A 56,754-nucleotide genomic window follows, 5' to 3' on the forward strand; every position below is an offset into this window, starting at 1 on the left:
CGCTGTTCGCGGAGAAAGGCCGCCAGTTGCTGACCCAGGACAAGGTCGCGGTGGTGTTCGGTTGCTGGACCTCGGTGTCGCGCAAATCCGTGCTGCCGGTGTTCGAGGAGCTCAACGGACTGCTGTTCTACCCGGTGCAGTACGAAGGCGAAGAGATGTCGCCGAACGTGTTCTACACCGGCGCCGCGCCGAACCAGCAGGCGATTCCTGCGGTTGAATACCTGATGAGCGAAGATGGCGGCAGCGCCAAGCGTTTCTTCCTGCTGGGCACCGACTACGTGTACCCACGCACCACCAACAAGATTTTGCGTTCGTTCCTGCACTCCAAGGGTGTGGCGGACAAGGACATCGAAGAGGTCTACACCCCCTTCGGCCACGCCGACTATCAAACCATCGTCGCCAACATCAAGAAGTTCTCCGCAGGCGGCAAGACCGCGGTCATCTCCACGGTCAACGGCGACTCCAACGTGCCGTTCTACAAAGAACTGGCCAACCAGGGCCTGAAAGCCACCGACGTACCGGTGGTGGCCTTCTCCGTGGGTGAGGAAGAACTGCGCGGCATCGACACCAAGCCGCTGGTGGGCAACCTCGCCGCCTGGAACTACTTCCAGTCCGTGGAGAACCCGGTGAACAAGAAGTTCGTCGCCGACTGGAAAGCCTACGCCAAGGCCAAGAACTTGCCGGGCGCTGACAAGGCCGTGACAAACGACCCGATGGAAGCCACCTACGTGGGCATCCACATGTGGGCCCAGGCCGTAGAGAAGGCCAAGTCCACCGACGTCGACAAAGTCCGCGAGGCCCTGGCCGGCCAGACCTTCAACGCGCCGTCGGGCTACACCCTGACCATGGACAAGACCAACCACCACCTGCACAAGCCGGTGATGATCGGCGAGATCCAGCCGGACGGTCAGTTCAGCGTGGTATGGCAGACCGAAGGCCCGATCCGCGCCCAGCCTTGGAGCCCGTTCATTCCGGGCAACGACAAGAAGCCGGACTACGCGGTGAAGAGCAACTAAGCCACTCAATGCCCACCCTCGCAGGAGCGGCCGAGCGGCGCTCCGTTCGCCAGCGATCAGCTTGATACGGCCTGCCCGACAGGCCGCTAGCGCCGGCAAGCCGGCTTCTGCGGGGTTCTTGTATGACCAGGACATTTGACATGCCCACTGCCTTCTACCGTTTTATGCTGGCCTGCCTGCTGTTGCTACCGCTGGCGGTCCAGGCCGGTGACGCCGAAGACTTCGTCGCCGCCAATGCCACGCAACAAGCCAAACTCCTCGAGTCCTGGGCCGCACAGCCCGACCCGGCGCGCATCGAACTGCTCAACGCCCTGCAACAGGGCCAATTGAGCATCGACGGCGAAGCCAAGACCCTGCGCCTGAACAACCGTCTGCGGGGGCTGATCGACACCGCCCTGGCCAGCCACCAATTGCTCGCGGCCGACGCGACCCTGCGCCTGGCCGCCGCCCAGCAATTGCAAAAAAGCGCCAAGCCGGCGCAATTGAAATTCCTCGACCAGCGACTGGCCGGCGAACAGGACGAAAAGGTTCACGCCGCTCTCAGCCTGGCCCTGGCCAACTTGCAGTTGGTGGACGGCGACCCGGCCGTGCGCCTGGCGGCGGTACGCCTGTTGGGTGAAACCGGCGACCCGTTGGCCCGCACGCGCCTCGAGAGCCTGTTGGAACCGGGGGTTGAAACCGATGCCGGGGTGCACACCGCCGCCGAGACCAGCCTGGCCCAGGTCAAGCGCAAGCTGCTGGTGGGCGAGATTCTCGGCCAGGCATTCAGCGGCATGTCCCTGGGCTCGATCCTGCTGCTGGCGGCCCTGGGCCTGGCGATCACTTTCGGCCTGCTGGGGGTGATCAACATGGCCCACGGCGAGATGCTCATGCTCGGCGCCTACTCCACCTACGTGGTGCAGTTGATGTTCCAGCGCTTCGCCCCGCAAGCCATCGAGTTCTACCCGTTGATTGCCCTGCCGGTGGCGTTTTTTGTCACCGCGGCCATCGGCATGGCCCTGGAGCGCACGGTGATCCGCCACCTCTACGGCCGCCCACTGGAAACCCTGCTGGCGACCTGGGGCATCAGCCTGATGCTGATCCAACTGGTGCGCCTGGTGTTCGGCGCGCAGAACGTGGAAGTGGCCAACCCGGCCTGGCTCTCGGGCGGGATCCAGGTGCTGCCCAACCTGGTGCTGCCCTACAACCGCATCGTGATCATCGCCTTCGCCCTGTTTGTGGTGGTGCTGACCTGGCTGCTGCTGAACAAGACCCGCCTGGGCCTGAACGTGCGTGCCGTGACCCAGAACCGCAACATGGCCGCCTGCTGCGGCGTGCCCACCGGGCGCGTCGACATGCTCGCCTTCGGCCTTGGCTCGGGCATCGCCGGCCTGGGGGGCGTGGCCCTGAGCCAGATCGGCAACGTCGGCCCGGACCTCGGTCAGAGCTACATCATCGACTCGTTCCTGGTGGTGGTGCTCGGCGGGGTCGGGCAACTGGCCGGTAGCGTGCTCGCGGCCTTTGGCCTGGGCATCGCCAACAAGATTCTCGAACCGCAGATCGGCGCCGTACTCGGCAAGATCCTGATCCTCGCGCTGATCATTCTGTTCATTCAGAAACGTCCGCAAGGCCTCTTCGCTCTGAAAGGACGGGTGATCGACTGATGAACCAGCCTCTGCTACTCACCGCTACACAAAAAGCCGGGCCCAAGGTCACCCTCGCCGTGGGCGTGGTGATACTCGCGCTGCTGCTGGCACTGCCGCTGCTCTCGCTGCTGTCGGCAGACAACCCGCTGCACGTCTCGGCCTACACCCTGACCCTGATGGGCAAGATCCTCTGCTACGCCATCGTCGCCCTGGCCCTGGACCTGGTCTGGGGCTATGCCGGGTTGCTGTCCCTGGGTCACGGCCTGTTCTTCGCCCTGGGCGGCTACGCCATGGGCATGTATCTGATGCGCCAGGCCTCGGGGGATGGCTTGCCGGCGTTCATGACCTTCCTCTCGTGGACCGAATTGCCCTGGTACTGGGTCGGCACCAGCAGCTTCCTCTGGGCCATGTGCCTGGTGGTACTGGCGCCGGGCTTGCTGGCCCTGGTGTTCGGTTTCTTCGCCTTCCGCTCGCGGATCAAGGGCGTGTATTTCTCGATCATGACCCAGGCCCTGACCTTCGCCGGGATGCTGCTGTTCTTCCGTAACGAAACCGGTTTTGGTGGCAACAACGGCTTCACCAACTTCCGCACCATCCTCGGTTTCGGCATCACCGAACCCGGGACCCGGGCGGTGCTGTTCCTGGCCACGGTGTTGCTGCTGGTGGCCAGCCTGTACATCGGCTGGCGCCTGGCACGCAGCAAGTTCGGTCGAGTGCTGACGGCGCTGCGCGACGCCGAGAACCGCCTGATGTTCTGCGGCTACGACCCCCGCGGCTTCAAGCTGTTTGTCTGGGTGTTGAGCGCCGTGCTGTGCGGCCTGGCTGGCGCGCTGTATGTGCCTCAGGTGGGCATCATCAACCCCAGCGAAATGTCGCCGACCAACTCCATCGAGGCGGCGGTGTGGGTCGCCCTGGGCGGTCGCGGCACGCTGATCGGCCCCTTGCTCGGTGCCGGCGTGGTCAACGGCATGAAGAGCTGGTTCACCGTGGCCTTCCCCGAATACTGGCTGTTCTTCCTCGGCGCGCTGTTCATCGTGGTGACCCTGTACCTGCCCAAGGGCGTGATCGGCCTGCTGAAAAAACGAGGTGAACAATGAGAGTCACAGCGACCGCGGATTTCATGCTGGAGCCCATCCTCGAACCCAACAAGGACCAGGGCAGCAGCCGCGATGCCATCGGCCTCGGCCAGGCCGCCGGCAAAGGCCTGAACACCCGCCACGGGACGATCCTGACCCTGGAAGACATCAGCGTCAGCTTCGACGGTTTCAAGGCCCTCAACGACCTGAACCTGTACATCGGCGTCGGCGAGCTGCGCTGCATCATCGGCCCCAACGGCGCCGGCAAGACCACCCTGATGGACGTGATCACCGGCAAGACTCGGCCCAGCCACGGCAAGGCCTGGTTCGGCGAGACCCTGGACCTGACCAGCATGAGCGAGGTGCAGATCGCCCAGGCCGGCATCGGCCGCAAGTTCCAGAAGCCCACGGTGTTCGAGGCCCTGAGCGTGTTCGAAAACCTGGAGCTGGCGCAGAAGACCGACAAATCGGTGTGGGCCAGCCTGCGGGCCAGGCTCTCGGGCGAACAGAAAGATCGCATCGGTGAAGTACTGGAGACCATCCGCCTGACCGCCTCGGTGGAACGCCAGGCCGGCTTGCTGTCACACGGCCAGAAACAGTTCCTGGAAATCGGCATGCTGCTGATGCAGGACCCGCAATTGCTGCTGCTGGACGAACCGGTGGCGGGCATGACCGACGCCGAAACCGAATTCACCGCCGAACTGTTCAAGACCCTCGCCGGCAAACATTCGCTGATGGTGGTGGAACACGACATGGGCTTCGTCGGCTCGATCGCCGACCACGTCACCGTACTGCACCAGGGCAGCGTTTTGGCCGAAGGGTCCCTGGAACAGGTGCAGGCCGATGAGCGGGTGATTGAGGTGTATCTGGGCCGATGAATCGGCCAGTTACCAGCGACAAGCTGCAAGAGAAAGGCCGCGAGCTCTACGCCTCGTGCTTGCCGCTTAAATTCTCCAAAAGGAGTTCCGATGCTACAGGTACAACACCTTCATCAATACTACGGCGGTAGCCACATTCTGCGCGGGCTGTCATTCGAGGCGAAGATCGGTGAGGTCACTTGCCTGCTGGGGCGTAACGGCGTGGGCAAGACCACCCTGCTCAAGTGCCTGATGGGCCTGTTGCCGGCCAAGGACGGCGCAGTGAATTGGGAAGGCAAGGCCATCACCGGGCTCAAGCCGCACCAGCGGGTGCATGCCGGCATCGCCTACGTGCCCCAGGGCCGGGAGATTTTCGGCCGTCTGACCGTGGAAGAAAACCTGCTGATGGGCCTGTCGCGCTTCCCGGGGTCCGAAGCCAAGGAAGTGCCAGCCTTTATCTACGAGCTGTTCCCGGTGCTGCTGCAGATGAAACAGCGCCGCGGCGGCGACCTGTCGGGCGGCCAGCAGCAACAGCTGGCCATCGGTCGCGCCCTGGCCAGTCGTCCACGGCTGCTGATCCTCGATGAGCCCACCGAAGGCATCCAGCCGTCGGTGATCAAGGAGATCGGCGCGGTGATCAAGACCCTCGCGGCCCGGGGCGATATGGCGATTCTGCTGGTGGAGCAGTTCTATGACTTCGCCGCCGAGCTGGCCGACCAGTACCTGGTGATGTCCCGGGGTGAAATCGTCCAGCAGGGCCGTGGCGAAAATATGCAGGCCGAAGGTGTACGCGGGCTGGTAACGATCTAATCTGTAGCGTCCTAACGATAAGCACCCACCATGAATCTTCCTGCCCATAGCGCCTTGTTCACGCCCAGCTGGCACGCCGAGCTGGAACTCGGCTACGCCCGGTTCGGCGACACCACGCGCCCGGTCCAGCGCCGGCACCTGGGCCCGCTGCGGGTGCAAAAGCACCTGTATGCCGAAGGCCCGCAGGTTTGCCAGCACATCATCGTCCACCCGCCCGGCGGCATTGCCGGCGGCGACCGCCTGGACATCCGCGCCAGCGTCGCCAGCGATGCCTGGGCGCAACTCACCAGCCCGGGCGCTGCCAAGTGGTACCGCGCCGCCGGGCCGGCCTACCAGACCCTGGAACTGAACGTGGCGGCCGGCGCGACCCTGGAGTGGCTGCCCCAGGAAACCATCGTGTTCAGCGCGGCCCAGGCCGAACTCAGCACCCGCATCGAGCTGCAAGGCGATGCCCGGCTGTTCTACTGGGACATCGTGGCCCTCGGGCGCCCTGCCAGCGACGAGCGTTTTGACCTGGGGCACTTTCAGTCGCGGCTGGAGATCCGCCGCGACGGCCAGCTGCTCTGGCATGAACGCCAACGCATCATCGGTGGCGATGGCCTGCTGGACTCGCCCATCGGCCTGGACGGGCAACCGGTGTTTGCCACCCTGCTGGTGACCGGCGAGATCGACCCTGAATTGCTGGAGACCTGTCGCTCGCTGCCCCACGCGGTACGCGGCGACCTGACCCAATTGCCGGGCCTGCTGGTGGCCCGCTGCCTGGCCGGCGAAGCCCTGCAGGCGCGAGCCTGGCTGATCGACCTGTGGCGCCTGCTGCGCCCGGCCCTGCTGGGCCGCGAGGCCGTGCCACCGAGGATCTGGAGCACATGAACCGCGGCCCGCGCCCACCCCTTTTCCACTGCCCAACAACGGATTTCGAACGATGGACCTGACCCCACGCGAAAAAGACAAACTGCTGATTTTTACCGCCGGCCTGGTGGCCGAGCGGCGCCTGGCCCGGGGGGTGAAACTCAACTATCCGGAAGCCATGGCCTACATCTCGGCGGCCCTGCTCGAAGGCGCCCGCGACGGCCAGACCGTGGCCGAGCTGATGCACTTCGGCACCACCCTGCTGAGCCGTGAACAGGTGATGGAAGGCATCCCGGAAATGATCCCGGAGATCCAGGTGGAAGCCACCTTCCCCGATGGCACCAAGCTGGTCACCGTCCACCAACCCATCGCCTGAGGCCGCGACATGACTGACCGCATCCGCGACGCCGTGCACGCCGACCTGCCCGCGATCCGCGACATCTACAACGACGCCGTGCTCAACACCACGGCGATCTGGAACGAGCAGCCCGTGGACCTGGGCAACCGCCAGGCCTGGTTCAGCGCCCGGCAAGCCCAGGGCTACCCGATCCTGGTCGTCGTCAACGCCGAGGAGGTGGTGCTCGGCTACGCTTCATTCGGTGACTGGCGGCCCTTCGAGGGCTTCCGCCACACCGTCGAGCACTCGGTGTACATCCGCAGTGACCAACGGGGCAACGGCCTCGGCCCGCGCTTGATGGACGCGCTGGTGGAGCGCGCCAGACACGGCGGCAAGCACGTGATGGTGGCCGCCATTGAAAGCGGCAACGTTGCTTCGATTCGCCTGCATGAGCGCCTGGGGTTCGTCACCACTGGGCAGATGCCCCAGGTGGGCACCAAGTTCGGCCGCTGGCTGGACCTGACCTTTATGCAGCTGACCCTTAATCCCGGGGCCCAACCGCCCAGCCTCCTCCAGGAGTGATGCCCGATGAACGCCGCCCAGTTGCGTCGAGTCCATGCAGAAAGCTTTGCGCACTATCGCCAAGGGTTGATTGACCTGCTGCTCGACGCCGTGGGCTATGGCGCCAGTGTCGGCTTCATGGCCGACCTGGATGCCACCCAGGCCCGTGCCTACTTCGATGAGGTACAGGCCAACCTGGAGCAGGGCAACCTGCTGCTCTGGGTGGTGGTCAAGGACGAACAAGTGCAAGCCAGCGTACAGCTGGGCCTGTGCCAGAAAGCCAACGGCCTGAACCGCGCCGAAGTGCAAAAGCTGCTGGTGCGTGAACACGCGCGCCGCCGCGGCCTGGGCCAGCAACTGATGGGCGCCCTGGAACAAGCCGCGCGCCAGCAACAGCGCGGCATGCTCTACCTGGACACCGAAGCCGGCTCCCCGGCCGAAGCCTTCTATCGCTCACTGGGCTACCAGCGGGCCGGCGAAATCCCCGATTACGCCTGCGACCCCAGCGGCCGTTATCACCCGACCGCTCTCTACTACAAGATTCTCCAAGGAGCCTCTGCATGATCCCCGGTGAATACCAGATCCAACCCGGCGATATCGAACTCAACGTTGGCCGCCGCACCCTCAGCCTGAGCGTGGCCAACAGCGGTGACCGACCGATCCAGGTCGGCTCCCACTATCACTTTTTTGAAACCAACGACGCCCTGACCTTCGACCGAGCCGCCAGCCGCGGCATGCGCCTGAACATCCCCGCCGGCACCGCCGTGCGCTTCGAACCGGGACAGACCCGGGAAGTGGAATTGGTGGACCTGGCCGGTCATCGCCGCGTGTTCGGTTTTGCCGGAAGAGTGATGGGCGATCTTTAAGCGAGTCGCTAGCTTCAAGCGGTAAGCAAGAGACGCCTGAAGCGGTATCGATATTTTTTGATTTTCTTGGAGCTGGCAGCTTAAGGCTTGCAGCTCCCTTCCGAGGAACGAGGAATGCACATTTCCCGCCAAGCCTACGCCGACATGTTCGGCCCTACGGTCGGCGACAAGGTACGTCTGGCTGACACCGAGCTGTGGATCGAAGTGGAAAAAGACTTCACCACCTACGGCGAAGAAGTGAAATTCGGCGGTGGCAAAGTGATCCGCGACGGCATGGGTCAGGGCCAGTTACTGGCCGCCGAGGTGGTCGACACGCTGATTACCAATGCCCTGATCATCGATCACTGGGGCATCGTCAAGGCCGACGTCGGCCTCAAGGACGGGCGCATTGCCGCCATCGGCAAGGCCGGCAACCCGGACATCCAGCCTGATGTGACCATTGCCATCGGCGCCAGCACCGAAGTCATCGCCGGCGAAGGCATGATCCTCACGGCCGGCGGCATCGACACCCACATCCATTTCATCTGCCCGCAGCAGATCGAAGAAGCCCTGATGAGCGGCGTCACCACCATGATCGGCGGCGGCACGGGCCCGGCCACTGGTACCAATGCCACCACCTGTACTTCGGGGCCCTGGCACATGGCGCGCATGCTCCAGGCCGCCGACGCGTTCCCGATGAACATCGGCTTCACCGGCAAGGGCAACGCCAGCCTGCCGGAGCCATTGATCGAACAGGTCAAGGCCGGGGCCATCGGCCTCAAGCTGCACGAAGACTGGGGCACCACCCCGGCGGCCATCGACAACTGCCTGAGCGTGGCCGATCAGTACGACGTGCAGGTGGCGATCCACACCGACACCCTGAACGAATCGGGTTTCGTCGAAACCACCCTCGGCGCCTTCAAGGGCCGCACCATCCACACCTACCACACCGAAGGCGCCGGCGGCGGCCATGCGCCGGACATCATCAAGGCTTGCGGCTTCGCCAACGTGCTGCCCAGCTCCACCAACCCGACGCGGCCGTTCACCCGCAACACCATCGACGAGCACCTGGACATGTTGATGGTCTGCCATCACCTGGACCCAAGCATCGCCGAGGACGTGGCCTTCGCCGAAAGCCGCATTCGCCGCGAGACCATCGCCGCCGAAGACATCCTCCACGACCTGGGCGCGTTCTCGATGATCAGTTCCGACAGCCAGGCCATGGGCCGGGTCGGCGAAGTCATCACTCGCACTTGGCAGACCGCCGACAAGATGCACAAGCAGCGCGGCCCACTGGACGGCGATGGCCCGGGCAACAGCAACTTCCGGGTCAAGCGCTACATCGCCAAATACACCATCAACCCGGCGATCACCCACGGCATCAGCCATGAAGTGGGCTCCATCGAAGTGGGCAAATGGGCCGACCTGGTGCTCTGGCGCCCGGCGTTCTTCGGGGTCAAGCCGACCCTGATCCTCAAGGGCGGGGCCATTGCCGCCAGCCTGATGGGTGACGCCAACGCCTCGATCCCCACACCGCAGCCGGTGCACTACCGCCCCATGTTCGCCAGCTACGGCGGCAGCCGCCACGCCACCAGCCTGACCTTTATCAGCCAGGCGGCCCTGGACGCTGGGGTGCCGGAAAGCCTGGGCCTGAAAAAACGCATCGCCGTGGTCAAGGGCTGTCGCAATGTGCAAAAGACCGACCTGATCCACAACGACTACCTGCCGCAGATCGACGTTGACCCGCAGACCTACCAGGTCAAGGCCGATGGCGTGCTGCTGTGGTGTGAACCGGCGGACGTGTTGCCGATGGCACAACGCTACTTTCTTTTCTAGCCAATACCCGGCCTGCAACGGCCGGGAAGCTTGTTTGCCGGTATGAGTGTTGAAGCGCGCCGCAAGGCGCTAAGATGCCTGTCGATTTCTCACACTTCGCCAGCAAGGTTCCCGGCTATGCGCCTATCCGATTTCATCGTGCAACACGTTGATCGAATCGTTGATGAGTGGGAGCAGTTTGCCAAATCCATCGCCCCCGCCGCCGATTCCATGTCGCGCCTGGAGTTGCGCGACCACGCCAAATCCATCCTCCTGGCCGCCTCGCGGGACATGCAGACCGCCCAGACCGCCAGCGAACAGGTGGCCAAGGCCAAGGGCGAAGGCCCGGAGAAAACCCCCAGCCTCGATCAGGCCGCCGCCAGCCACGGCGAACTGCGCCACCACGTGGGGTTCGACCTGGTGCAGATGACCTCGGAGTTTCGTCACCTGCGGGCCTGTGTGATTCGGTTGTGGGTCAACAGCCTGGCCTCCCCGGACCTGGCCTATTTCCAGGACATGATCCGCTTCAACGAAGCCATCGACGAAGCCCTGGCCGAATCCACCAGTGCCTATGCCGAACAGGTCAATCGTTCACGGGACATTTTCCTGGCGATCCTCGGCCACGACCTGCGTGCGCCGCTGCAGGCGGTGAGCATGTCCAGCGAGATGCTGGCGCGCAAAGTCGCCCTGGACGCCGATGCCCTGGCCTATGTGACGCGAATCAAGAGCGGCACGCGGCACATGGGGGCGATGGTCAGCGACCTGCTGGAATTCGTGCGCAGCCGCCTGGGCAGTGGCTTGCCCATCGAGCCGGCGCCCATGGACCTGGCCAGTGCGATCAAGGCCGTCATGGACGAAGCCTGTGCCGGACAGCCCGATTGCATGCCGTCGCTGAATTTCCATGGCGACAGCCACGGCATCTGGGATCGGGGGCGTATCGAACAGATGCTGCAAAACCTGATCGGCAATGCCTTGCAGCACGGCAGCCACAGTCGCAGCGTCACGGTGACCCTGACCGGTGGCGTGGAACAGGTACTGCTGACCATTCACAACTACGGCCAGCCCATTGCACAGGAGGCCCTGAGCACGCTGTTCGACCCTCTGGTGCGCAGCGCCAGCGAGGAGCTGGGCAATCCGTCCACCAGCCTGGGATTGGGCTTGTTCATCGTCAAGGAAGTGGTGGTGGCCCACCAGGGCAGCATCGACGTCAGTTCCAGCCAGATCGACGGCACCACCTTTACCGTAGTGCTGCCACGAGTGTCCCGCGCTCAGCCCTAGACGCGGGGCGGCCGGCAGTTACTGCGGGGAGTCGGTGACCAGGCGACCAAGGCGCTGCTTGAGCATCTGATTCTCCGCCCGCAGTTGCTGCACCTCTTCCAGCAGGTCCAGGGCCAGGGCCACCCCTTCCCATTCCAGGTCCAGATCACGCTGCAACTTGGCCGCGCGCTTGGCCAGCACCAGTTCGACGTCGGTGAAGCGCCAGTGCTCGGGCGCCGCGCCATGAGGTTCAAGAATCCCGTGTTCGACAATTTCGATCACGTAGGCGGCCGACAAATCGGCCACCTCACAGAACTCTTCCATGTCCAGCTGAACGATCAGGGTGCTCATGGCCAGCGACTCCTAGTGTCGAATCAGAAATGTTCCCGCGGGTCGAAGGCGGCCTTTTTCGCCAGTTCCTGCCACAACGCCTTGACGTCGTCGCTGGTCTGCTTGGGCATCACCGCCTTGAGTTGCACGAACAGGTAACCGCGCTCCCCCGCCTTGTTCAGCAGGCCGTGGCCCTTGGCACGCATGCGCTGGCCGTTCTGGCTGCCGGCCGGGACCTTCAGGTTGATCTTGCCGGTCAGGGTCGGCACCGCCACTTCAGTCCCCAGGGCCAGTTCCCAAGGCGCCAGGGGCAAGGTGATGATCAGGTTCTCGCCCTCGACGTCGAATTTCGGGTGCGGGGCAAAACGAATGGTCAGGTACAGGTCGCCATTGGCCCCGCCCCCGACGCCCGGTGCGCCCTGGCCCTTGAGGCGAATGCGCTCGCCATCGCTGACCCCGGCCGGGATCTTCACGTTCAGGCTCTTGCTGGTGTTGCTGACGTGCTGGCCCGCAGCGTTGTACTGCGGCACCTGGAAGCTGACCTTCTTCGACTCGGTCGCGAGGGTTTCCTCCAGGAAAATCGGCAATTCCATTTCCACATCCTGTCCACGTCGCCCGCTGCTGCGGCGCGACTCCGGGCCACCAAAGCCGGGCCCACGATTACCGAAGATCGAACTGAAGAAGTCCGAAAAATCGCCTGATTCCTGACCACCGCCAAAACCGCCACGGCCTTGCCACCCGGGCGGGCCCTGGAACGGCTGGCCATGCTGGCCGTATTTGCGCATCTCGTCGTATTCGGCGCGCTTGTCGGCGCTTTTCAGCGCTTCATAGGCTTCCGAGGCGTCCTTGAACTTGGCCTCGGCGTCCTTTTCCTTACTGACATCGGGGTGGTACTTACGCGCCAGCTTGCGATAGGCGGCCTTGATCGCCTTGTCGTCCGCTGTCGGTTCCACACCGAGAATCTTGTAATAGTCTTTGAAGTCCATCGAAGGAATCACCATCCGTTATCAATATCGCGCGGCCTGCACTGCAGCATGCTCTCTTTGCTGGCATCCGGCTTGATCAATCTCAAGCGGCTACTCAGGCAGCGCATCAGACGTTTATCGGCAGCCGACGCGGGTTCTTGCGAACCTCGCGGCGGCTACGCGGCTCATGCCTGCAAGTTTGGGGGTGAAGAATAGTCTTTCAAGGCAGACCGGAGCAGATTTAGCGGATAGTCGGCCTTCGAATCTGCCGACGACTGACATACACTGCGCGGCCGTTTTTTCAACCGGAATACGAAAGACATGAACAACCCTACTCCGGCCCGTGCCTGCGGCATCGACTTTGGCACGTCCAACTCCACAGTGGGCTGGCTGCGCCCCGGCGTGGAAACGCTGATCGCGCTGGAGGATGACAAGATCACTCTGCCGTCGGTGGTGTTCTTCAACATCGAAGAACGCCGCCCGGTGTATGGCCGCCTGGCCCTGCACGAGTACCTGGAAGGCTACGAAGGCCGACTGATGCGCTCGCTGAAAAGCCTGCTGGGTTCCAAGCTGATCAAGCACGACACCAGCGTGCTGGGCACGGCGATGCCGTTCAAGGACCTGCTGGGGCTGTTTATCGGCCAGTTGAAAAACCGCGCCGAAGCCGCCGCTGGTCGGGAGTTCGAGGAAGTGGTGCTGGGCCGTCCGGTGTTCTTCGTCGACGACGACGCCGCTGCCGACCAGGAAGCCCAGGACACACTGGTGGAAGTGGCGCGCAAGCTGGGGTTTAAAGAGGTCTCGTTCCAATACGAACCGATCGCTGCCGCCTTCGACTACGAGTCCACCATCGAGCGTGAAGAACTGGTACTGATTGTCGACATCGGCGGTGGTACTTCGGACTTTTCCCTGGTGCGCCTGTCCCCTGAGCGCCGGGGCCTGGATGACCGCCATGACGACATCCTCGCCACCGGTGGCGTGCACGTCGGCGGTACCGACTTCGACAAGCAACTGAGCCTGCAAGGCGTGATGCCGTTGTTCGGCTACGGCAGCCGGATGAAAAGCGGTGCCTACATGCCCACCAGCCACCACATGAACCTGGCGACCTGGCACACCATCAACTCGGTGTACTCGCAGAAATCCCAGCTAGCCCTGGGCAGCATGCGCTACGACATCGAAGACACCGGCGGCATCGACCGGCTGTTCAAGCTGATCGAACAGCGCGCCGGGCACTGGCTGGCCATGGAAGTGGAAGAAACCAAGATCCAACTGACCCACGCCGACCATCGCCACGTGCCCCTGGACCGCATCGAGCCGGGCCTGAGCGTGGAGTTGAGCCGAGCGCTGTTCGAAACCGCCATCGACAGCCTGCTGGAGCGTATCCGCGGCAGCGTCACCCAGTTGCTGAACCAGGCCAATGTCGGCGTTGCCCAGGTGGACACCGTGTTCTTCACCGGCGGCTCCAGCGGCATCCCGGCCCTGCGCCAAAGCGTCGCCGCCATGCTGCCGAATGCACGGCACGTCGAAGGCAACATCTTCGGCAGCATTGGCAGCGGATTGGCGATTGAAGCCAAGAAGCGCTACGGATAAAAGCAGCGGCAAGCTTCAAGCGGCAAGCCACAAGTAAAAGCAAGAGCGGGACCGGCTTTAGCTTGTGGCTTGCCCCTGCCCCTGCCCCTGCCCCTCTTAAACCAACCCCGCCAGTTTCAGCTCGCTTTTCAAGTACGCGTAATAGATCGGTCCGGCCACGACGCCCGGTAGGCCGAAGGCTGCCTCGAACACCAGCATGGCCAGGAGCAACTCCCAGGACTTGGCACTGATCTGCCCGCCGACGATGCGGGCGTTGAGAAAGTATTCCAGCTTGTGGATAAAGATCAGGTAGCCCAGGGCCGCCACCGCCACCCAGATCGACAGCGACAGGCCGACGATGGTGATCAGGGTGTTGGAGATCAGGTTGCCGATCACCGGCAATAGCCCCAGCAGGAAGGTCAGCACGATCAGGGTCTTGGTCAGCGGCAGCTTGACCCCGAACATCGGCAGGATCACCGCCAGGAAGATCCCGGTGAAGAAGGTGTTGAGCAGGGAAATCTTGATCTGCGCGAAGACGATGTTGCGAAAGGCCTGGACCAGCAGGTGCAGGCGATCGAACAGGGCGGCCGCCAAAGGCTTGCGCTTGGTCAGGTCGGGGATGCGCTGCAAGGCGATGATCGCCCCCAGCACCATGCCGATCAGCAAGGTCACGAACATGTGGGCCGCGTCCTTGCCCACCAGTTGCAACTCGCTCAGGTGCTTGCTGGCCCAGGCGCCGATGGCGGTCTGGAACTCGGCGGCGCTGGACGGCAGGTAGGAGTCGAGGAACGGCGGCAACTGGCCCCGGGCCTTGTCCACCACGGTCATGAACTTGTCCAGGGAGGCGCCGGGGTTTTCCGCTTCATGCAGCAGGAAACTGATGGCCCCGGCAAACAGCAGGGTCAGCACGCTGACCACCAGCGTGCCGAGCAACGCCACCGCCAGCCAGCGCGCACGCCGCCCTTCGATCAGGCGCTGCAACTGCGGGGTCAGCATGTTTACCAGCTCGAACACCAACAGACCGGCCAACAGGCTCGGCAACAACCGCAACGGCAGGACCAGCAACAAACCGCCGAAAATAATCACCCAACTGATCAACAACAGATGACGCTGAGAAAACGTTGGCATACAGCCTCAAAACGAACGGCGTAAAAGGATTGGCAGTCTGCCAGCGTTCGCCAGGGAGGCATAGGGGCAGGCGTCGTCGAGGTGGCCCGTGGCAGACACTCGCCAGGGCGAGGGCCCGCCTCCTTTTGCCCAAGGCAAGGAGGCCAGGCCGGGGGGCATTACTTTTTCTTCAGGCAGGTGCTCATGAAGGCTTTGCGCTCATCACCCTTGAGGGCCTTGGTGGTGGCGTCGGCGTTACAGCTCTTCATTCTTTCCTGGGGCGTGGACGGGGTCGCGGCAGCCGCCGGAGCCGCTTTCAGGCAAGTGCTCATAAAGGCTTTGCGCTCATCGCCCTTGAGGGATTTGGCGGTGGCGTCGGCGTTGCAAGTGGTCATTTTGTTTTGCTGGGCGGTGGCGGCAAAACCTTGGGCACAGAGCAACAGGCCAATCATCAACAACGGAACACGCAACATCTTCATGGAGTTTTCTCCTGGCTACCGCACCGACGGGCGCGGCCTACCGCGCAGTGTAGACAAAGCCTGTTACACCTTCACCTGCTCTGTAGGCTGGCCCGGCGATACTGCTCGGGGGTGCAACCGGCCTGGCGCTGAAACATCGCGATAAACGCCGAGGCGCTGCTGTACCCCATGTCAAAGGCCACTTCCTGGACGCTGCGCGGGCTGCCCAGGGCGTCGATGGAGGCCAGGAAGCGCAGGCGCTGGCGCCATTCGCCAAAACTCATGCCCAACTCACGCAGGCATTGCCGGGTCAGGGTCCGCTCGCTGACATGCACCTGCTGCGCCCAATAGGCCAGGGGGCGGTTGTCTCCGGGCGCAGCCTGCAGGGCATTGAGAATACCCAGCAAGCCAGGACTGCTGGCATACGGCAGGTAAGCCTTGTGCACCGGGGCCTGCTGCAACTGGTCCAGCAACACCCGGGCCAGGCGCAGGTCGGCGTCGCGCTGGGGAATCTGCACATCACGGGCGGCGAAGTCCTTGAGGATGGCTTTCAGGATATCGCTGATGGCCAGGGTGCAGGCTTGTGACGGCAGGTCCTGGCACACCTCCGGCGCCAGACACACGGCGCGATAAATGATCGGTTGGTCGGTGTAGAAGCTGTGCTCGGTGTTCGGCGGTATCCAGATCGCATACTGCGGCGGCGCCATAAAACGTTGCCCGGCAATCGCCATGTGCATCACGCCGTGGGCCGAATACTCCAGGCAACCCCAGGGATGGCGGTGCTCCAGGGCGTGGCTGTGGGCGTCGAAATCGGCGTAGCGAAAGTACACCGGCGCCGGCAGGCCACTGAACTGCAGCAGGTCGATGGATTTTTTGCTCATGCTGTCCGGATGCCAAGGCGGGTTGTCTGGATCGAAGTATAGGGATTGATCCGGACAGGCGGATAATCCCCCCTCATTAATCGACTGGTTGTTCCATGCAATACGCTTATCCGCTACTGGCAATCTTTATCTGGGCCGGCAATACCGTGGTCAACAAACTCGCGGTGGGCGCGATCTTCCCGGCCGAGATCGGCTTCTACCGCTGGCTCCTGGCGGGGCTGTTGTTCACCCCGTTCATGCTCAAGCCGGTGGTCCGCCACTGGTCGGTGATCCGCCCGAACCTGAGCAGGATTTTCATCCTCGGCGTCTTGGGCATGGCGGTGTACCAGAGCCTGGCCTACTTTGCCGCGACCCTGACCAGCGCCACCAACATGGGCATCATCCTGTCGCTGATGCCTTTGATGTCGCTGGCCATGGCCATTGCCAGCCTCGGCCAGCGCCTGACCGCCGGCGCGCTGCTGGGGGCCCTGCTGTCATTTGCCGGGGTGCTGGTGGTGGTGTCGTCCGGCAGCCTGGCGCTGCTGCTGGAGCACGGCGTCAACCTGGGGGACGCGATGATGCTGGTGGCCACCCTGGCCTATGCGGTCTACAGCACCTTGCTGAAAAAATGGCAGCTGCGCCTGCCGCCGCTGGTGCTGTTGTACCTGCAAGTGCTGGTGGCGGTGGTGGTGCTGTTGCCGTTGTTCCTCGCCTCGCCCAAGGCCGGCCTGAACCTGCACAACCTGCCCTTGGTGCTTTACGCCTGCCTGCTGGCCTCAATGCTCGCGCCGTTGGCGTGGATGCAGGCGGTGATCCGCCTGGGGCCGAGCCGCACCACCTTGTTTTTCAACCTGCTGCCGTTGATCACCGCCCTGATTGCCGCGGCGGTGCTGCATGAACAACTGGCCTGGTATCACTTGATCGGCGGGGCGCTGACCCTGGCAGGCGTGGTGCTGTCGGAGCGCTGGACCACGGTGCTGGGGCGCACACGCCGCGCTGCCTGAATCACGCCATGGGGGATCCCCCCCTGGTTGCTACGGCTAAACCCCGGCCGCCTTGAGCCGCCGGGCGTGCTCGACAAATAACCGCACCGGCTCGGCGCCCTTGCCCACCAGGCCCAGGGACTGGTTGACGATGTCGAAGTGGTCCAGGGGATAGTCGTCTCCGATCACCGTGCCCAAGTGGGAGCTGTAGCGCCCGACCATGCCGTCGCAGTGCCCCGCCTCACGGACAAACGTGCGGGCAAATAGCCGGCAACTGCGGTTGGTGCCATCCAGCAGGTTGCGCCCGCGGTCGGTCTTGCCCGGCTGCAAGGTGCCGGACCAGGAGTAGTAACGCACCCCATTCACCTCTTCCGGCCCCTGCCCGCCCCAGGTCTGAGGCAGCCCCTGGGGATACTGGGTGTTGAACAGGGTCACGCCTTCGGTGGTCAGCGAACGATGGGCACCCTGGATATCCACCGGCAGCTTCGGTCCGCGGTAGCCGGTTTCCAGCAGGCTCATCAGCGCCGCAATCACCCGCAAGGCGAAGCTCAGCAGGCGCCCTCGCGGGGTCTGGCCCGGGTAGTGCTTTTCCAGATGGTCGGCCAGCTCGGAACCGTGATTGGGCCCCGCCACCGAGGTCACCGACGCCACCCAATCCGGCCGCCTAGCCGCCGCGTAACGCGCGGTCAGGGCGCCCTGGCTATGGCCGATCAGGTTGACCTTGGCGGCGCCGGTGTCCTTGAGGATCTGTTCGATACGGGCCAACAACTGTTCGCCTCGCACCTCGCTGGAGTTGAGCGGCGACACCTGCACGGCGATCACCGTCGCCCCACCGCGCCGCAAGGCAGCGGCGATCCCATACCAGTACGGGTACAGCAGCAGGCGGACAAAGCCCAGCATGCCGGGCACCAGGACCAGCGGGTAACGGGTGGCGAGCTCTTGGGACATCGTGCCTCTCCTGCTGATCAAGGGTGCTGATCGGTCCTGCTGATCGGGGCGCTACCACCGATCAAGATGCAAGACCGCAGCCAAGAGCATCGACATCGCCAATGACAATTTCGAGAACGCCCCGGCGCCCGCCCGCGATCAGCGGGTCGGCTTGACCGTCACCGGCGCCTTGCCCGAGCGCATTTGCTCCAGCAGCGGCGCACATTGGTTGGGCTCGTCACCGCTGGGCGCCACCAACGCCAGCAAACCGGCAGCCGGGCCGGCGATCAGCCCCAGCGCCACCATGCCCGCGCCGCGCAGCATCAGCGGCACAGCCTTGACCCCGGCGCTGGGTTTGATGAACTTGCCCTGCACATACAACGGCGAACGCAGGGAGAACAGCCGCAGGCCCTTGGATTCCGGGGTGATGGTCAGGTCCAGTTGCTCAGTGGCCAGGTTGGCCGTGCCGTCGATGTAGATCACCGCATTCTCGGTATCGAAAACGAACAGCCGGGGGCTGGCCAGACCGCTCTTGATGCCGAAGTCGGCCGCCGCGCAGTTGATCTTCACTTCCTTGTCGCCAAACATCTTGCCGACCACGTAATTGCCCACGTTAAGCCCGGCGATTTCCATCAGGCTGCGGCTGATGGCGCCGTCATTGATGAGCATTTTCAGGTCGCCGTTGGCGGTGCCCAGCAGCGCTGCCACCGAGTTACCCCGACCACTGATGTCGGCGTCGCCATTGAGCTCGCCAAAGCTGGTTTTCATCGGTTCAAAGCTGGGGAACAACTGTTTGAGCTTGAAGTTGCGCGCCGTCAGCCGGGCCCGGCCTTCCAGTGGTGTGGCGTGGCCATTGAGACGAATCTGTGCATCGAGCTTGCCACCGGCCACGCCGAAACGCAGGGGTTCGAGGCTGAGTTGGCCATCGTTGAGCACCAGGTGGGTGTACAGGTCATTGAACGGCAACTCGGCGCTGTGGACGATGCGTTTGCCGGTGAACTCGACGTCCGCGTCCATATCGCGCCAGCGCTCGGTGCGGAACTCTTCCACCGGCAGTACCTTGTCTGCCGGTTGCTTGCTTTCGCCGCCCCGGGCCTTTTGCTTGGCGTTGGAGTCGGCGCCGATCAACGGCGCCAGGTCGCGGAATAGCAATTGGTTGGAGACCAGGGCGCCCGTCAACTTGGGCCGCGGCTGGCTGGCCTGGTACGTCAGGTTGCCGTGGATGTCGCTGTCGCCGATCTTGCCGTTGAAATCCTGGTAGCTGAAGGTGGCACCTGCCGGGTCGCGCAATTTGGCGGTCAGGTGGCCGTCGGTGGCATAAGGCGGGGAATCCGGCAGGGTCACCCCGGTCAGCGGATAGAGGTTGCCCAGGCTGCTGCCGGCCAATTTCAGGCGCAGGTCCAGGGCCCCCAGGTTCAGGGGGTCGGTCAGGCTGCCGCGCAATTCGACGCGGGTGTCGGCGATGCTCACCTGGGCTTGCAGCGGAAACGGCACGCTGGAGTCCTGCAAAGCCAGGAGGCCGCCGATCTTGCCGGTGCCGCTGAGCGCCTGCCCGTGATATTGGCCTTTAACCTTCAGGGCAAACGCATAGGCCTGAGGCTCATGCCCTTTTTCCCGAACCTTTTTCGCCTCGTTGTCACCCACGATGTCACTGAAGGGAATCGGCTTGCCCAGGGAGTCGATCAACACGTCGAGCTGGGTCTTCAGGCTTTGGTCATCGAGGGTCACATGGCCCTTGTCGAAGCCGATGGCACCAATGTCCACCACCCAGCTGGAGGGTTCGGCATCGGGGTCCTTGGGGTCGAAGGTGAAGGTCCAGTTAGCGCGGCCGTCCGCCAGGCGTTGCAGGGCGGCATTGGGTTCGGTCAGGTCGATGCGCGGAATGCTCACGCGCTGGGCCAGCAGGGCCAGGGGCGAAATACGCAGTTCGACGCGCTTGAGGCTGACCATCTGTGGCGCCTTGGACCAGTCGGGGTTGCCCAGGGTCAGGTCCTGCGCCACCACATGGGGCCAAGGCACCCAGGCCCGCCAGCCGCCCTGGTCAGGCTCGCGCTGCCAGATCACCGACAGGTCGCCATTGATCGCAAAGGGCCGATGCAGCTCGGCAGACACCTTGTCGTTGATCGTCGGCTTGAGACGGTTCCAATCGAAGAAAGCGACCAGTACCACTAACAGCGCCAGGAGCAGGATCAGGCTGCTGAACGTCCAGACGAGAATTTTACGAGTGCGCGTCATTGCACAGGGCTCCTGAAGACAGCTGGGCTTCGCCACCGCGAGGCCCATTTGAAATGCCGGGGAAAGATCCCGCGGCCATGAAAACTACGACTGACAAACCGCGTGCAGGTTTAACCCAGATGCCGATTGCAGCCCAAAAAAAGCCAGATTCCTGACCAAAGCATCAATTTGGCGTTACCGCCCCCGCCCAATCAAGCGGCACAAGTGGGTCGTAAATACCCACTCCGGTGCAAAAAAACCGGCTGAAAACGCCCGTTCTAGAGCCCTCACGACAAACAATCAATTCCGTTGATTATTACCATTGCGTTTATGAACTTTTATATCGATTTAGCGGGCGTAACATTGCCTCCGTACCCACTTTATCGCCCTCCCACGGAGCACCCCATCATGAAACGCCACGTATTGTTGAGCCTCACCCTGTCGATCCTTGCCGCCAACGCCTTCGCCCTGCCGGCAGCCGAGCAAGCCACCCCACAAGTCAAAGCCAGCCACAGTGTGTTCAGCCAGACCCTCGCCGAAGACGGCTATGATCGCACTCCACAAGGTCAAACCCTTGCTGAAGATGGCTATGATCGCACCCCACAAGGCCAGACCGTTGCTGAAGATGGCTACGACCGCACCCCACAAGGCCAGACCGTTGCTGAAGATGGCTACGACCGCACCCCACAAGGTCAAACCGTTGCTGCTGACGGCGCTGATCGCCTCGCTGAACGTCATCAGACTGTGAGCTGAGCCTGTGGTCGCCGTGAAAAAAGCCCGATCCCTGGATCGGGCTTTTGACTTTCTGTAAACCGTAACGCCCCGCCTTCCCCCTCTGCCCCTCTCAAGTTCGACGCCGGCAAAGTTGATTTGCTAGAGTGCGCCGCTCCTCTTGGACAGAGAGCCAGCCCGCCCATGCTGCCCCGCGCCGAACAGAAGCAACAGACCCGCAACGCCTTGATGGACGCAGCGCGCCATCTGATGGAGTGCGGCCGTGGGTTCGGCAGCCTGAGCCTGCGTGAAGTGGCGAAAACCGCCGGCATTGTCCCCACCGGTTTCTACCGGCATTTTGCCGATATGGACCAACTGGGCCTGGTGCTGGTCAGTGAAGTCGGCCAGACCTTCCGGGAAACCATTCGCCTGGTGCGCCACAACGAATTCGTCATGGGCGGGATCATCGACGCCTCGGTGCGGATCTTCCTCGACGTGGTGGCGGCCAATCGCTCGCAGTTCCTGTTTCTGGCCCGCGAGCAATACGGCGGTTCGCTGCCGGTGCGCCAGGCCATTGCCCACCTGCGGGAAAACATCAGCGCGGACCTGGCGGCCGACCTGACGTTGATGCCGAAACTCCAGCACCTGGCGGCCGAAGACCTGGGCGTCATTGCCGACCTGATCGTCAAAAGTGTGTTCGCCACCCTGCCGGACATCATCGACCCACCGGCCCAGGCGCTGCCCGAGCACCTCACGCCCCAGGCCAAGATCACCCAGCAGTTGCGCTTCATCTTTATTGGCCTGAAGCACTGGCAAGGGCTGGGCAGTACCGAGTAAAGCTGCACGCCCCGATGCCGAGCCTGACCACCGGCCACGCCCCCTTCGAGCGCGCCGGCAGCCCATCGCGGCCTTGAAAAAGCACCGGCCTGCAGCAAAAACGCTCACAACGCACCATCACAGTGCAAAACTTCGACAAAACGCACCGGCACGCCACAAAACAGACCGTCGGCCTGCCCCGTTTTCAGGCGTAAAAACCTGTATACAAAAGCTTTTGCGCGTCGCGACACTCGATTGGCAAGCCCCTTGCTCTGGCTTATGCATCGCTCATAGCTGGAAGCCCTCCGATGCTGGTGATTCACCGCAGAATCGACCCCCAACCCCTCTGGTCCGCCGAACTGCACCTGACCTTCGAGGCCCGAAGTAAAAGCCGCCTGCGCTGCTTCAGTGCCGACGGCGAAGACGTCGGGCTGTTTCTCGAACGCGGCCAGTCACCGCTGCATGACGGCGAGTGCCTGGAAGCCGAGGACGGCCGCATTGTGCGCGTCTGCGCACGTCCGGAAACCCTGCTCCATGTGACCTGCAGCAATGCCTTCGAACTGACCCGCGCCGCCTATCACCTGGGCAACCGCCATGTCGCCCTGCAAGTCGGTGACGGCTGGCTGCGGCTGCTGGATGACTACGTGCTCAAGGCCATGCTCGAGCAACTCGGCGCCCACACGGAAACCATCGAAGCGCCTTTCCAGCCGGAGCACGGTGCCTACGGCGGCGGCCATCACCATTCGCGGCACGGCGACGAAGACTTCAACTACCCGCCGCGCCTGCACCAGTTCGGCGTGCGTCCATGAATCCCGCCTGGGCCTTGCTGCGCCTGGCCAGTCCGCAATTGCCGATTGGCGGCTACAGCTATTCCCAGGGCCTGGAGATGGCCGTGGAACAGCAACGGGTGGTCGACCCCGACAGCGCCAGGCGCTGGATCAGCGATCAGTTGCTGCTCAACCTGGCCCGCTTCGAGGCGCCGCTGTTGCTCGCCCACTGCCAGGCCGCAGCAGACGAAGACTGGGCCCAGTTGCTGCAACTCTGTGAAGAGCATCAGGCCAGCCGCGAAACCCGCGAGCTGTACCAGGAAAGCCGGCAGATGGGGTACTCCCTGCAACAACTGCTCAATGGCCTGCCTGAGCTGGATGCCTGCGCCCGGAGCTTTCTCGCCCAGCGTGCCGAACCGCACCTGGCCCTGGGCTGGGCCCTGGCCGCTCGGGCCTGGCAGATCAGCCCCCAGGACGCCCTGGCCGCCTGGCTCTGGAGCTGGCTGGAAAACCAGTTGGCGGTGCTGATGAAAACCCTGCCCCTGGGCCAGCAAGCCGCACAGCGCCTGACCAGCCAGCTGCTGCCCCTGTTGCAACAGGCGCAACACAACGCGTCCACGATCGACCCCAACCATTACGGCAGCGCCGCTTTCGGCCTGTCCCTGGCGTGCATGGCCCATGAGCGCCAGTACAGCCGTCTGTTCCGTTCCTAGGGCCTCTTACTTTGGAGAATCACATGAACTCACAACCTCTGCGCGTCGGCATCGGCGGCCCGGTGGGCTCCGGCAAAACCGCCCTGACCCTGGCCCTGTGCCTGGCCCTGCGCGAGCGCTACAACCTGGCGGTGGTGACCAACGACATCTACACCCGCGAAGACGCCGACTTTCTGGTGCGCAATGAAGCCCTGGCGCCAGAGCGGATCATCGGCGTGGAAACCGGCGGTTGCCCGCACACGGCGATTCGCGAAGACGCCTCGATCAACCTGGAAGCCGTGGACCAACTGAACCGGCGCTTTCCCGGGCTTGACCTGATCCTGGTGGAGTCCGGTGGCGACAACCTGTCGGCAACGTTCAGCCCCGAACTCTCGGACCTGACTATCTACGTGATCGACGTTTCGGCCGGCGACAAACTACCGCGCAAGGGCGGCCCCGGCATCTGCAAATCCGACCTGCTGGTGATCAACAAGATCGACCTGGCACCGCTAGTGGGCGCGTCCCTGGAAATGATGGACAGCGACACCAAGCGCATGCGCGGCGGCAAGCCGTTTGTTTTCAGCAACCAGAAAACCGGCCAGGGCCTGGACGAGATCATTGCCTTTATCGAACGCCAAGGGCTGCTGAACGCGGCCTGATCCCCTTACTCAAACGCTCAACAAGGAAGCCACTCCATGACCTTCAAACGCATTGTCGGGGCCCTGGCCCTGCTGCTGACCCCAGCCCTGGCCTTCGCCCACCCGGGCCACGGCGACAACGGCCTGATGGCCGGTATCAGCCACCCCATCGGCGGCCTCGACCACTTGCTGGCGATGCTCGCCGTGGGCCTCTGGGCAGCCCAGCAACAAGGCACAGCCCGCTGGGCGCTGCCCTGCACCTTCGTCGGCACCATGCTGCTGGGCGGTGTGCTGGGTTTTGAAGGCCTGAACCTGCCAGCCCTGGAAAGCGGCATCGCCGCCTCGGTGCTGGCCCTGGGCCTGGCCGTCGCCCTGGCCGTGCGTCCGCCCCTGAGCCTGGCCCTGGTGGCCACCGCGCTGTTCGCGCTGTTCCATGGCGTGGCCCACGGCCTGGAACTGCCAGAGATGTCCAGCCCTTGGGCCTACGCCGCCGGTTTTGTCGCCGCCACCGCCGCGCTGCATGCTGTCGGCTACGCCGTGGTACGCGTCCTGCCACAAGCCGCAGCCCCCCTGGTGCGCCTGGCTGGCGCCGCCTCGGCCGCCACCGGCGTCTGGCTGCTGGCCGGCTGAGCCTCCCGCCCCTGCGTGTAGGAGCCGGCTCCCTGGCGAAAGCGCTCTCAAGCACGCATTCGCTGGCGAGCCAACGAGGCTTGCAGGTCCGGGGTTATCGCTGACAGCCAGCGTCTACAGGGTGGGTGAGGCCGGGGGCTTCTCTGTTAACATGGCGCGCATTCAAACCTGCCGTGACGACGCCAGCCAATGCCCGATGTTTCCCGTTCCGCCTCCCAGCCTGAATCGAGCGCTCTGTTCAGCGCCGTGCAGCGGCATTTTCACCAGGTGATCGTGCCGCTGTGGCTTGGCCCGGGCTGGAACGCCGAGCTGGCGCTGCCCTACGAAGCCCTGGACGCCGAGCACCGGCCACTGCCGCCGCAGCGCTATCGCGCCATGGCCTGCGCCCGTCAGCTGTATGTGTTTTCCAGCCTGATCGGCGAGGTTGCCGCGCCCTTTGCCGAGGAGCGTGCTGCTGCGCTGTTTCGTTCCCTGCAACGGCACTTCCACGACGCCGAACACGGCGGCTGGTTCTACAGCATCGACCCTCAGGGCGCGCCGCTGGATCAGCGCAAAGACCTGTATACCCACGCCTTTATCGTCTTCGCCTGTGCCCATTACTGGGCCAAGGTGCGCGAGCCGCTGGTGGAATCGGTGCTCAATGCCGCGCTGCAAGTGGTGGCCGAGCGCTTTGCCCGGGAAGACGGTTTGTACGAGGCCAGCCTTGAGCGGGATTGGTCGTCCCTGGGCTCCGGCCCCCTGCAGAACCCACTGATGCACCTGGCCGAGGCCTTTCTCGCGACCCTGGAAGTGCGTGACGACGCCCAGGTGCAACAGGCCCTGCTCGACCTCTGCGCGGCCATGCACGCAGGTTTTATCGACCCGCAGCACGGGGTAATGATGGAGAAGCCGCTGGGGGCTGTGGATAACTGGTTTGAGCCGGGCCATCAGTTCGAGTGGTTCTTTCTCCTGGCCTCTTCAGACTTGCTGCGCGGCGGCCCACTGCACCAGTCCCTGGACCAGGCCTTTGCCTTTACCGAGCAACGGGGCGTCAACCCGAACAATGGGGCGGTGCGCGCCATGCTCGATCTACAGGCACAAGGTGCGGCCAAGGATGAGACTCAGCGCATCTGGGCCCAAGCCGAATACCTGCGCGCCCTGACCTTGCGCACGGGCAGCGAGGCCCAGGTGCAGCGCCAGTTGCTGGCGCTGCAACAGCACTTCCTGCACGACGGCGGCTGGAACGAATGCCTGGATGCACAGAGTGTGGTCAGCCGACGGGACATGCCCTCAACCACGCCGTATCACTTGGCAACCTGCTATCGCGGGTTGGCTGAATACTTCGGCTGAACGCTGTTCGCCGGCAACCCGCTCCTCTGGGAGCCGGCCTGCCGGCGATAGACTCCACTCAGGCAATCCACTTGCGATCCCCGGTAAAGCTGATGGTCAGCCAACGAGCAGAATCGGCCTGACCCAACTGCGCGGAAATCTCCTCACGCAACTCGTCCAGGGTGGCCACGTTCTGCAGCGGGTAGTCCTCCGGCAGTACGATGTGGATCTCGATAAAACGCGCCCGCCCGTGCTTCTGCACGTAGCTGATGTAGTCGTCAAAACCGTGGGCGAGCTTGGCCTGCTCCATCACGCCGCGCACCTTCTCGTCCAACTGGTCCGGGGCGATGCCCAGCACATCGCGCAGGGCCGGCCGCAGGATCTTCAATGCCGGCGGCAACATGCTCAGGGCCAACAGGATCAGGATCGCCGGGTCGACATACACCGCCCATTGCCCGTGCCCGTAGTGCTTGAGCAGCAAGGCGCAGATAAAGCTCACCAACAGCCCCACGGAGAGCATGGCGTCCACCAGCCAACTGATGTTGTCGAACTGGATCAGCGACGACTTGAGGGTGCGATTGCGGTGGCGCACGTAGAAGAAATAAGCGAACTCCACCACGCTGAACACCGCCGCATAGACGATCACCAAGCCCAGCTCGATTTCACGGCCGCCATTGAGGATGCCGAACACACCGTTGAGAAACGCGTAGATGGCGATCAGCAGCAGGAAGCTGCCTTCAATCAGCAGCACCATGGGTTCCAAGTGCCAGAAGCCGAACTGGAAACGCTGGTTGCTTTGCTTGGCAATCAGCTGGGCGGTGATCAGCATCAGGATTTTGATAAAGGTCGCGATCAGGGAAAAAAAGCCATCGAACAGGATGGACTGGGCACCCGAAATAAAACCCGTGACGATCCCGGCGATCGCCACAGCGAACATCAGTACAGTGGATTGCTTGAGCAGCGCCTGCTCACCTCGGTTACTCACATACCCTCCTCTTGAACCTCGACCACAGCGCCTCAGGGCGAGACGCCGAAAAAACGGCGGGCGAAATTTTACCTTGGGCCGGCGACTTTCGCCTGAAGCGGTTCAGCGCAAGTGTTTCCGAAGATGAAAGACAGTGTAGAAGGCAATCGCCGGCCGGCTCCTGCTGGAACCGGCCGGGCGCTGCAACGCCTCAGGACTTGGCGTTGCGCTCGATGGAGAAACCGGCCCAGGTCTGGCTCACCGGCATCAGCTCCAGGCTGTTGATATTGACGTGGGCCGGGGTGTTGAGGACCCAGAAGATGGTGTCGGCGATGTCTTGCGGCTGGATCGGTTCGGCGCCCGCGTAAGTGGCGTCGTAACGCGCCTGGTCACCGGCGAAACGCACCAGGGAGAACTCGCTTTCGCACAGGCCCGGCTCGATGTTGGTCACCCGCACGCCGGTGCCTTGCAGGTCGCAGCGCAGGTTCAGGGAGAACTGTTTGACGAACGCCTTGCTGGCGCCATACACGTGGCTGCCCGGGTACGGATAATTGCCGGCGATGGAACCCAGGTTGATGATGCCGGCGCCACGGCCGTGGGCGATCAGGCGCGGCAACAGCAGGCGAGTGCTGTACATCAGGCCCTTGATGTTGGTGTCGACCATGGTGTCCCAGTCGTCCAGGTCGCACTTGGGCGCAGGGTCGACACCCAGGGCCAGGCCAGCGTTGTTAATCAGCCCGCGCAGCTTGCTGAAGGACGGCGGCAGGTTGGCGATGGCGGCTTCCATGGCTTTGCGGTCACGCACATCGAGCACCAGCCCATGCACTTCAGTCTGTTTCGAGAGTTCGGCGCAGAGGGCGTTAAGGCGGTCCTCACGGCGCCCGGTGAGCACCAGGGACCAACCGGCCTCGGCAAAACGCCGGGCGCAGGCTTCGCCAAAACCGGACGTCGCGCCCGTAATGAACAGTGTGGAAGTCATGGTGTTCTCCTTGCTGGGCTTCGCGCCGCCGATGAAATAAAAACCGCCCCGCAGCATGCCCGGCCTGGCTTTGAGCGGCAATAGAAGCCTGCCGCAGGCGCCTGCGAGAGCGTTTGACCCTCCACACCTGTACAAAAAACAATCAACCGCCGCCAGCCCATGGGTGGCGTGGCCTGCAGCCATGTGCACGCACCTTATCCACAGGCCGGTCCACAGTCTTTGGGGGCAAGTGCAAAACCCTGGAAGCCTCTATCCACAGGGCCTACAGCCCGGTTTTGCAAGTTTTTTACTTGACCCGGGCCAGGCTGGCATGCAGCCCCTGGCCGACAGGGCGCACTCACGCCCATCAAGGCCATGGCCTGAAGCCAGTAACGACGGTGCTTAGCTGAGTCTTTCCAGAGTTTAACCACAGACTTATCCACAGGCTTTTCAACACCTGCTACGGCCTGTAGCTGCGACAATAAACAGGTTGACAAGCGCACCGACGGGCCGACTCAAAACCCCTGATCAAAAAACAATCACCACGCCACAAGCCACGCCGTTAAAGGCCTGTAGCCAGCTACTCCCACGTTACCCACAGCCAGTTCCACAGCAAACGGGGACAAGTCAAAACCCTGCCAAAACAACTGATTGCAGCGGCTTTATGCCGCGCTTTGGCAGCTTGCGAATAATGTTTTCCACAATTTCCGGAAATGGCTCACTGCGCGACGGAGAGCGGCTGGCATGGGATGGCGATAGTGCAGACATGATGGCTTTGCCGACGATGACGGGCGGCGGTATCTGGGGATAAAAAATGCCCCGGCGGCGTGGGCCGGCGGGGCATGTTTATGGGCTGGCGGCAGATCAATGACCGCCGAGGTAGGCGTTGCGCACTTCCTCGTTGACCAGCAGCTCCTTGCCGGTGCCGCTCAGGCGAATTTCGCCGTTGACCATCACGTAGGCACGGTCCGAGAGTTTCAGCGCGTGGTTGGCGTTCTGTTCCACCAGGAAGATGGTCATGCCGGTGGCCGCCAATTCGCGCAGGGTGGCGAAGATCTGCTTCACCACAATCGGCGCCAGCCCCAGGCTGGGTTCATCCAGCAACAGGAGCTTGGGCCGGCTCATCAGCGCCCGGGCAATGGCCAGCATCTGCTGCTCACCGCCGGACATGGTCATGGCCCGCTGGGTGCGCCGCTCCTTAAGCCGTGGGAACAGCTCGAACATGCGCTGCATGTCCTCGGTGGCGTACTTGTCGCCAATGGGGATGGTGCCCATCAGCAGGTTCTCTTCCACGGTCATGTCGGGGAACACCCGGCGCCCTTCCGGGGACTGGGCGATGCCGTTGGAGGCGATGTAGTGGGAGGACTTGTGGGTGATGTCCACACCGCGGTAGAGAATCTGCCCGGACTCGGCCCGGGGCTGGCCGAAGATCGACATCAGCAGCGTGGATTTACCCGCGCCGTTGGAGCCGATCAGGCTGACGGTTTCCCCTTCGTTGATGTGCAGCGAAACGTTTTTCAGGGCCTGGATCGGTCCGTAGTAAACGTTCAACTCCTTGAGTTCGAGGATGGTTGCAGCGTTGCCAGCGTCGCTCATACCAGCTCCTCTTCGTCGGCGCCCAGGTAGGCCGCGATCACTTTCGGATCGTTGCGGATCGCTTCCGGCCCGCCTTCGGCAATCACGTTGCCGTGGTCCAGCACCACGATGTGGTCGGAAATACTCATCACCATGCCCATGTCGTGTTCAATCAGCACCACGGTCAGATCGTGCTCGTCGCGCAGCAGCCGGATCATCGCGCTCAGCGCTTCGGTTTCCTGAGGGTTGAGGCCTGCGGCCGGTTCGTCGAGGCAGATGATCTGCGGCCGCGTGCACATGGCCCGGGCAATCTCCAGGCGACGCTGCTGGCCGTAGGACAGTTCACCGGCCAGGCGGTTGGCGCAGTCCACCAGGTCCACCACTTCCAGCCAATAGAAGGCGTGGTCGAGGGCGTCGCTCTCGGCCTGTTGATAACCCTTGGTGTTGAGGATGCCGGCCAGCATGTTGCGGTTGACCCACATGTGCTGGGCCACCAGCAGGTTCTCCAGCACCGACATTTCCTTGAACAGGCGAATGTTCTGGAAGGTCCGCGCCAGGCCGGCGCGGTTCACCAGGTGGGTGCCGCCGAACATCTTGTAGTACAGGCGGCTGGCGAAGCTTTTCGGCGACACGAAATCCGTGGCACGGAAGGCTTCCCCCAGCAGTTTGATGACGTTGGTGCTCTGGCCGCGGGTGTTGAGTTCGATGCGCCCGCCCGAAGCCTTGTAGAAACCGGTCAGGCAGTTGAACACCGTGGTCTTGCCCGCGCCGTTGGGGCCGATCAGGGCGAAGATCGAGTTGCGTTTGACCTCCAGGCTGACGTCGCTGAGGGCCTTGATGCCACCGAAGTGCATCATCAGGTTCTGCACCTTAAGAATCACTTCGCTCATGGCGCGCTCCTCTGAGTCAGGGCACCTTTACGTGGGGTCACACCGGTACGGCTGATGCGGATCAGACCCCGCGGTCGCCAGATCATCATCAACACCATCAGCACCCCGAACAACAGCACTCGGTACTCGGAGAAGCTGCGCAGCAACTCCGGCGCCACGGTGAGCACGAAGGCGGCAATCACCACGCCCACCGTCGAGCCCATGCCCCCCAGGACCACGATGGCCAGGATCAGCGCCGACTCGAAGAAGGTGAAGGACGACGGGTTGACGAAGCCCTGGTAGCTGGCAAAGAACACCCCGGCCAGACCGGCGGTGGAGGCTCCGATGGTGAATGCCGAGAGCTTGACCAGCACGTGGTTCAGGCCCATGGCGCGGCAGGCGATCTCGTCTTCACGCAGGGCTTCCCAGGCGCGGCCCACCGGCATGCGGGTCAGGCGATGCTTGACGTACAGCACCAGCAACACCACCAGGAACAGCACGATGTAGATGAACAGGAATTTCAGGTTGGGGTTGTATTCCAGGCCGAAGAATTCGTGGAACGGCACCCCGCCATCCTTGGCCCGACGGCCAAATTCCAGGCCGAAGAAGGTCGGCGATGGCACCGGCATGCCGTTCGGCCCACCGGTGAAGGACAGCCAGTTGTTCAATACCAGGCGAATGATTTCACCGAAGCCCAGGGTCACGATCGCCAAATAGTCACCGTGCATGCGCAACACCGGAAACCCGAGGATGCACCCGGCCAACGCCGCCGCAATGGCGGCCAGCGGCAGCACCGTCCAGAAACCCAGGCCCAGGTACTGGTAACCCAGGGCCAGGCCATAGGCGCCGATGGCGTAGAAGGCCACGTAGCCCAGGTCGAGCAAGCCGGCCAGGCCCACCACAATGTTCAAGCCCAGGCCCAGCAGCACGTAGATCAGGCCGAGGATCACCACGGTCAGCAGGTACTTGTTGGCGAAGAACGGGAACACGATGGCAATCACAATCAACGCCGGGATGATCCAGCGCAGCCGCGACTTGTAGTCCGGCGCCCGCACATGCACCCCGGAGCCAGTGCTTTCAAAACCCTGGAGGATCTTCAGGCCCTTGGGAGTCTGCAGGAACAGGCTCATGGCGAAGCGGCCGATCATCACGATCGCCACCAGCCAGCCGACACGCGCCGGCTGCAGGTTGAAGCTGTAGCCGTCGAGCACGACGCCGACGATGGGCCCGAAAACAATCAACGAGATCAGCCCGGCGAGCACGGCGTCGACGACGCTCTTTTTGATATCAAGCGGTTTATTGGCAGCAGACATACTTATACCTTCGCCACGAGTGGGCGACCCAGCAGGCCTTGGGGACGGAAAATCAGAATCAGCACCAGCAGCGAGAAACTGAACACGTCTTTGTAGTCGGAGTTGATCAAGCCGGAGAACAGTGACTCGGAGATACCGAGGATGATCCCGCCGAGCATGGCGCCGGGCAGCGAACCGATGCCGCCGAGTACCGCGGCGGTGAACGCCTTGATGCCGATGACAAAGCCGGCATAGAAGTCGAAGGTGCCGTAGTTCATGGTGATCAGCACGCCAGCCAGGGCAGCCATGGCAGCACCGATGACGAACACGTAGGAGATCACCCGGTCGGTGTTGATCCCGAGGATCGAGGCCATCTTGCGGTCTTGCTGAGTGGCGCGGCACATACGGCCGAGCTTGGTGTACTTGATGATGTAGGTGAGCAGTGCCATGCCCGCGAAGGCTGCCACCAGGATGAAGATCTTGGTGTAGGTGAGCTGCACGAAACCACTGCCGATATCGACCTTCCAGGCCCCGGCCAGCAGTGTCGGCACACCTTGTTGCTTGGCGCCTTGGCTGATCTGCGCATAGTTCTGCAGGATCAGGGAAATACCGATGGCGCTGATCAGCGGTGCCAGTCGGGTGGAGTTACGCAGGGGTTTGTAGGCAACGCGCTCGATGACCCAGCCATAGACGCCGGTCACGACGACGGTGAAGACCAGGGTGCCGAGAATGAGTAGCGGGAAGGATTCGATGCCGAAGTAGGCCAGCAGAGCCAGACTGATTGCCGCGAGGTAAGCGGAAATCATGTAAACCTCGCCGTGGGCGAAGTTGATCATGCCGATGATGCCGTAGACCATTGTGTAGCCGATGGCGATCAGACCATAGACGGACCCGAGGGTCAGTCCATTGATCAGTTGCTGCAGGAAAATACCATCCATAACGCAATCTCACGCAGTGAGAACCTGCACACCTGTGGGCATGCGGTTCTTCTAGAAGAAAAAACAGAGACTTGTGCTTGAACAGCCCCCTCTGCAGGAGCTGGCTTGCCAGCGATCAAGCCCGAGGCTGAAACGCCCTCAGGCTCATCACCGACAAACCGGCTCCTACAGGAGGCCGGCGGCCAGAATGTCCGCGCGAATTACTTCTGCTTTTCCAACTGGTGGTATTTGCCGTCCTTGTCCCACTGGTAAACCACGTAGTCGGAGATTTTCAGGTCGCCCTTGGCGTCCCAGGTCTTCTCGCCCATCACGGTTTTAACCGGGTTGGCCTTCAGCCATTTGGCCGCGTCTTCGCCTTTGTTGGACTTGGCGCCGCTGAAACCGGCAGCCAGGGCCTGGACCGAAGCGTAGGCATACAGGGTGTAGCCCTCAGGCTCGGTGCCGGCCTTGCGGAAGGCATCTACCACGGTCTTGCTGTCTGGCAGCATGCGCGGGTCGGCGCCGAAGGTCATGTACACGCCGTCCACGTATTGCGGGCCGCCTGCGGTGGTCACCAACTCGTCGGTGACGATGCCGTCATCGGACATGAACTTGACGTCTTTCAGGCCTTGCTCGCGCAGTTGACGCACCAGCGGGCCGGCTTCCGGGTGCAGGCCGCCGAAGTAGACGACATCGGCACCGGCGGCGCGGATCTTGGTCACCACGGCGCTGAAGTCTTTCTCGCCACGGGTCAGGCCTTCGTACAACACCGGGGTGACGCCGCGCTTGGTCAGTTGCGCCTTGGTGGCGTCGGCCAGGCCCTGGCCGTAGGTGTCCTTGTCGTGCAGCACCGCGACTTTCTTGCCCTTGAGCACATCGACGATGTAGTCACCGGCGACGATGCCTTGCTGGTCGTCGCGCCCGCACATACGGAACATGGCACTCAGGCCGCGCTCGGTGACTTGCGGGTTGGTGGAGCCCGGGGTGATGGCGATCACGCCCGCATCGCTGTACACCTCGGACGCTGGGATGGTGGACGACGAGCAGAAGTGCCCGACCACGCCCGCGACCTTGTCCTGGTCCACCAGGCGGTTGGCCACAGCCACGGCCTGCTTGGGTTCGCAGGCGTCATCGCCCTTGACCAGGACGATCTTCTCGCCGTTGACGCCGCCCTTGGCGTTGATTTCGTCAGCCGCTGCCTGTGCACCCTTCATGTACTGCTCGCCAAATGCCGCGTTGGCGCCTGTCATGGGACCCGCTACGCCGATCTTCAGGTCGGCCTGAGCAAACGCAGAAACACCCAACGCAGCTGCCACTGCGAGGGCCAGAAAGCCTTTCTTGTAAAACGTCTGGGACATGAGGTGGTGCTCCAAGGTTTTTTTAGTTGGCAATGCGACTTCACTGAATGCTCAGAGCAAGCGCCGTGCCATTGGTTTTTTATTCTGAAAAAAGTCGCTGTTTTCTTATTATTTCGACTGTTTCGAGCCCTTTTTTATTGGGCGTGCAACCGTCTAAACCGCTGAAGGTGAAACCCTTTGAAATAACAGGCGCAACCCGAGCGCGCCATCATTGCAACCACAGCGCAAATCAACGTGCAACCTGGCTGTAACAGCCCGCGTCACCGAACTGCACACCCCTGGTGCGGCACTGCTACGAGCCGCACCATTACAGGCTAGTCGCTGCGCTGAAAAGCGTCGTTATGTCGGCTGTATTTCCTCGTTCAGATAACGATCCGCAGGCACTGGCCCGCGTGGTACAGGGAAAACCCGGCCTCGTACAGACAACTGCGCAGCCCCGCGCCAGCCACGGGCCGCAAGGGTGCGAAGGGAATCGGCAAGGCATGAGGATTTCCGTTACACAAGTAGTCGGCGAAGGCCTTGCCGACCACGGTGCCGGTGGTCACCCCGCGTCCGTTGTAGCCGGTGACTGCCACCAAACCGGGCGCTGGCTCGAACAAACGCAGCAAGTGGTCGGGGGTGAATGCGATGCAACCGGTCCAGGTGGACTCCCACTCCACCGGTTTGAGGTAAGGAAAATAATGCTGCTGCACCCGGTCGGCCCAGGCCTTGAGGAACCACAGGGGTTTCTGCCGGCCATTACCCAGGCTGCCGAGCAACAGGCGCCCATCGGCATCGCGACGGATGCTGCTGAGCACTTGCCGGGTATCCCAGGAGCCCTGGCCGCCCGGCAAAATCTGCTGTGCGGCAGCATCGGTCAGGGGGCGAGACGCCACCTGATAGTAATAACCGGGGAAGAACGTGCGCCGCAGCTCGGTCCAGTCGCCTTCGGTGTAAGCATTGGAGGCAATCACCACCTGCTCGGCGAGGACCGAACCTTGGGCAGTCTGCACCGACCAGCGCTGGCCCTGGCGCTCCAGGCGAGTGACCGGTGAGTGATCGAACAGTTGCCCACCCAGATCCGCCACAGCCTTGACCAGGCCGCTGGTGTAGGCCATTGGGTTGAGGGTGCCCGCACGGCGGTCGAGCAAGGCCGCGGCGATCTTCGTGGTGCCGGTGGCCGCCTCACAGGCGGCGCCGGTCAACAGCTCCACTGGCGCGCCACGGCGCAGCCATTGTTCTTCACGACTGCGCAGGTCGGCCGCACCGCGAGCGTTATGGGCCATGTGCAAGGTGCCTTCGCGGCGCAACTGGCAGTCGATGCGGTACTTGTCCACCAGGCTGAACACCAGGGCCGGCGCCGCGCCAAGCATGCGATTGAGGCGGCTGCCGACCTCGCCGCCGAAGCCGGCCTCGATCTCGTCCGGCGGGATCCACATACCGGCGTTGACCAGCCCTACATTACGCCCGGAGCCACCGTGGCCGGCGCGATGGGCCTCCAGCACACAGACCCGCTTGCCCTGCTCGAGCAAATGCAGCGCCGCCGACAAGCCGGTGAAGCCGGCGCCGATCACGCAGACATCGGTCGTCACTTCGCCGCTGAGGGCGGCGCGCTCAGGCCGCTGCGGGGTCAGTTTTTCCCATAGACATTCTTCTTGTAGCGTCATAGGTGCTCCTGGCGAAGCCGTGGCGAGCGTCAAGCGGCCAGCAGGGTCACTGGCCGCGTATGGCTTGCCGCAGCTATTCGAAACTGATGCCTTGGGCCAGCGGCAGCTCCCGGGAGTAGTTGACGGTGTTGGTCTGGCGCCGCATGTAGCCGCGCCAGGCATCGGAACCGGACTCGCGACCGCCGCCGGTTTCCTTCTCGCCGCCAAAGGCCCCGCCGATTTCCGCGCCGCTGGGGCCGATGTTGACGTTGGCGATCCCGCAGTCGCTGCCCACCGCCGACATGAACTGCTCGGCTTCACGCACGTCGGTGGTGAAAATGCACGAGGACAAGCCTTGCGGCACCGCGTTGTTGAGGCGCAGGGCTTCGGCAAATTCGCTGTAGCCGACCACGTAGAGGATCGGCGCAAAGGTTTCGTCGCACACCACTTCACTCTGTTCCGGCATCTCGACGATGGCCGGCGAGACGTAGTAGGCGTTGGGGAATTGTTCCTGCAACTGGCGCTCGCCGCCGAACACTCGACCGCCTTCGCTCAAGGCCTGCTCCAGGGCGTCTTGCATGGCGTCGAAGCTGTGCTTGTCGATCAACGGCCCCACCAGGTTGCCTTGCAGCGGGTGGCCGATGCGCACTTTGGAATAGGCGACCTTGAGGCGGGCGACAATCTCGTCTTTCACCGACTCATGGGCGATCAACCGGCGTAAGGTGGTGCAGCGCTGCCCGGCGGTGCCGACGGCGCTGAACAGAATGGCACGCACGGCCATGTCCAGGTCGGCGCTGGGGCCGAGGATCATGGCGTTGTTGCCCCCCAGTTCGAGGATGCTGCGGGCAAAACGCGCCGCCACTTTCGGCGCCACCTCACGCCCCATACGGGTGCTGCCCGTGGCGCTGATCAGTGCCACACGCGGGTCGTCGACCAGGGCTGCGCCGGCGTCACGTCCGCCGATGATCACCTGGCTCAGGTACTCGGGGGCATCGCTGAAATTGCTCAGTACCCGTGCCAACAGCGCCTGGCAGGCCAGGGCGGTAAGCGGGGTTTTCTCGGAGGGTTTCCAGATCACCGGGTTGCCGCAGACCAGGGCCAGGGTGGTGTTCCAGGCCCAGACCGCCACCGGGAAGTTGAACGCGCTGATGACCCCGACCACGCCCAACGGATGCCAGGTTTCGCGCATGTGATGGCCCGGACGCTCGGAGGCGATGGTCAAACCGTAGAGCTGGCGCGACAGGCCGACCGCGAAGTCGCAGATGTCGATCATCTCCTGCACTTCGCCCAGGCCTTCCTGGGTGATCTTGCCAGCCTCCCAGGACACCAACTCACCGAGGTCGGCCTTGTACTCGCGCAGGACTTCACCGAACTGGCGCACCAGCTCGCCACGACGCGGCGCCGGCACCTTGCGCCACAGCTCGAACGCATGCTCGGCGCGACTGACCTGCTGTTCAACCTCAGCGGCGCCCTGCCAATTCACTGCAGCGATACGGCTGCCATCGATGGGCGAATGCACGGGCTGCTGGCCAGCCTGGTACAGGCTCGGGTCAACACCAAGACGATCAAGCAATGCGGCAACCATGGGTCACTCCTTATCGGTGAGCGGGCAAAAGCCCGGGCCAGGTAGACGGCCTTTCAGGCCTGTAGTTGTAGCCCTCCTGAGACGGCTCAACAAACGACCTTTAGGCGAGATATCATTCCATTTATTCATGCTGCGCCGGCACCGCAGCGCCGAAACAAGAACAAAGGCCCTCCCCATGTTGAATAAACGCCACCTGCCGTCGATCACTGCCTTGCAGTGTTTCGAGGCGGTCACCCGGCACCTGAGCTTCACCCGCGCCGCCGAAGAGCTCAACCTGACCCAGAGTGCAGTGAGCAAACAGGTGGCCCAGCTCGAAGAGCTGCTGCAGCACCTGCTGTTTCGCCGAGTGCGCCGGCGCCTGCAACTGACGCCGGCGGGCAACCTGTACCTGGTGGAAGTGCGCAAGATCCTCACCCAGGTCGAGATGTCGACCCACTACCTGCGCTCCTACGGTGGCGAAACCGAGGTGCTGCGCGTCGCCACCCCGCCGACCTTCGGCGCCCGCTGGCTGGTGCCGCGGCTCAAGGGCTGGCGCTTGCAGCATCCGCATATCCATCTGGACCTGTGCAATGAGCAAGAGGCCGATGACCTGCTGCAAGGGCGCAGCGATGTGGCGTTCTACTTCGGCCAGGGTTCGCGCCCGGGCACCGAGTGCCTGAAGCTGTTCAGCGAACAATTGGTGGCCGTGTGCGCCCCCAGCAGCCTGCCGGCCCAGCCCTTCAGCGACCCCACGCAACTGGCCGACCTGGTGCTGCTGCAGAACGCCTCGCGGCCCCAGGCCTGGCACGACTGGTTCGACAGCCAGGGCTACCACACCGAACACAGCTACCACGGCCCGCGCTTCGAAACGTTCTATATGTGCATCCGCGCGGCCCAGGTTGGCTGCGGCGTGGCCTTGCTGCCCCGGTTCCTGGTGGAGGAGGAGCTGGCCGACGGCAAACTGGTGGTGGCCTGGCAGCACCCCATGCCCAGCCACGACGCCTACTACCTGGCCTACCCCGAGCATTCGGCCGAGGTGCCCAAGGTCCGCGATTTTGTGCGCTGGATGCTGGAACACAAGGATTCGCCCGTCCCGTAGAGCACGGACAACCACTCGCCACCAAAAAACGCTGGTCAAGCGCAGGACGTCTATGCGCCACTACCGCCTTCATTAAAAGAGCTGAACGCCGCACACCTCGACGCGGCCAGCATGGAGATTCCCGTTATGAGCGAGAGTGTGTTTGCCGATCGCATCGTGCAGAACCTGCTCGACACCGACTTCTACAAATTGACCATGATGCAGGCGGTGCTGCACAACTATCCCAATGTGGATGTCGAATGGGAGTTTCGTTGCCGTAACAGCGAAGACTTGCGCCCCTACCTGGCGGAGATTCGCTATCAGTTCGAACGCCTGGCCGACCTCAGCCTGACCGCCGACCAGTTGGGTTTTCTGGAGCGCATCAGCTTCCTCAAGCCGGACTTCCTGCGTTTTCTCGGCCTGTTCCGCTTCAACCTGCGCTATGTGTACACCGGCATCGAAGACGGCGAGCTGTTTATCCGCCTGCGTGGCCCGTGGCTGCATGTGATTCTTTTCGAAGTGCCGATGCTGGCCATCGTCAGCGAAGTGCGTAACCGCTATCGCTACCGTGAAGTGGTGCTGGTACAGGCCCGCGAGCAGCTGTATCGCAAGTTCGACTGGCTCAGCGCCAACGCCAGCAGCGAAGAACTCTCGGAACTCCAGGTCGCCGACTTCGGCACCCGCCGGCGCTTTTCGTACCGGGTCCAGGAAGAAGTGGTCAACGTGCTCAAGCACGACTTCCCCGGGCGCTTTGTCGGCACCAGTAACGTGCACCTGTCCCGGGAACTGGACATGAAGCCCCTGGGCACCATGGCCCACGAATGGATCATGGCCCACCAGCAACTGGGCCCGCGCCTGATCGACAGCCAGATCGCCGCTCTCGACTGCTGGGTGCGCGAATACCGTGGCCTGTTGGGGATCGCCCTGACCGACTGCATCACCACCGACGCTTTCCTCGGCGATTTCGATCTGTACTTCGCCAAGCTGTTCGACGGTTTGCGCCACGACTCCGGTGACCCCATCGTCTGGGCGGAAAAGGCCATCGCCCATTACCACAAGCTGGGCATCGAGCCGATGAGCAAGACCCTGGTGTTCTCCGACAGCCTGACCCTGCCCCGCTCCCTGGAAATCTTCCGGGCGCTGCGGGGTCGGATCAATGTCAGCTTTGGCATCGGCACCAACCTGACCTGTGACATTCCGGGTGTCGAGCCCATGAGCATCGTGCTTAAAATGGCCGCCTGTAATGGCCAGCCCGTCGCCAAGATCTCCGATGAAGCGGGCAAGACCCATTGCAAGGATCCGAACTTCGTCGCTTATCTGCGCCACGTTTTCCAAGTACCTGCCGCCCTTTCTGGCACATCAAGCAAGGAGTGAATCATGCAAGCCGTACAGCGTGAGATTGCTGAACAGCTCAAGGTCCAAGCGCCTTTTTCCGACCAGGCCGCGCTTGAAGCGGAAGTCGCCCGACGCGTGGCCTTTATCCAGGATTGCCTGGTCAACTCGGGGCTCAAGTCCCTGGTGCTGGGCATCAGCGGTGGCGTCGACTCCCTGACCGCAGGGCTGCTGGCCCAACGGGCGATGCGCGAATTGCGTGAACGCAGCGGGGACGACAAATACCGTTTTATCGCCGTGCGCCTGCCCTACGAAACCCAGTTCGATGAACACGACGCCCAGGCCTCGGTGGACTTTATCGAACCCGATGAGCGCCACACCGTGAACATCGGCCCGGCGGTCAAGGCCCTGGCCAATGAAGTGGCGGCCTTCGAAGGCCAGCACGCGGTGTCGCGGGATTTCGTCCTGGGCAATACCAAGGCGCGGATGCGCATGGTCGCCCAGTACACCATCGCCGGCGCGGCCCAGGGTTTGGTGATCGGCACCGACCACGCCGCCGAAGCAGTGATGGGGTTCTTCACCAAGTTCGGTGACGGCGCCTGCGACCTGGCGCCCCTGAGCGGCCTGGTGAAAAACCAGGTGCGGGCCATTGCCCGACATTTCGGCGCGCCGGAATCCCTGGTAGAGAAGGTGCCCACCGCCGACCTGGAAGACCTGTCGCCCGGCAAGCCGGACGAAGCCTCCCACGGCGTCACCTACGCCGAGATCGATGCCTTCCTCCACGGCCAGCCGGTGCGTGAAGAGGCCTTCAAGATCATCTGCGATACCTACCGCAAGACCCATCACAAACGCGAAATGCCCTTCGCCCCCTAACCTGGCGCGCCTTGTAGGAGCCGGCTTGCCGGCGATGGGGCCGCCAGGCTCAAGGGCTCCATCGCAAGCGAGCCCGCCCCTGCACAGGGGCATAAAAAAAACGCCCCTCGGGGCGTTTTTTTTGGGCGGGTCGAGCGATTACTTCAGGACCACTGCGCCTTTCATCATCGAGTTGTGGCCTGGGAACGAGCAGAAGAAGCTGTAGCTTTCGCCTGCGGTCAGCTTCGACACGTCGAAGGTCACCGAGTCTTTCTCGCCGGCACCGATGATTTTGGTGTGGGCGATGATGCGCGCATCAGCGTCCTTCAGGTAGTTCTTGTCCAGGCCGGCCGCCATGCCGTCGGTGGCAATGCCAGCCATGTCCGAAGTCTTGCTCAGTACCCAGTTATGGCCCATGACGTTCTTCGGCAGGTTGCCGGAGTGGCCGAGGTTCACGGTGAAGGTCTTGCAGCTCTTGTCGATGGTGATTTCCTTGGTGTTGAAGGACATCTGATCGGTGGAGTCGACATCGACCTTGCATTCGGCAGCCATCAATTGGCTGCTGGCCAGTGTCAACAGGGATACCGCAACGAGTTTGGCAAACATGGTGAATCTCCAAGGCAGGGTTTAACTGAAGGGGTGAAAAATCCGTGGGTCGAAGACTGCCTGATTTTTTCTTGAGTGCCTATGATTTGCATCAAAAAATTGTATACAACTTTCGACCTATAACGCCGATTAATACTTTCAACCGGCCAGGCGCCGAGGTCGACTTTAAGATGGGCCCATTCCCCCTCCGGAGCACCGCCCATGCCCTTCAATAGCCTGTTACGCAGCCTGCTCGCCGCTTACGCCTGCGGTGCCAGCGGCACCTGTGAAACGCCCTCGCACGAGGTTTAACGTTTGGCGCCTCGCGCTTGAGCCATTACTCTGAGGCCCTCAATGACCTCGGAGTAAGGCATGTCGTTAACTTCTGTCTGTGTGTTCTGCGGTGCCAGCACCGGCACCAACCCCGCCTACCGTGAGGCCGCTGCGGCCCTTGGGCGCGAATTGGCCGCCCGCAAACTGACCCTGGTGTATGGCGGTGGCGCGGTGGGCCTGATGGGCATCGTGGCTGACGCCGCACTGGCGGCCGGGGGCGAAGTGATCGGCATCATCCCGCAAAGCCTGAAGACCTCGGAGATTGGCCACAACGGCCTGACCCGCCTGGAAGTGGTCGACGGCATGCACGCACGCAAAGCCCGCATGGCCGAACTCAGCGACGCCTTTATCGCCCTGCCCGGCGGCCTGGGCACCCTGGAAGAGCTATTTGAAGTCTGGACCTGGGGCCAACTGGGCTACCACAACAAGCCCCTGGGGCTGCTGGAAGTGAATGGTTTTTACGAGAAGCTCAGCGGTTTTCTCGATCATATCGTCGGCGAAGGCTTCGTCCGTGCCCCGCACCGTGCCATGCTGCAAAAGAGCGAATCGCCGGCAACCCTGCTCGATACGCTGGACGCCTGGCAGCCTTCGGCACCGGCCAAATGGGCCGAACAAAAACCCGATTAACCGTCAGCGCCCGATAACAGGCAGAATACGCGCCGCTCAACCTCACCTTCGACCCCAGAGGATCGCCCATGGCTAAACCCAATTACTCCTTCGCCAAACGTCAACGGGACTTGGCAAAGGAGCAGAAGAAAGAGGAAAAGCTGCAACGCAAGAAAGCGGCCGCAGAAGAGGAAACCGGCGCACTGAACCCGGATGCAGAAGGTGAAGTCGCCGTCGATGACGCCGCAGACGATCAGGCTCCCCAAGCCTGACACGCGCCTCACCTTGCAGGAGCCGGCGGGCCAGCCATTGTGCCTTCGGCCAGCTGGCTCCTACAGGTCCAGGGGCATGACCGTCACCTGGACTTCCGGGTCGTGGCTGCCGCCCCCCAGGATCACCCCACGCAACGGCGACACATCGGAAAAATCCCGGCCCCAGGCCAAGGTGATGTGCTCCAGCGCCGGCTGCACATTGTTGGTCGGATCAAAATCCACCCAGCCCAGCACCGGGCAAAACACCGAAACCCAGGCATGTGACGCATCGGCACCGATCAACCGCGGCTGCCCCGGTGGCGGCTGGGTCAACAGGTAGCCGCTGACATAACGCGCCGCCAAGCCTCGGGAACGCACGCAGGCCAGCATCAGGTGGGCAAAGTCCTGGCAGACCCCGCGCCGACGCTCCAGCACCTCGACCAACGGCGTCGCCACCTGAGTGGCCTCGGCGTCGAAGGTGAACTCACTGAAGATTTTCTCCATCAGCGCCTGAACCCCCAGCAACAGGGGCCGGCCCTCGGGGAAACAGCTTTCGGAGAATTCGACGAAGCTCTTTTTCAGGTGCACATAAGGCGATTCAAAGCGATAGCGACACGCCTCCAGCAGCGGCGCCGACAACGGCTGGCTGCTGTAGGTCAGGGCGCTGCGGGTCGCGTCCCAGGCCGGCGACAGATAAAAATCCAGGCTGGGCTTGGCCAGCACTTCCACGGTGAGCCGGGTATTGACCTGCAGGTCATCGTGGGGCCGCTCGAACGCCAGGCGGGTCAGCGGGTTGCCGAACACATCCAGCTCGTCGCGGCGCGACGTCGGCTCCGGATTGATCAGCAGCTGCTGCTCGGTGCAGCGCTGCCAGGCGCATGCTCGCGGCCACAGGTGCGCCAACTGCTGGGCCAGGGACACCGGGCTGTCGTAGTGATAATGGGTGTCGTGGAAAATCTGGTAGTGGGCACTCATTACACGGACACCGTTTGCTGGCTGACGTCATCGACGTGAGCAAAATGACGCAGCGCCAGGCGATCAGACACCTGGCTGCTGGCATCGGAAATTTCCTGCAGCAGGTCTGCCAGGCCTTCCAACGCGGCGCGCACACTGGCTTCGCCAAACAGTGGATTTTCCAGGCAGCCAAGGTCGAAGTTCGCCAGGCGCGCCACCAACTTAGGCAGCCCGACTTCCCGCGGCACGCCAAAATCATCGTTCAAGCGCTTCAGCGTGCGGGTCACCAGCTTGAGCTGGAACAGCACGGCGTGGGGGTTCTGCTCATCCAGCAGCAACAGGTCGAGCACCGGAATCAGCTGCGGCACCGCCAGGTAGCGGGAGCGGTAAGTGATGCTGCTGTTACCCAGTTCCAACAACCATTCCAGCCCTGCCTGATCAGCCGCCGCGGTGCCCCGCAGAAAGGCCGCCAGGCTGCTGCTGAGGAACTGCAGCCGCTCGATACGCCGACCGATCATCAGGAAGCGCCAGCCTTCGTCCCGGGTCATGTCGTCCAGCGCAAACCCGGACAGCGCCGCCAGGGACATCACCAAGCGGTTGAGGAAGTCCAGCAACTCGCCAAAGTCCGGTTCCTCGGTGTCCAGCTCCACCGCCTCGCGCTGCAGCTCCACCAGGGCCTGCCAGTTTTCCCGGGACAACTTGCCGCGCACCTGGGACGCCGCCCACTGTAAACGCTGCAGATTGGCCCGCAGGCTGAAGGACCAGTCTTCGCCGAGCAACGCCGCCAACAGCCGCTCGGGCAACTCGCCCTCCTCCGGTAGCAGCATCAGGCTTTCGCCCAGGTCCACCGCCGCCTGCAGGGCTTGCGGGTCATCGCCGTCGACATAACGCGCCAGCATGATCCGCAGCAGCCGTGCGCTGTCATCGCAACGCTCACAGTAGCGCCCGAACCAGAACAGGTTTTCCACTACCCGCGACGGCAGGTAAGGGTCAAGCCGCACCAGGTCATGAACGCCGATGGTGCGCTGGGCTTTCCACTGCTCGCCGCTGGGCGCACGTTCCCCCAGCACCCAGGTGTCTTTGCTGGCGCCGCCGCGTTGCATCGACACCACTTCGGCATCGGCGTCTGCGGCGACCCGGGTCAGGCCGCCGGGCAGCACCCGATAGCCGCTGTTGCTGGCCACCGCGTACACCCGCATGCCAATGGCCCGGGGTTGCAGGCGCGCATCGTCGGCCTGCCAGATCGGCGCCTGGGACAGCTGGGCCAGCTCCTGGGCGACATAGGCATAGGGCCGCGCACGCATACGCTCGGCCAGGGCCTGGCGCTCTTCCTCACTGAGGTCGCGGCCAAACACCGGGGCGAAGCTTTGCGACGGGAAGGCCGGCTTGATCAACAGCTCCGGGAGTTTCTCCAGGGCCTGCTCAAGCACCGGCGCCTCGCCGCACCACCAGGTGGCGATGGATGGCAGGATCAGTTCTTCACCGAACAGGTACTGGCTGATCTTCGGCAAGAAGCCCAGCAGCCCCGGCGACTCCAGCACGCCACTGCCCAGGGCGTTGGCCACCAGCACTCGGCCCTGGCGCACCGCTTCCAGCAGGCCGGGCACGCCCAGGGCCGAGTCGGTGCGCAGCTCCAGGGGGTCGCAGAAATCATCGTCCAGGCGCCGCATGATGGCGTGGACTCGACGCAGGCCGCTGAGGGTTTTCAGGTAGACCGTGGCGTCGCGCACCGTGAGGTCGCCGCCTTCCACCAGCGGGTAACCCAACTGCCGCGCCAGGTACAGGTGTTCGAAATAACTCTCGTTGAAGCGCCCCGGGGTCAGCAGCACGATCAACGGCGCTTCGGTATCCCGCGGGGCCTGGCGGGCCAGGGTTTCCTGCAGGGTGCGGAAGAACCCGGCCAGGTGCTGCACCCGCAAGTCACGGTACAGGTCCGGGAAGGCCCGGGACACGATCATGCGGTTTTCCAGGGCGTAGCCGGCCCCGGAAGGTGCCTGGGTACGGTCGGCCGTGACCCACCAGCGACCGTCCGGAGTGCGCGCCAGGTCCACCGCGTACAGGTGCAGGAACGCCCCGTCCGGCGGCTGAATGCCCTGGCAGGGCCAAAGAAAGTTGTTGTGCCCGAACACCAGTTCGGCCGGCAGCAGGCCCTCGCTGATCAAGTGCTGGGGGCCGTAGAGGTCGGCCAGCACCGCATTGAGCAAGCGCGCCCGCTGGGCAATCCCGGCGGACAGTTGCTGCCATTCATCAGCAGCAATCACATGGGGCAACAGGTCCAGCTCCCAGGGCCGATCGGCACCCTTGGGGTCGGCATAGACGTTGTAGGTGACGCCGTTTTCGTGAATCTGCCGGGTCAGCAAGGCCTGGCGTTGCGCCAACTGGGCCGGCGTGCTGCGCTGCAATTGCTCGTACAGCCGACGCCAATGGGGACGCACCGCGCCGCCTTCGTCGAGCAGTTCATGGTAAGTACCCGCCGTCAGCGGGTAGCGGTCAAGCAGGTCAGGCATGGAAAACTCGGCAGACGGCAAGGGCAAACAGATTAACGCAGACTTATGACGCCCGGATATTGCAATCCTCCGGGCGTCGCGTCTGCTTTAGAAACGTCGCAAATCGAGCGTCATCGGCAGCTCGTCATTGATCGTCAGTGTCGGCACCGGCAAGGTGCCAGGGCTGTGGCCCAGGCGGAAGAAACGCGCCATGCGCCGGCTTTCCGCTTCGTTGGCGTTGACCGGCAGGCTGTCGTAATTGCGCCCGCCTGGGTGGGCCACGTGGTACTGGCAACCGCCCAGGGAGCGGTGCATCCAGGTGTCCAGCAGGTCGAACACCAACGGCGCATGCACCGGGATGGTCGGCTGCAGGCAGTTGGCCGGTTGCCAGGCACGGTAGCGCACGCCGGCGACAAACTCGCCGACCCGCCCGGTGGGTTGCAGCGGCACCGGGATGCCGTTGCACGTCAGCAGGTAGCGTTGCGGCGCCAGGCCGTTGATCTTGACCTGCAAGCGCTCCAGGGACGAATCGACATAACGCACCGTGCCGCCGCCCGTGCCCTCCTCACCCAGCACGTGCCAAGGCTCCAGGGCCTGGCGCAGCTCCAGTTCGATGCCGCTGACCGCGTAATCGCCGACCTTGGGAAAACGGAACTCCAGGTGCGCCGCAAACCACTCGGCGCGCACCGGGTAACCGGCGGCGTTGAGCTCGACCATCACGTCGGCAAAATCCTGCTCGATAAAGTGCGGCAGCATAAAGCGGTCGTGCAGCTCGGTGCCCCAACGTGCCAGCTTGGCCGGCGCATAAGGCTCACGCCAGAAGCGCGCCACCAGCGCCCGCAGCAACAGCTGCTGGGCCAGGCTCATGCGGGCGTGGGGCGGCATTTCAAAAGCCCGCAGTTCCAGCAAGCCGAGGCGCCCGGTGGCACCGTCCGGCGAGTACAGCTTGTCGATGCAGAACTCGGCGCGGTGGGTGTTGCCGGTGACATCGATCAGCAGGTTGCGCAGCAGCCGGTCCACCAGCCAGGGCGAGCACGGTTCGCCCGGCTCAGGCATCTGGGCAAAGGCGATCTCCAGTTCATACAGGGCGTCGTTACGCGCCTCGTCGACCCGCGGCGCCTGGGACGTGGGGCCGATAAACAGCCCGGAGAACAGGTAAGACAGCGACGGGTGATTGTGCCAATAGCTGATCAGGCTGCGCAGCAGATCGGGGCGCCGCAGGAACGGCGAATCCGCCGGGGTCGCGCCGCCCAGGACAAAGTGGTTGCCGCCGCCGGTGCCGGTGTGGCGCCCGTCGATCATGAATTTCTCGGTGGTCAGGCGGGTCTGCCGCGCCTCCTCGTAGAGGAACTCGGTGCGCTCCACCAGTTCGTCCCAACTGGCGGACGGCTGCACGTTGACCTCGATCACGCCCGGGTCCGGGGTCACTCGGAAGTTGCTCAGGCGCGGATCGGCCGGCGGCTCGTAGCCCTCCAGCAGCACCGGGCAATGCAGCTCTTCGGCGGTGGCCTCGATGGCACTGACCAGCTCCAGGTAATCCTCGACGCGCTCCAGTGGCGGCATAAACAGGTACAGCCGCCCTTCCCGCGCCTCGGCGCACAACGCCGTGCGGGTCAGCCAATCGGCGGACTGGTCAATGGCTGGTACCCGCTCATCCACCTCGGCCGCCTTGCCATGTTCACGCAGCCGCGCGTTGTCGGGCAGCTCGGGGAAGTCCTGGTTCGGGTCGTTGGGGTGGATAAACGGGTATTCCGCCGCCGTCACCCAAGGTTGGGAGGCCAGGGGCAAGCGATAGCCCAAGGGCGAATCCCCCGGCACCAGGCGGCAATGGCTGTCACGCAGGTACCAGCGACCGCTTTGCCATTGGTCGCCCTTGACCGTGCGGGCCAGGGGCAGCACTTGGCCAATGACCTTGTCCAGGCCCTGGCTGAAGACCTTGTGCAAGCGTGCACGCTCCAGCTCATCGCCCAACCGCGAATCCTCGGCGCTGACATTGGACGGCAAGGCGCCCTCGCGCCACAGGTAGTAGAAATTGTCTTCGTAGGCCGGGAACACAAAACGAGCCGGCAGTTTCAGGCGCTCGGCAACGCTGGCCAGGAAACGCCCGGCCATCAGGCCATCGGCGCCGTAATCTTCCTGCTCATCGGCGATCAGTGCGCTGTTGTGCCAGATCGGCAAACCATCACGACGCCAGTAACAGTTCAGCGACCAGCGCGGCAACTGCTCGCCGGGGTACCACTTGCCCTGGCCAAAATGCACCAGGCCCTTGGGTGCGTAATGCGTGCGCATGCGCTGGAACAATTCGGCAGACAGGCGACGCTTGTCCGCGCCCAGGGCGGCAGTGTTCCACTCGGCGCCATCGGGGTCGTCGATGGACACGAAGGTCGGCTCGCCCCCCATGGTCAGACGCACATCACCTTCCAGCAGGTCCGCGTCGATCTTGCGGCCCAGGGCCTGGATCGCCAGCCATTGCTCATCGGTGTAAGGCTTGGTGACGCGAGGCGCCTCCCAAATCCGCTCCACCGACATTTCGTGGGTGAACTCGCACTCGCACGGTTCGACCAAGCCACTGATCGGTGCCGCCGAGGAGGGATCAGGACTACAGGCCAATGGGATATGCCCTTCGCCGGCAAACAGCCCGGAGGTGGCATCCAGGCCGATCCAGCCGGCACCGGGCAGGTAGACCTCGCACCAGGCGTGCAGGTCGGTGAAATCCACCTCCGTGCCGGACGGGCCGTCCAGGGCTTTGACATCGGCGGTCAACTGGATCAGGTAACCGGACACAAAACGCGCCGCCAAACCCAGGTTGCGCAGCAATTGCACCAGCAGCCAGGCCGAATCCCGGCATGAGCCTGAGGCATTGTCCAGGGTCTGCTCGGGCGTCTGCACCCCCGGCTCCATGCGGATCAGGTAGCCGATGTCCTGGCTCAGGCGCTGGTTGAGGGCCACCAGAAAATCCACCGCCGGCAGCGGCGTGCGGTCGATGCCGTCCAGGTAGGCCTGGAACTTCGGCGTCAGCGGCAGGGTTTCCAGATAGGGCGCCAGCTCACGCTGCTCATCGGCGGCGTAGGCGAAGGGGATTTTTTCCGCGTAGGGCTCCAGGAAGAAGTCGAACGGGTTGAACACGGCCATCTCGGCCAGCAGGTCCACTTCGATCCGCAGCTCGTCGGTTTTCTCAGGGAACACCAGGCGAGCCAGGTAGTTGCCCTGGGGGTCTTGCTGCCAATTAATGAAATGCTGCTCGGGCTGAACCTTCAGCGCATAGGACAGAATCCGCGTGCGGCTATGGGCTGCCGGACGCAGACGAACGATTTGAGGGCCGAGTTCGACCGCGCGGTCGTAGCGGTAATGCGTGACATGGTGCAATGCGACATGGATCGACACGGCGTGCCTCCTGCGAGCCTGGGCGGTGGTAGAAAGCGCGCAAGACTTATGCCATCCCGCCCGGCCAGCGCTTTCCTGAATAACTCAGCGCAGTACAGCACCAAAAACGCGCAGCGCCTGCATTGCCGTGCAAGGGTTGCACACAAATGCTGCAGGCGTATCCCATTGCTTCAGCGAGACGAACGTTTTTGCTTCGCGGCGTGAATGATTCGCTCGCGCTCGTGGCGAATCTCCAGGAGCCTGCCGCGCATTTCCCGGTGCCGCTTGCTGTTGAGCAACAGCAAGCCCAGCAAGGGCAAAAGCAGCGTCACTAGGTACACGCCCTGATGCGGCCCGTAAGCGAACATAGGCAGCACCAGGGCCAGGCACAGCAGGAAATAGCCCGCGACCAGCCACACCGCCCAGGAGCGCCCACGCAGCATCAGGAAATGCCCCGCCACCAGCAACAACACCAGAAACAGCACCGCGAGCCCGAGGTAATCGGTGCGCACCGAAGGTTCCAGGCCGCGCCAGTAGGTGGTGCCCGCCAGGGACAGCAGGCCCGACGCCGAGAAGCACCCCAGCAGCACCGTGCCCATGAAGGTGGGGAAATAGCGGGCAAAAAAAGCCGTCATCGAGCCGCCACCAATCATTCGTGAAACTCCTCATACAAACCCACGGCAATGGTGGTCGCGTTCTTCACATGACCGTCCCCCGTGTAACTGCCCGTAACAGTCAGTAGTGCACCGAGGGAGTCCTTGATCTGGGTGATGGTGGCGTGCCGGATTTCCGCCGAGGCAAAACGCTTGGGCAAGGCCCCGGCGCGTTGCTGAAGCTTGAGCAGCTTGGCCGTCAGGCTCGGGTCCCGGAGCATCAGCAACTCCTTGGTCAACTTGGCTCGCTCCTGGCGATTCAGGCCACTGAGCAACTGGTACCAGCTCTTGCCGATCCCCGACGCCTTGCTCGCCTTGAGCAAGCGAACGGTGGCCATCGCCGAACCGCCTACCCCGGCCAGGGACACTCCATCGAGAATCGGCGCCACGGTCTTGTACCACTCGGCATCGTTCATCTCGTCGTTGGCTTGGGGGTTGTTCAATTCGTTGACCACCCGCATCCCGCCAATCGCGCATTGCGCCGTCCCCGCTGCGGCGGCCGTCACCCCGAGCGCCACCACCCAGGCACTGGCGCCCGCGGTGAACGGCACCGCGATGCTGCCGGCCAGCACCACGCTCCAGCCGATGTACGCCGACAGGCAGGACAGGCCGGCGTTGGCCACTTCGGTGCCCAGCCTGGATTCGCGCGGGCTGTTCTTCACTTGTTCGATAAATTGCTGCGGCGCCAGGTAGGGCTTGGCCTCGCGCAGGATCACCCGCTTGGGCGCGATGCTGCAGATCGGCCGGAACTCACGCAGCACCACCACGTTGAAATCGGCGTCGATGTACACCACGCCCGCCCCGACAATCGCCGGATCGGCGTCGATCGCGGCAAACAGCCGTGGCAGGTTGATTTGGCTTTCGATGCGCTGACGGGCCATGAACTGGGAAAAGTTGGAGTCCATGCCGATGGCGGCGAGCGGGCTGGTCACGGGGGTCTTCCTTGAGCTGACGATTGAAACGGGCATAAAAACGGCGCGTAACGGCCGCGTGAAGCTGGGCAACCTTAACAAAGCGCCGGCGTTTTTTTGCACCTGATCGGGTAAAAAAACCCATTGCCCAGATAGCAAAACGCCAGCCCCGAGGGGCTGGCGTTGTCACTTTAACTGCCGTTTAGCGCGGCACTACCGGCTTGCGGGTCGGCTTCTTGCCTTTGCCCTTGGCCGCATCGGTGCGCTCCTTGGCAGCCTGCTTGTTGCGGGCCATCGCCGCGGCCTTGGCCTGTTCGCGCTTGTCCCACGGGTTGCCGCCGTCGCTGCCACGGGGCGGCAGGCCGGTGTGCTGGGTCAGGATCTTGGTGGTTTCCTTGGCCACTTTATGGCTACCGGCCGGCGTCGAGTTCTTGCGACGGGCGCTCTGGTAGCTGTCGGTGGACGGCTGGTGCAGGGGAATCAGCTGATTCTTGCCCGGCCCTATCAGGTCGGCGCGGCCCATGCGGGTCAAGGCCTCACGCAGCATCGGCCAGCCTTTCGGGTCGTGGTAGCGCAGGAATGCCTTGTGCAGGCGGCGCTGCTCCTCGCTCTTGACGATGGTCACCGCGTCGCTCTTGTAGGTGACCTTGCGCAGCGGGTTCTTGCCCGAGTGGTACATGGCGGTGGCGGTGGCCATCGGCGACGGGTAGAACGCCTGCACCTGGTCCGCGCGGAAGTCGTTGCGCTTGAGCCACAGGGCCAGGTTCATCATGTCTTCGTCGGTGGTACCCGGGTGGGCCGCGATGAAGTACGGAATCAGGTACTGCTCTTTGCCCGCTTCCTTGGTGTACTTCTCGAACATGCGCTTGAACTTGTCATAGCTGCCAATGCCCGGCTTCATCATCTGGTTGAGCGGACCTTCCTCGGTGTGTTCCGGGGCGATCTTCAGGTAACCGCCGACGTGGTGGGTCACCAGCTCTTTGACGTATTCCGGCGACTCGACGGCCAAGTCGTAACGCAGGCCGGAAGCGATCAGGATCTTCTTCACACCCGGCAGGGCACGGGCGCTGCGATACAGCTGGATCAGCGACGAGTGGTCGGTGTTCAGGTTCGGGCAGATCCCCGGGAACACGCAGGACGGCTTGCGGCACGCGGATTCGATTTCCGGGGTCTTGCAGGCGATGCGGTACATGTTCGCCGTCGGGCCACCGAGGTCGGAGATGACGCCGGTAAAACCCGGAACCTTGTCGCGGATCTCTTCGATCTCGCGAATGATCGACTCTTCGGAACGGTTCTGGATGATCCGGCCTTCGTGCTCGGTGATGGAGCAGAAGGTGCAGCCGCCAAAGCAGCCACGCATGATGTTCACCGAGAAACGGATCATGTCGTAGGCCGGAATTTTTTCCTTGCCGTACGCCGGGTGCGGAACGCGCGCATAGGGCATGCCGAACACGTAGTCCATTTCTTCGGTGGTCATGGGAATGGGCGGCGGGTTGAACCAGACGTCCACTTCGCCGTGCTTCTGCACCAAGGCACGGGCGTTGCCCGGGTTGGTTTCCAGGTGCAATACGCGGTTGGCGTGGGCATACAGCACCGCATCGCCACGGACCTTCTCCACCGATGGCAGACGGATCACGGTCTTGTCGCGGGTCATGCGCGGGCTGGCCAGGATCTGTACGACCTTGGCTTCCTGCGGATCGTCCACCGGGCCCTTTTCCTGCTCGATGGCGCAGGCCTGGGTGTCCTGGGTGTTGACGTAGGGGTTGATGATCTTGTCGATCTTGCCCGGACGGTCGATGCGTGTGGAGTCGACTTCGTACCAGTCCTTGGGCGTATCACGGCGAATGAACGCGGTGCCGCGCACATCGGTGATGTCTTCGATCTTGTGACCGTAGGACAGGCGCTGGGCAACTTCGACGATGGCCCGCTCGGCGTTGCCGTACAGCAGGATGTCAGCGCAGGCGTCGATCAGGATCGAGTTGCGTACCCGGTCCTGCCAGTAATCGTAGTGAGCGATACGGCGCAGGGAAGCTTCGATGCCGCCAAGCACGATCGGCACGTTCTTATAGGCTTCCTTGCAGCGCTGGCTGTACACCAGGCTCGCACGGTCCGGGCGTTTGCCGGCCATGCCACCCGGGGTGTAGGCGTCGTCGGAACGGATTTTCTTGTCGGCGGTGTAGCGGTTGATCATCGAGTCCATGTTGCCGGCGGCCACGCCGAAGAACAGGTTCGGCTCGCCGAGCTTCATGAAGTCGTCTTTGGACTGCCAGTTGGGCTGGGCGATGATCCCGACGCGGAAGCCCTGGGACTCCAGCAGCCGGCCAATGATCGCCATGCCGAACGACGGGTGATCGACGTAGGCATCACCGGTCACGATGATGATGTCGCACGAGTCCCAGCCGAGCTGATCCATCTCCTCCCTGCTCATGGGCAGGAACGGCGCTGGCCCGAAACATTCGGCCCAGTACTTGGGATAGTCAAATAACGGCTTGGCTGCTTGCATGACGATGACCGGTGTTGAGATGAAAAATCGCGGGCGCGGAATATAGCACAAAATTTAACCAATTCCGACGATAGCGGTCGGAATTGTGCGGCGCCCGTCGCAGGCAAGCCAACGCCCACACTTGAGGGCATTCATACCTCACGTGGGAGCGGGCTTGGCCGCGATGGGGCCCTGACAGGCGCGAAAGGTTATTCGTCGTCGTCGAAGTTGTAGCTGCCCGGTGCCAGGTTTTCAAAGCGCGTGTACTTGCCAATAAAGGCCAGGCGGATAAAGCCGATCGGGCCGTTCCGCTGCTTGCCGATGATGATCTCGGCAATGCCTTTGTGCTCGGTCTCGGGGTGATACACCTCGTCCCGGTACACGAACATGATGACGTCGGCGTCCTGCTCGATCGCTCCGGATTCCCGCAAGTCGGAGTTCACCGGGCGCTTGTTGGGGCGCTGTTCCAAGGAACGGTTGAGCTGGGACAGGGCCACCACCGGGCAGTTGAATTCCTTGGCCAGGGCTTTCAGGGATCGGGAAATCTCGGAAATCTCGTTGGTCCGGTTGTCACCGCTGGAGCCCGGGATCTGCATCAACTGCAGGTAGTCGATCATGATCAGGCCGACTTCGCCGTGCTCACGCACCAGGCGCCGAGTCCGCGCACGCATCTCCGACGGGCTGATACCCGCGGTGTCGTCGATGAACAGCTTACGGTCATTGAGCAGGTTGACCGCCGAAGTCAGGCGCGGCCAGTCGTCGTCTTCCAGCTGGCCGGAACGGACCTTGGTCTGGTCGATGCGACCGAGCGACGACAGCATCCGCATGATCAGCGATTCACCTGGCATCTCCAGGGAGTACACCAGCACCGCCTTCTCGCTGCGCAACACCGCGTTCTCCACCAGGTTCATGGCGAAGGTGGTCTTACCCATCGATGGACGGCCGGCGACGATGATCAGGTCGGACGGCTGCAGGCCGCTGGTCTTCTCGTCGAGGTCGGTATAGCCGGTGGACAGGCCAGTGATGGCGTTGTCGGTGTTGAACAGGGTGTCGATGCGATCGATGGCCTTGGTCAGCAGGTCATTGACCCCCACCGGGCCGCCGGTCTTGGGCCGGGCCTCGGCGATCTGGAAGATCTGCCGCTCGGCCTCGTCGAGAATCTCCGCGGCGGTGCGACCTTCCGGGTTGAAAGCGCTGTCGGCGATTTCAGTGCTGATGCCGATCAACTGCCGCAGGGTCGCGCGCTCGCGGACAATTTGCGCATACGCTTTGATGTTGGCCACGGACGGCGTGTTTTTCGCCAACTCGCCCAGGTAGCCCAGGCCGCCGACCTGGGAGGTCTGGCCTTCCTTGTCCAATTGCTCGGACAGGGTCACCACGTCGATCGGCATGTTCTGATCGGCCAGCTTGGCGATCGCACGGAAGATCAAACGGTGGTCATGCCGATAGAAGTCGCCGTCGGAGACTTGATCCAACACGCGTTCCCAGGCGTTGTTGTCCAGCATCAAACCACCGAGCACAGCCTGTTCGGCCTCGATGGAATGGGGCGGCACCTTCAGGGCGGCGGTTTGCAGATCGTATTGCTCGGGAGCGGAGATATCGTTCATGGCCACTTGAAATTAGGGATGAAAAACAGGAACAGCAGAAAGACAAAGGGCACGACCTGTAAACAGGATCGTGCCCGATGTTAAACCGTCCGCCACTCAGGGTGCCAGACGATTTGGTACTGCTTAAGCAGCCACCACAACAACGCGTACGGTTGCTTCGACTTCAGCGTGCAGGTGCACAGCTACATCGAATTCGCCAACGTTGCGGATAGTGCCGTTCGGCAGACGAACTTCGCTTTTTGCAACTTCAACGCCGGAGGCGGTCAGTGCATCAGCGATGTCGTGGGTGCCGATCGAACCGAACAGCTTGCCTTCGTCACCGGCGGTGGCAGTGATAGTCACTTCCAGCTCAGCCAGTTGGGCAGCGCGAGTTTCGGCGGATGCTTTTTTGTCTGCAGCCAGTTTTTCCAGCTCAGCACGACGCTCTTCGAACGCAGCCAGGTTGGCAGCGGTCGCAGCGGTGGCTTTGCCGAAAGGCAGCAGGTAGTTACGGCCGTAACCAGCCTTAACGTTTACCTTATCGCCCAGGTTGCCCAGGTTGGCGATTTTTTCCAGCAGGATCAGTTCCATTTGGTAATAACCTCTTAACTTTTAACCTTCACCGTTCGCAGAACCGTTATCAGCGTCTTTCGGCGCGAAACGACCGCGAAAATCAATCAGGCTGTCGACAATGGCCAAGACCACGAGCAACGGATAGATCAGTTGCATAAACGGCAGCATCGTGACGTACATCCCCACCAGCCAAAACTTGGCCAGTCGCCCTTGTGCCACCAGCCCGTGAATCAGGGCTAACGCGGCAAATGCCAGCGGTACACTGCACAACGGCGTCAGCATTGCCATCTGCGGGCCGAAGTTCGGTCCGATCAGCATGCACGCCAGCAGCAACATCGCTGGCCCAAGGGGGATTCTGATAGCGCGAAACTCACGACCAAAACCGCCCGGGTTGTACAACACAGCCTGCCAGTAACGCCCAAGAATCAGGCTCAGCACACTGATGGTTTGCAACAAGGCCGCAATCAGGCCGGTCAGGATTGGCGCTATCAGCAAGGCGAGACGGGCTCGCTCCTCGACCGACAACTGCTGGTAGACATCACCGAGGGCCAGCGGCAGGATTTTTACCAACTCCTGCGACAACATCTCGATCTGAGGGCGGAAAGCCGCGCCCAGGACTCCAGCAAACACCAATCCCATCGCGATGCTGACCAGCAGCACCCGGATCCAGGACTCGCTTGCGCGCAAAACCAACGCAAGGCTCGAAGACCCCAGCAGCACCAGAAGTGCCCGTGGATCATCGAAAAACAACCACCAGAGCAAAGCCGGCAGCAGTCCCAGGGACAGGACACCAAGGGCATCCTTCAATCCGCGCCGCAGAAGCACAAGGCTCCCAGCAGCGGCACCCAACCAATACAACAACGGCAATACCGCACAACCGGCCACTACCAGAGTGGCCTGCATACGTCCGCGCATGATGAAGTCAGCTAAGGCGCGCATGCATTCAATCCTTACTACTTATCGACTGCCCGGTCTCAGCGGCCGTGGCTGTCGGTGTAGGCCAGCAGGGCCAGGAAGCGGGCGCGCTTGATAGCGGTGGCCAGCTGACGCTGATAACGAGCTTTGGTACCGGTGATGCGGCTTGGAACGATTTTGCCGGTCTCGGATACGTAGGCTTTCAGAGTGTTGAGATCTTTGTAATCGATCTCTTTCACGTCTTCAGCGGTGAAGCGGCAGAATTTACGACGACGGAAGAAACGTGCCATGTAATTGGCTCCTTAAAAGGTCCGTGGATTACTCGTCAGCGTTATCGCTGGCGTCGCTGTTATCGCTGTCATCGCCATCGGCGCTGTCAGAATGCTCAGGACGGTCACGACGCTCACGGCGCTCACTGCGGTTTTCTTCAGCCTTGAGCATCTCGGATTGGCCGGTAACGGCTTCTTCGCGACGGATGACCAGGTTACGGATCACAGCATCGTTGTAACGGAAGTTGTCTTCCAGCTCAGCCAGGGCTTTGCCAGTGCACTCAACGTTCAGCATCACGTAGTGAGCCTTGTGAACATTGTTGATTGCGTAGGCCAGTTGACGACGGCCCCAATCTTCCAGACGGTGGATTTTGCCGCCGTCT

At 62.9% G+C, this 56,754-nt stretch carries 53 protein-coding genes and 1 pseudogene (1 of these 54 only partly in view); 26 read left to right on the plus strand and 28 right to left on the minus strand.

Translation table 11 applies throughout. The annotated features are described in order from the left end of the window. The 12 genes from urtA to M1B35_RS29805 all read left to right on the plus strand — a co-directional run. A partial coding sequence (gene urtA / locus M1B35_RS29750; protein ID WP_268263837.1) for an urea ABC transporter substrate-binding protein occupies positions 1-1,016 on the plus strand: 1,016 nt, incomplete at its 5' end. 140 nt (positions 1,017-1,156) lie between these two features. Next, positions 1,157-2,659: an urea ABC transporter permease subunit UrtB gene (gene urtB, locus M1B35_RS29755; RefSeq protein ID WP_123329670.1), complete on the plus strand. Its 1,503-nt coding sequence runs from the start codon at positions 1,157-1,159 to the stop codon at positions 2,657-2,659. After that, a complete protein-coding gene (gene urtC, locus M1B35_RS29760; RefSeq protein WP_123329668.1) occupies positions 2,659-3,738 on the plus strand; it encodes an urea ABC transporter permease subunit UrtC in 1,080 nt (359 codons plus the stop codon). Before urtB ends, urtC begins: the two co-directional genes overlap by 1 nt. Then, entirely contained in the window at positions 3,735-4,595 is an 861-nt protein-coding gene (urtD, locus tag M1B35_RS29765) for an urea ABC transporter ATP-binding protein UrtD (RefSeq protein WP_123329666.1), read from the plus strand. Before urtC ends, urtD begins: the two co-directional genes overlap by 4 nt. 90 nt (positions 4,596-4,685) lie before the next feature. Beyond that, a complete protein-coding gene (urtE, locus tag M1B35_RS29770; protein ID WP_123329664.1) occupies positions 4,686-5,384 on the plus strand; it encodes an urea ABC transporter ATP-binding subunit UrtE in 699 nt (232 codons plus the stop codon). Positions 5,385-5,414: 30 nt separating this feature from the next. Beyond that, a complete protein-coding gene (locus tag M1B35_RS29775; protein WP_123329662.1) occupies positions 5,415-6,254 on the plus strand; it encodes an urease accessory protein UreD in 840 nt (279 codons plus the stop codon). A gap of 52 nt (positions 6,255-6,306) precedes the next feature. After that, positions 6,307-6,609, plus strand: coding sequence for an urease subunit gamma (ureA, locus tag M1B35_RS29780; RefSeq protein WP_007907366.1), 303 nt, complete (start codon positions 6,307-6,309; stop codon positions 6,607-6,609). Between the two features lie 9 nt (positions 6,610-6,618). Beyond that, complete coding sequence (locus M1B35_RS29785; protein WP_123329660.1) at positions 6,619-7,152, plus strand: GNAT family N-acetyltransferase; 534 nt, start codon at positions 6,619-6,621, stop codon at positions 7,150-7,152. Between the two features lie 6 nt (positions 7,153-7,158). Further along, positions 7,159-7,695 carry a GNAT family N-acetyltransferase gene (locus M1B35_RS29790; protein ID WP_268263838.1) on the plus strand — a complete coding sequence of 179 codons (537 nt, stop codon included), beginning with the start codon at positions 7,159-7,161 and terminating at the stop codon, positions 7,693-7,695. After that, positions 7,692-7,997, plus strand: coding sequence for an urease subunit beta (locus tag M1B35_RS29795; RefSeq protein ID WP_123329657.1), 306 nt, complete (start codon positions 7,692-7,694; stop codon positions 7,995-7,997). Before M1B35_RS29790 ends, M1B35_RS29795 begins: the two co-directional genes overlap by 4 nt. Positions 7,998-8,111: 114 nt before the next feature. After that, positions 8,112-9,812, plus strand: a complete 1,701-nt coding sequence (gene ureC, locus M1B35_RS29800; RefSeq protein WP_268263839.1) for an urease subunit alpha — start codon at positions 8,112-8,114, stop codon at positions 9,810-9,812. Between the two features lie 117 nt (positions 9,813-9,929). Beyond that, positions 9,930-11,069, plus strand: coding sequence for a sensor histidine kinase (locus tag M1B35_RS29805; protein ID WP_123329653.1), 1,140 nt, complete (start codon positions 9,930-9,932; stop codon positions 11,067-11,069). Between the two features lie 18 nt (positions 11,070-11,087). Here the strand turns inward: M1B35_RS29805 and M1B35_RS29810 are convergent, their stop codons facing one another. Next, complete coding sequence (locus tag M1B35_RS29810; protein ID WP_123329651.1) at positions 11,088-11,399, minus strand: chaperone modulator CbpM; 312 nt, start codon at positions 11,397-11,399, stop codon at positions 11,088-11,090. Between the two features lie 23 nt (positions 11,400-11,422). Further along, the gene (locus M1B35_RS29815) at positions 11,423-12,364 is read right to left on the minus strand and encodes a DnaJ C-terminal domain-containing protein (RefSeq protein ID WP_123329913.1); all 942 of its coding nucleotides are present in this window, start codon (positions 12,362-12,364) and stop codon (positions 11,423-11,425) included. Positions 12,365-12,664: 300 nt separating this feature from the next. Here M1B35_RS29815 and M1B35_RS29820 point away from each other — a divergent pair, with 300 nt between their 5' ends. After that, complete coding sequence (locus tag M1B35_RS29820) at positions 12,665-13,930, plus strand: Hsp70 family protein (RefSeq protein WP_123329650.1); 1,266 nt, start codon at positions 12,665-12,667, stop codon at positions 13,928-13,930. A gap of 96 nt (positions 13,931-14,026) precedes the next feature. Here the strand turns inward: M1B35_RS29820 and M1B35_RS29825 are convergent, their stop codons facing one another. The 3 genes from M1B35_RS29825 to M1B35_RS29835 form a co-directional block, all read right to left on the minus strand. Continuing rightward, positions 14,027-15,037: an AI-2E family transporter gene (locus M1B35_RS29825; protein WP_123329649.1), complete on the minus strand. Its 1,011-nt coding sequence runs from the start codon at positions 15,035-15,037 to the stop codon at positions 14,027-14,029. 158 nt (positions 15,038-15,195) lie between these two features. Continuing rightward, complete coding sequence (locus M1B35_RS29830; protein WP_123329647.1) at positions 15,196-15,495, minus strand: PsiF family protein; 300 nt, start codon at positions 15,493-15,495, stop codon at positions 15,196-15,198. Between the two features lie 71 nt (positions 15,496-15,566). Beyond that, positions 15,567-16,355: an AraC family transcriptional regulator gene (locus M1B35_RS29835; RefSeq protein ID WP_268263840.1), complete on the minus strand. Its 789-nt coding sequence runs from the start codon at positions 16,353-16,355 to the stop codon at positions 15,567-15,569. Between the two features lie 95 nt (positions 16,356-16,450). On the opposite strand from M1B35_RS29835, the gene M1B35_RS29840 reads away from it, so the two are divergent. Next, on the plus strand, positions 16,451-17,338 hold the full coding sequence (locus M1B35_RS29840; RefSeq protein WP_123329643.1) for a DMT family transporter: 888 nt from the start codon (positions 16,451-16,453) through the stop codon (positions 17,336-17,338). 36 nt (positions 17,339-17,374) lie between these two features. Here M1B35_RS29840 and M1B35_RS29845 read toward each other — a convergent pair whose 3' ends face one another. Together M1B35_RS29845 and M1B35_RS29850 are read right to left on the minus strand one after the other, a co-directional pair. Next, positions 17,375-18,265: an esterase/lipase family protein gene (locus tag M1B35_RS29845; RefSeq protein ID WP_268263841.1), complete on the minus strand. Its 891-nt coding sequence runs from the start codon at positions 18,263-18,265 to the stop codon at positions 17,375-17,377. A gap of 138 nt (positions 18,266-18,403) precedes the next feature. Beyond that, positions 18,404-20,479 carry an AsmA family protein gene (locus tag M1B35_RS29850; protein WP_268263842.1) on the minus strand — a complete coding sequence of 692 codons (2,076 nt, stop codon included), beginning with the start codon at positions 20,477-20,479 and terminating at the stop codon, positions 18,404-18,406. 387 nt (positions 20,480-20,866) lie between these two features. Here M1B35_RS29850 and M1B35_RS29855 point away from each other — a divergent pair. From M1B35_RS29855 to M1B35_RS29885, 7 genes and pseudogenes are all read left to right on the plus strand, one after another. Beyond that, positions 20,867-21,181: pseudogene (locus M1B35_RS29855) on the plus strand (hypothetical protein); the annotation flags it as partial. Between the two features lie 192 nt (positions 21,182-21,373). Then, on the plus strand, positions 21,374-22,006 hold the full coding sequence (locus M1B35_RS29860) for a TetR family transcriptional regulator (protein WP_123329635.1): 633 nt from the start codon (positions 21,374-21,376) through the stop codon (positions 22,004-22,006). 287 nt (positions 22,007-22,293) lie between these two features. Beyond that, positions 22,294-22,794 (plus strand): urease accessory protein UreE, encoded by a 501-nt coding sequence (gene ureE / locus M1B35_RS29865; RefSeq protein ID WP_123329634.1) that lies wholly within the window; start codon positions 22,294-22,296, stop codon positions 22,792-22,794. After that, positions 22,791-23,465: an urease accessory protein UreF gene (locus tag M1B35_RS29870; protein WP_268263844.1), complete on the plus strand. Its 675-nt coding sequence runs from the start codon at positions 22,791-22,793 to the stop codon at positions 23,463-23,465. Before ureE ends, M1B35_RS29870 begins: the two co-directional genes overlap by 4 nt. A gap of 23 nt (positions 23,466-23,488) precedes the next feature. Continuing rightward, entirely contained in the window at positions 23,489-24,103 is a 615-nt protein-coding gene (gene ureG, locus M1B35_RS29875; protein WP_123329630.1) for an urease accessory protein UreG, read from the plus strand. A 36-nt stretch (positions 24,104-24,139) separates the two neighbouring features. After that, positions 24,140-24,712: a HupE/UreJ family protein gene (locus tag M1B35_RS29880; RefSeq protein WP_123329628.1), complete on the plus strand. Its 573-nt coding sequence runs from the start codon at positions 24,140-24,142 to the stop codon at positions 24,710-24,712. A gap of 189 nt (positions 24,713-24,901) precedes the next feature. Continuing rightward, the gene (locus M1B35_RS29885) at positions 24,902-26,041 is read left to right on the plus strand and encodes an AGE family epimerase/isomerase (protein ID WP_123329626.1); all 1,140 of its coding nucleotides are present in this window, start codon (positions 24,902-24,904) and stop codon (positions 26,039-26,041) included. 58 nt (positions 26,042-26,099) lie between these two features. Here the strand turns inward: M1B35_RS29885 and M1B35_RS29890 are convergent, their stop codons facing one another. The 9 genes from M1B35_RS29890 to amaB form a co-directional block, all read right to left on the minus strand. Further along, positions 26,100-27,005 (minus strand): cation diffusion facilitator family transporter, encoded by a 906-nt coding sequence (locus M1B35_RS29890; RefSeq protein WP_123329624.1) that lies wholly within the window; start codon positions 27,003-27,005, stop codon positions 26,100-26,102. Positions 27,006-27,195: 190 nt separating this feature from the next. Further along, positions 27,196-27,963, minus strand: a complete 768-nt coding sequence (locus tag M1B35_RS29895) for an SDR family oxidoreductase (protein WP_123329911.1) — start codon at positions 27,961-27,963, stop codon at positions 27,196-27,198. 843 nt (positions 27,964-28,806) lie between these two features. Further along, positions 28,807-29,538 carry an ABC transporter ATP-binding protein gene (locus M1B35_RS29900; protein ID WP_123329622.1) on the minus strand — a complete coding sequence of 244 codons (732 nt, stop codon included), beginning with the start codon at positions 29,536-29,538 and terminating at the stop codon, positions 28,807-28,809. Further along, positions 29,535-30,407, minus strand: coding sequence for an ABC transporter ATP-binding protein (locus tag M1B35_RS29905; RefSeq protein ID WP_123329620.1), 873 nt, complete (start codon positions 30,405-30,407; stop codon positions 29,535-29,537). Before M1B35_RS29905 ends, M1B35_RS29900 begins: the two co-directional genes overlap by 4 nt. After that, the gene (gene livM / locus M1B35_RS29910) at positions 30,404-31,699 is read right to left on the minus strand and encodes a high-affinity branched-chain amino acid ABC transporter permease LivM (RefSeq protein ID WP_123329618.1); all 1,296 of its coding nucleotides are present in this window, start codon (positions 31,697-31,699) and stop codon (positions 30,404-30,406) included. Before livM ends, M1B35_RS29905 begins: the two co-directional genes overlap by 4 nt. 2 nt (positions 31,700-31,701) lie before the next feature. Further along, positions 31,702-32,616, minus strand: coding sequence for an ABC transporter permease subunit (locus M1B35_RS29915; protein WP_020299405.1), 915 nt, complete (start codon positions 32,614-32,616; stop codon positions 31,702-31,704). Positions 32,617-32,816: 200 nt separating this feature from the next. Continuing rightward, a complete protein-coding gene (locus tag M1B35_RS29920) occupies positions 32,817-33,953 on the minus strand; it encodes a branched-chain amino acid ABC transporter substrate-binding protein (RefSeq protein ID WP_123329616.1) in 1,137 nt (378 codons plus the stop codon). A gap of 362 nt (positions 33,954-34,315) precedes the next feature. Then, the gene (gene amaA, locus M1B35_RS29925; protein WP_268263845.1) at positions 34,316-35,599 is read right to left on the minus strand and encodes an L-pipecolate oxidase; all 1,284 of its coding nucleotides are present in this window, start codon (positions 35,597-35,599) and stop codon (positions 34,316-34,318) included. 73 nt (positions 35,600-35,672) lie between these two features. Next, positions 35,673-37,163 carry an L-piperidine-6-carboxylate dehydrogenase gene (gene amaB, locus M1B35_RS29930; protein WP_123329612.1) on the minus strand — a complete coding sequence of 497 codons (1,491 nt, stop codon included), beginning with the start codon at positions 37,161-37,163 and terminating at the stop codon, positions 35,673-35,675. Positions 37,164-37,338: 175 nt separating this feature from the next. On the opposite strand from amaB, the gene M1B35_RS29935 reads away from it, so the two are divergent. From M1B35_RS29935 to nadE, 3 genes are all read left to right on the plus strand, one after another. Continuing rightward, the gene (locus tag M1B35_RS29935; RefSeq protein WP_123329610.1) at positions 37,339-38,241 is read left to right on the plus strand and encodes a LysR family transcriptional regulator; all 903 of its coding nucleotides are present in this window, start codon (positions 37,339-37,341) and stop codon (positions 38,239-38,241) included. A 126-nt stretch (positions 38,242-38,367) separates the two neighbouring features. Continuing rightward, positions 38,368-39,594, plus strand: a complete 1,227-nt coding sequence (gene pncB / locus M1B35_RS29940; protein ID WP_123329608.1) for a nicotinate phosphoribosyltransferase — start codon at positions 38,368-38,370, stop codon at positions 39,592-39,594. A 3-nt stretch (positions 39,595-39,597) separates the two neighbouring features. Continuing rightward, on the plus strand, positions 39,598-40,425 hold the full coding sequence (gene nadE, locus M1B35_RS29945) for an ammonia-dependent NAD(+) synthetase (RefSeq protein ID WP_268263846.1): 828 nt from the start codon (positions 39,598-39,600) through the stop codon (positions 40,423-40,425). Between the two features lie 138 nt (positions 40,426-40,563). Here the strand turns inward: nadE and azu are convergent, their stop codons facing one another. Next, positions 40,564-41,010, minus strand: a complete 447-nt coding sequence (gene azu, locus M1B35_RS29950; protein WP_123329604.1) for an azurin — start codon at positions 41,008-41,010, stop codon at positions 40,564-40,566. 351 nt (positions 41,011-41,361) lie between these two features. Here azu and M1B35_RS29955 point away from each other — a divergent pair, with 351 nt between their 5' ends. Together M1B35_RS29955 and M1B35_RS29960 are read left to right on the plus strand one after the other, a co-directional pair. Then, on the plus strand, positions 41,362-41,949 hold the full coding sequence (locus M1B35_RS29955) for an LOG family protein (RefSeq protein ID WP_123329602.1): 588 nt from the start codon (positions 41,362-41,364) through the stop codon (positions 41,947-41,949). A gap of 68 nt (positions 41,950-42,017) precedes the next feature. Then, entirely contained in the window at positions 42,018-42,200 is a 183-nt protein-coding gene (locus M1B35_RS29960; protein ID WP_123329600.1) for a hypothetical protein, read from the plus strand. Between the two features lie 60 nt (positions 42,201-42,260). Here M1B35_RS29960 and M1B35_RS29965 read toward each other — a convergent pair whose 3' ends face one another. The 11 genes from M1B35_RS29965 to rpsF form a co-directional block, all read right to left on the minus strand. Further along, the gene (locus M1B35_RS29965) at positions 42,261-43,154 is read right to left on the minus strand and encodes a transglutaminase family protein (RefSeq protein WP_123329598.1); all 894 of its coding nucleotides are present in this window, start codon (positions 43,152-43,154) and stop codon (positions 42,261-42,263) included. Then, a complete protein-coding gene (locus M1B35_RS29970; protein ID WP_268263847.1) occupies positions 43,154-45,640 on the minus strand; it encodes a circularly permuted type 2 ATP-grasp protein in 2,487 nt (828 codons plus the stop codon). The genes M1B35_RS29965 and M1B35_RS29970 overlap by 1 nt, the downstream gene beginning before the upstream one ends. Before the next feature lie 87 nt (positions 45,641-45,727). Beyond that, the gene (locus tag M1B35_RS29975) at positions 45,728-49,003 is read right to left on the minus strand and encodes a transglutaminase family protein (protein WP_268263848.1); all 3,276 of its coding nucleotides are present in this window, start codon (positions 49,001-49,003) and stop codon (positions 45,728-45,730) included. A gap of 170 nt (positions 49,004-49,173) precedes the next feature. After that, entirely contained in the window at positions 49,174-49,635 is a 462-nt protein-coding gene (locus tag M1B35_RS29980) for a hypothetical protein (protein WP_268263849.1), read from the minus strand. Then, on the minus strand, positions 49,632-50,567 hold the full coding sequence (gene ssp4 / locus M1B35_RS29985) for an Ssp4 family T6SS effector (RefSeq protein ID WP_123329590.1): 936 nt from the start codon (positions 50,565-50,567) through the stop codon (positions 49,632-49,634). The genes M1B35_RS29980 and ssp4 overlap by 4 nt, the downstream gene beginning before the upstream one ends. Positions 50,568-50,748: 181 nt before the next feature. Further along, the gene (locus M1B35_RS29990; RefSeq protein WP_123329588.1) at positions 50,749-53,049 is read right to left on the minus strand and encodes a YgiQ family radical SAM protein; all 2,301 of its coding nucleotides are present in this window, start codon (positions 53,047-53,049) and stop codon (positions 50,749-50,751) included. Between the two features lie 188 nt (positions 53,050-53,237). Beyond that, positions 53,238-54,635: a replicative DNA helicase gene (gene dnaB, locus M1B35_RS29995; RefSeq protein ID WP_056725443.1), complete on the minus strand. Its 1,398-nt coding sequence runs from the start codon at positions 54,633-54,635 to the stop codon at positions 53,238-53,240. Between the two features lie 123 nt (positions 54,636-54,758). Continuing rightward, the gene (rplI, locus tag M1B35_RS30000) at positions 54,759-55,205 is read right to left on the minus strand and encodes a 50S ribosomal protein L9 (RefSeq protein WP_123329586.1); all 447 of its coding nucleotides are present in this window, start codon (positions 55,203-55,205) and stop codon (positions 54,759-54,761) included. 21 nt (positions 55,206-55,226) lie between these two features. Beyond that, complete coding sequence (locus M1B35_RS30005; protein WP_268263850.1) at positions 55,227-56,126, minus strand: hypothetical protein; 900 nt, start codon at positions 56,124-56,126, stop codon at positions 55,227-55,229. A 35-nt stretch (positions 56,127-56,161) separates the two neighbouring features. Beyond that, a complete protein-coding gene (gene rpsR / locus M1B35_RS30010; RefSeq protein ID WP_002551829.1) occupies positions 56,162-56,392 on the minus strand; it encodes a 30S ribosomal protein S18 in 231 nt (76 codons plus the stop codon). A gap of 28 nt (positions 56,393-56,420) precedes the next feature. After that, a protein-coding gene (gene rpsF / locus M1B35_RS30015; protein WP_020299424.1) for a 30S ribosomal protein S6 crosses the window boundary here: on the minus strand, positions 56,421-56,754 show its 3' portion. It continues 92 nt past the right edge of the window; 334 of the gene's 426 nt are visible here — the last part of the coding sequence; its start codon lies beyond the right edge, outside the window; it ends in the stop codon at positions 56,421-56,423.

The sequence above is a fragment of the Pseudomonas morbosilactucae genome, assembly GCF_023241665.1.
GTDB classification, from domain to species: Bacteria; Pseudomonadota; Gammaproteobacteria; order Pseudomonadales; family Pseudomonadaceae; genus Aquipseudomonas; species Aquipseudomonas morbosilactucae.

Bases quoted from the DNA above. Each gene is read 5' to 3' on its own strand.
- urtB (WP_123329670.1), top strand. From the start codon at position 1,157: ATGCCCACTGCCTTCTACCGTTTTATGCTGGCCTGCCTGCTGTTGCTA.
- urtC (WP_123329668.1), top strand. From the start codon at position 2,659: ATGAACCAGCCTCTGCTACTCACCGCTACACAAAAAGCCGGGCCCAAG.
- urtD (WP_123329666.1), top strand. From the start codon at position 3,735: ATGAGAGTCACAGCGACCGCGGATTTCATGCTGGAGCCCATCCTCGAA.
- urtE (WP_123329664.1), top strand. From the start codon at position 4,686: ATGCTACAGGTACAACACCTTCATCAATACTACGGCGGTAGCCACATT.
- M1B35_RS29775 (WP_123329662.1), top strand. From the start codon at position 5,415: ATGAATCTTCCTGCCCATAGCGCCTTGTTCACGCCCAGCTGGCACGCC.
- ureA (WP_007907366.1), top strand. From the start codon at position 6,307: ATGGACCTGACCCCACGCGAAAAAGACAAACTGCTGATTTTTACCGCC.
- M1B35_RS29785 (WP_123329660.1), top strand. From the start codon at position 6,619: ATGACTGACCGCATCCGCGACGCCGTGCACGCCGACCTGCCCGCGATC.
- M1B35_RS29790 (WP_268263838.1), top strand. From the start codon at position 7,159: ATGAACGCCGCCCAGTTGCGTCGAGTCCATGCAGAAAGCTTTGCGCAC.
- M1B35_RS29795 (WP_123329657.1), top strand. From the start codon at position 7,692: ATGATCCCCGGTGAATACCAGATCCAACCCGGCGATATCGAACTCAAC.
- ureC (WP_268263839.1), top strand. From the start codon at position 8,112: ATGCACATTTCCCGCCAAGCCTACGCCGACATGTTCGGCCCTACGGTC.
- M1B35_RS29805 (WP_123329653.1), top strand. From the start codon at position 9,930: ATGCGCCTATCCGATTTCATCGTGCAACACGTTGATCGAATCGTTGAT.
- M1B35_RS29810 (WP_123329651.1), bottom strand. From the start codon at position 11,399: ATGAGCACCCTGATCGTTCAGCTGGACATGGAAGAGTTCTGTGAGGTG.
- M1B35_RS29815 (WP_123329913.1), bottom strand. From the start codon at position 12,364: ATGGACTTCAAAGACTATTACAAGATTCTCGGTGTGGAACCGACAGCG.
- M1B35_RS29820 (WP_123329650.1), top strand. From the start codon at position 12,665: ATGAACAACCCTACTCCGGCCCGTGCCTGCGGCATCGACTTTGGCACG.
- M1B35_RS29825 (WP_123329649.1), bottom strand. From the start codon at position 15,037: ATGCCAACGTTTTCTCAGCGTCATCTGTTGTTGATCAGTTGGGTGATT.
- M1B35_RS29830 (WP_123329647.1), bottom strand. From the start codon at position 15,495: ATGAAGATGTTGCGTGTTCCGTTGTTGATGATTGGCCTGTTGCTCTGT.
- M1B35_RS29835 (WP_268263840.1), bottom strand. From the start codon at position 16,355: ATGAGCAAAAAATCCATCGACCTGCTGCAGTTCAGTGGCCTGCCGGCG.
- M1B35_RS29840 (WP_123329643.1), top strand. From the start codon at position 16,451: ATGCAATACGCTTATCCGCTACTGGCAATCTTTATCTGGGCCGGCAAT.
- M1B35_RS29845 (WP_268263841.1), bottom strand. From the start codon at position 18,265: ATGTCCCAAGAGCTCGCCACCCGTTACCCGCTGGTCCTGGTGCCCGGC.
- M1B35_RS29850 (WP_268263842.1), bottom strand. From the start codon at position 20,479: ATGACGCGCACTCGTAAAATTCTCGTCTGGACGTTCAGCAGCCTGATC.
- M1B35_RS29860 (WP_123329635.1), top strand. From the start codon at position 21,374: ATGCTGCCCCGCGCCGAACAGAAGCAACAGACCCGCAACGCCTTGATG.
- ureE (WP_123329634.1), top strand. From the start codon at position 22,294: ATGCTGGTGATTCACCGCAGAATCGACCCCCAACCCCTCTGGTCCGCC.
- M1B35_RS29870 (WP_268263844.1), top strand. From the start codon at position 22,791: ATGAATCCCGCCTGGGCCTTGCTGCGCCTGGCCAGTCCGCAATTGCCG.
- ureG (WP_123329630.1), top strand. From the start codon at position 23,489: ATGAACTCACAACCTCTGCGCGTCGGCATCGGCGGCCCGGTGGGCTCC.
- M1B35_RS29880 (WP_123329628.1), top strand. From the start codon at position 24,140: ATGACCTTCAAACGCATTGTCGGGGCCCTGGCCCTGCTGCTGACCCCA.
- M1B35_RS29885 (WP_123329626.1), top strand. From the start codon at position 24,902: ATGCCCGATGTTTCCCGTTCCGCCTCCCAGCCTGAATCGAGCGCTCTG.
- M1B35_RS29895 (WP_123329911.1), bottom strand. From the start codon at position 27,963: ATGACTTCCACACTGTTCATTACGGGCGCGACGTCCGGTTTTGGCGAA.
- M1B35_RS29900 (WP_123329622.1), bottom strand. From the start codon at position 29,538: ATGAGCGACGCTGGCAACGCTGCAACCATCCTCGAACTCAAGGAGTTG.
- M1B35_RS29905 (WP_123329620.1), bottom strand. From the start codon at position 30,407: ATGAGCGAAGTGATTCTTAAGGTGCAGAACCTGATGATGCACTTCGGT.
- livM (WP_123329618.1), bottom strand. From the start codon at position 31,699: ATGTCTGCTGCCAATAAACCGCTTGATATCAAAAAGAGCGTCGTCGAC.
- M1B35_RS29915 (WP_020299405.1), bottom strand. From the start codon at position 32,616: ATGGATGGTATTTTCCTGCAGCAACTGATCAATGGACTGACCCTCGGG.
- M1B35_RS29920 (WP_123329616.1), bottom strand. From the start codon at position 33,953: ATGTCCCAGACGTTTTACAAGAAAGGCTTTCTGGCCCTCGCAGTGGCA.
- amaA (WP_268263845.1), bottom strand. From the start codon at position 35,599: ATGACGCTACAAGAAGAATGTCTATGGGAAAAACTGACCCCGCAGCGG.
- amaB (WP_123329612.1), bottom strand. From the start codon at position 37,163: ATGGTTGCCGCATTGCTTGATCGTCTTGGTGTTGACCCGAGCCTGTAC.
- M1B35_RS29935 (WP_123329610.1), top strand. From the start codon at position 37,339: ATGTTGAATAAACGCCACCTGCCGTCGATCACTGCCTTGCAGTGTTTC.
- pncB (WP_123329608.1), top strand. From the start codon at position 38,368: ATGAGCGAGAGTGTGTTTGCCGATCGCATCGTGCAGAACCTGCTCGAC.
- nadE (WP_268263846.1), top strand. From the start codon at position 39,598: ATGCAAGCCGTACAGCGTGAGATTGCTGAACAGCTCAAGGTCCAAGCG.
- azu (WP_123329604.1), bottom strand. From the start codon at position 41,010: ATGTTTGCCAAACTCGTTGCGGTATCCCTGTTGACACTGGCCAGCAGC.
- M1B35_RS29955 (WP_123329602.1), top strand. From the start codon at position 41,362: ATGTCGTTAACTTCTGTCTGTGTGTTCTGCGGTGCCAGCACCGGCACC.
- M1B35_RS29960 (WP_123329600.1), top strand. From the start codon at position 42,018: ATGGCTAAACCCAATTACTCCTTCGCCAAACGTCAACGGGACTTGGCA.
- M1B35_RS29965 (WP_123329598.1), bottom strand. From the start codon at position 43,154: ATGAGTGCCCACTACCAGATTTTCCACGACACCCATTATCACTACGAC.
- M1B35_RS29970 (WP_268263847.1), bottom strand. From the start codon at position 45,640: ATGCCTGACCTGCTTGACCGCTACCCGCTGACGGCGGGTACTTACCAT.
- M1B35_RS29980 (WP_268263849.1), bottom strand. From the start codon at position 49,635: ATGATTGGTGGCGGCTCGATGACGGCTTTTTTTGCCCGCTATTTCCCC.
- M1B35_RS29990 (WP_123329588.1), bottom strand. From the start codon at position 53,049: ATGCAAGCAGCCAAGCCGTTATTTGACTATCCCAAGTACTGGGCCGAA.
- dnaB (WP_056725443.1), bottom strand. From the start codon at position 54,635: ATGAACGATATCTCCGCTCCCGAGCAATACGATCTGCAAACCGCCGCC.
- rplI (WP_123329586.1), bottom strand. From the start codon at position 55,205: ATGGAACTGATCCTGCTGGAAAAAATCGCCAACCTGGGCAACCTGGGC.
- M1B35_RS30005 (WP_268263850.1), bottom strand. From the start codon at position 56,126: ATGCGCGCCTTAGCTGACTTCATCATGCGCGGACGTATGCAGGCCACT.
- rpsR (WP_002551829.1), bottom strand. From the start codon at position 56,392: ATGGCACGTTTCTTCCGTCGTCGTAAATTCTGCCGCTTCACCGCTGAA.